The organism is Vreelandella zhaodongensis (assembly GCF_013415115.1).
Classification (GTDB): domain Bacteria; phylum Pseudomonadota; class Gammaproteobacteria; order Pseudomonadales; family Halomonadaceae; genus Vreelandella; species Vreelandella zhaodongensis.
Genome location: NZ_JACCDD010000004.1, coordinates 1 through 57671, shown reverse-complemented (window position 1 = coordinate 57671; position 57671 = coordinate 1). Strand labels below are relative to the sequence as shown.

General features: G+C 52.9%; 50 protein-coding genes and 1 riboswitch (1 of these 51 running past the window's edge). Of the genes, 24 read left to right on the top strand and 26 right to left on the bottom strand.

Features of this window, described 5'->3' with window-relative positions:
* The 5 genes from HZS79_RS08405 to HZS79_RS08385 form a co-directional block, all read right to left on the bottom strand.
* Positions 1 to 147, bottom strand: partial view of a nitrate regulatory protein gene (locus HZS79_RS08405; protein WP_179927586.1) — the 5' end (the start) only. It extends 1125 nt beyond the left edge of the window; 147 of the gene's 1272 nt are visible here — the first part of the coding sequence; it begins with the start codon at positions 145 to 147; its stop codon lies off the left edge, out of view.
* A 78-nt stretch (positions 148 to 225) separates the two neighbouring features.
* A complete protein-coding gene (locus HZS79_RS08400; protein ID WP_162219061.1) occupies positions 226 to 1578 on the bottom strand; it encodes a NarK family nitrate/nitrite MFS transporter in 1353 nt (450 codons plus the stop codon).
* A gap of 301 nt (positions 1579 to 1879) precedes the next feature.
* Positions 1880 to 2899, bottom strand: a complete 1020-nt coding sequence (locus HZS79_RS08395; protein WP_179927585.1) for a patatin-like phospholipase family protein — start codon at positions 2897 to 2899, stop codon at positions 1880 to 1882.
* 103 nt (positions 2900 to 3002) lie between these two features.
* A complete protein-coding gene (locus HZS79_RS08390) occupies positions 3003 to 4100 on the bottom strand; it encodes a CZB domain-containing protein (RefSeq protein WP_179927584.1) in 1098 nt (365 codons plus the stop codon).
* 223 nt (positions 4101 to 4323) lie between these two features.
* Entirely contained in the window at positions 4324 to 5049 is a 726-nt protein-coding gene (locus HZS79_RS08385) for a murein L,D-transpeptidase catalytic domain family protein (protein WP_162219058.1), read from the bottom strand.
* Between the two features lie 100 nt (positions 5050 to 5149).
* On the opposite strand from HZS79_RS08385, the gene HZS79_RS08380 reads away from it, so the two are divergent.
* Positions 5150 to 6787, top strand: coding sequence for a L,D-transpeptidase family protein (locus tag HZS79_RS08380; protein WP_179927583.1), 1638 nt, complete (start codon positions 5150 to 5152; stop codon positions 6785 to 6787).
* A gap of 69 nt (positions 6788 to 6856) precedes the next feature.
* Here HZS79_RS08380 and HZS79_RS08375 read toward each other — a convergent pair whose 3' ends face one another.
* Positions 6857 to 8512: a peptidoglycan DD-metalloendopeptidase family protein gene (locus HZS79_RS08375; RefSeq protein ID WP_162219056.1), complete on the bottom strand. Its 1656-nt coding sequence runs from the start codon at positions 8510 to 8512 to the stop codon at positions 6857 to 6859.
* Positions 8513 to 9169: 657 nt separating this feature from the next.
* Here HZS79_RS08375 and HZS79_RS08370 point away from each other — a divergent pair.
* Together HZS79_RS08370 and HZS79_RS08365 are read left to right on the top strand one after the other, a co-directional pair.
* Positions 9170 to 10090 carry a LysR family transcriptional regulator gene (locus HZS79_RS08370; protein ID WP_162219055.1) on the top strand — a complete coding sequence of 307 codons (921 nt, stop codon included), beginning with the start codon at positions 9170 to 9172 and terminating at the stop codon, positions 10088 to 10090.
* Positions 10091 to 10172: 82 nt separating this feature from the next.
* Entirely contained in the window at positions 10173 to 11186 is a 1014-nt protein-coding gene (locus HZS79_RS08365) for a glutathione S-transferase family protein (protein WP_179927582.1), read from the top strand.
* Positions 11187 to 11248: 62 nt separating this feature from the next.
* Here the strand turns inward: HZS79_RS08365 and HZS79_RS08360 are convergent, their stop codons facing one another.
* Positions 11249 to 11731: a PRC-barrel domain-containing protein gene (locus HZS79_RS08360; RefSeq protein WP_162219053.1), complete on the bottom strand. Its 483-nt coding sequence runs from the start codon at positions 11729 to 11731 to the stop codon at positions 11249 to 11251.
* A gap of 55 nt (positions 11732 to 11786) precedes the next feature.
* Complete coding sequence (locus tag HZS79_RS08355) at positions 11787 to 11984, bottom strand: CsbD family protein (protein ID WP_162219052.1); 198 nt, start codon at positions 11982 to 11984, stop codon at positions 11787 to 11789.
* A 502-nt stretch (positions 11985 to 12486) separates the two neighbouring features.
* Between HZS79_RS08355 and HZS79_RS08350 the strand changes: the two genes are divergently transcribed.
* Positions 12487 to 14196: a DEAD/DEAH box helicase gene (locus HZS79_RS08350; protein ID WP_162219051.1), complete on the top strand. Its 1710-nt coding sequence runs from the start codon at positions 12487 to 12489 to the stop codon at positions 14194 to 14196.
* Between the two features lie 117 nt (positions 14197 to 14313).
* On the opposite strand, the gene HZS79_RS08345 is transcribed toward HZS79_RS08350, so the two are convergent.
* A complete protein-coding gene (locus tag HZS79_RS08345) occupies positions 14314 to 15030 on the bottom strand; it encodes a glutamine amidotransferase (protein ID WP_162219050.1) in 717 nt (238 codons plus the stop codon).
* 108 nt (positions 15031 to 15138) lie between these two features.
* Here HZS79_RS08345 and tpx point away from each other — a divergent pair, with 108 nt between their 5' ends.
* Entirely contained in the window at positions 15139 to 15642 is a 504-nt protein-coding gene (gene tpx, locus HZS79_RS08340; RefSeq protein ID WP_179927581.1) for a thiol peroxidase, read from the top strand.
* Here tpx and HZS79_RS08335 read toward each other — a convergent pair.
* Positions 15639 to 16322: a gamma-glutamyl-gamma-aminobutyrate hydrolase family protein gene (locus HZS79_RS08335; protein WP_179927580.1), complete on the bottom strand. Its 684-nt coding sequence runs from the start codon at positions 16320 to 16322 to the stop codon at positions 15639 to 15641. The two genes, tpx and HZS79_RS08335, sit on opposite strands and share 4 nt — an antisense overlap.
* 32 nt (positions 16323 to 16354) lie before the next feature.
* On the bottom strand, positions 16355 to 17362 hold the full coding sequence (locus HZS79_RS08330; RefSeq protein ID WP_179927579.1) for an amidoligase family protein: 1008 nt from the start codon (positions 17360 to 17362) through the stop codon (positions 16355 to 16357).
* A gap of 127 nt (positions 17363 to 17489) precedes the next feature.
* Between HZS79_RS08330 and HZS79_RS08325 the strand changes: the two genes are divergently transcribed.
* The gene (locus tag HZS79_RS08325; protein ID WP_179927578.1) at positions 17490 to 19913 is read left to right on the top strand and encodes a mechanosensitive ion channel domain-containing protein; all 2424 of its coding nucleotides are present in this window, start codon (positions 17490 to 17492) and stop codon (positions 19911 to 19913) included.
* Here the strand turns inward: HZS79_RS08325 and HZS79_RS08320 are convergent.
* Both HZS79_RS08320 and HZS79_RS08315 read right to left on the bottom strand, forming a co-directional pair.
* Positions 19830 to 20261: a hypothetical protein gene (locus HZS79_RS08320; RefSeq protein WP_162219045.1), complete on the bottom strand. Its 432-nt coding sequence runs from the start codon at positions 20259 to 20261 to the stop codon at positions 19830 to 19832. The genes HZS79_RS08325 and HZS79_RS08320 overlap by 84 nt on opposite strands.
* Before the next feature lie 65 nt (positions 20262 to 20326).
* Complete coding sequence (locus HZS79_RS08315; RefSeq protein WP_179927577.1) at positions 20327 to 21277, bottom strand: J domain-containing protein; 951 nt, start codon at positions 21275 to 21277, stop codon at positions 20327 to 20329.
* 128 nt (positions 21278 to 21405) lie between these two features.
* Here HZS79_RS08315 and HZS79_RS08310 point away from each other — a divergent pair, with 128 nt between their 5' ends.
* From HZS79_RS08310 to HZS79_RS08285, 6 genes are all read left to right on the top strand, one after another.
* Positions 21406 to 22836, top strand: coding sequence for a hypothetical protein (locus HZS79_RS08310; RefSeq protein ID WP_179927576.1), 1431 nt, complete (start codon positions 21406 to 21408; stop codon positions 22834 to 22836).
* 125 nt (positions 22837 to 22961) lie between these two features.
* Positions 22962 to 23651: a CBS domain-containing protein gene (locus HZS79_RS08305; protein ID WP_162219042.1), complete on the top strand. Its 690-nt coding sequence runs from the start codon at positions 22962 to 22964 to the stop codon at positions 23649 to 23651.
* Between the two features lie 252 nt (positions 23652 to 23903).
* Positions 23904 to 24683, top strand: coding sequence for a ThuA domain-containing protein (locus tag HZS79_RS08300; RefSeq protein WP_162219041.1), 780 nt, complete (start codon positions 23904 to 23906; stop codon positions 24681 to 24683).
* Positions 24680 to 25729, top strand: a complete 1050-nt coding sequence (locus HZS79_RS08295; protein ID WP_179927575.1) for a Gfo/Idh/MocA family protein — start codon at positions 24680 to 24682, stop codon at positions 25727 to 25729. The genes HZS79_RS08300 and HZS79_RS08295 overlap by 4 nt, the downstream gene beginning before the upstream one ends.
* Before the next feature lie 84 nt (positions 25730 to 25813).
* Entirely contained in the window at positions 25814 to 27076 is a 1263-nt protein-coding gene (locus HZS79_RS08290) for an ABC transporter substrate-binding protein (RefSeq protein ID WP_179927574.1), read from the top strand.
* An 82-nt stretch (positions 27077 to 27158) separates the two neighbouring features.
* Positions 27159 to 28151: a LacI family DNA-binding transcriptional regulator gene (locus HZS79_RS08285; protein WP_179927573.1), complete on the top strand. Its 993-nt coding sequence runs from the start codon at positions 27159 to 27161 to the stop codon at positions 28149 to 28151.
* Between the two features lie 4 nt (positions 28152 to 28155).
* On the opposite strand, the gene cdd is transcribed toward HZS79_RS08285, so the two are convergent.
* The 7 genes from cdd to HZS79_RS08250 form a co-directional block, all read right to left on the bottom strand.
* Positions 28156 to 28563 (bottom strand): cytidine deaminase, encoded by a 408-nt coding sequence (gene cdd / locus HZS79_RS08280; RefSeq protein ID WP_162219037.1) that lies wholly within the window; start codon positions 28561 to 28563, stop codon positions 28156 to 28158.
* 22 nt (positions 28564 to 28585) lie between these two features.
* Positions 28586 to 29311 (bottom strand): purine-nucleoside phosphorylase, encoded by a 726-nt coding sequence (gene deoD / locus HZS79_RS08275; protein WP_009722381.1) that lies wholly within the window; start codon positions 29309 to 29311, stop codon positions 28586 to 28588.
* A gap of 54 nt (positions 29312 to 29365) precedes the next feature.
* A complete protein-coding gene (locus HZS79_RS08270) occupies positions 29366 to 30610 on the bottom strand; it encodes a phosphopentomutase (RefSeq protein WP_162219036.1) in 1245 nt (414 codons plus the stop codon).
* Positions 30610 to 31962 carry a thymidine phosphorylase gene (deoA, locus tag HZS79_RS08265; protein WP_162219035.1) on the bottom strand — a complete coding sequence of 451 codons (1353 nt, stop codon included), beginning with the start codon at positions 31960 to 31962 and terminating at the stop codon, positions 30610 to 30612. The genes HZS79_RS08270 and deoA overlap by 1 nt, the downstream gene beginning before the upstream one ends.
* On the bottom strand, positions 31963 to 32781 hold the full coding sequence (deoC, locus tag HZS79_RS08260) for a deoxyribose-phosphate aldolase (RefSeq protein ID WP_179927572.1): 819 nt from the start codon (positions 32779 to 32781) through the stop codon (positions 31963 to 31965).
* 84 nt (positions 32782 to 32865) lie between these two features.
* Positions 32866 to 34149 (bottom strand): NupC/NupG family nucleoside CNT transporter, encoded by a 1284-nt coding sequence (locus HZS79_RS08255; protein ID WP_162219033.1) that lies wholly within the window; start codon positions 34147 to 34149, stop codon positions 32866 to 32868.
* Between the two features lie 33 nt (positions 34150 to 34182).
* Entirely contained in the window at positions 34183 to 35028 is an 846-nt protein-coding gene (locus HZS79_RS08250; RefSeq protein WP_162219032.1) for an outer membrane protein OmpK, read from the bottom strand.
* Positions 35029 to 35324: 296 nt separating this feature from the next.
* Between HZS79_RS08250 and HZS79_RS08245 the strand changes: the two genes are divergently transcribed.
* Complete coding sequence (locus tag HZS79_RS08245) at positions 35325 to 36092, top strand: DeoR/GlpR family DNA-binding transcription regulator (RefSeq protein ID WP_162219031.1); 768 nt, start codon at positions 35325 to 35327, stop codon at positions 36090 to 36092.
* Between the two features lie 285 nt (positions 36093 to 36377).
* On the top strand, positions 36378 to 37301 hold the full coding sequence (gene cyoE / locus HZS79_RS08240; protein ID WP_162219030.1) for a heme o synthase: 924 nt from the start codon (positions 36378 to 36380) through the stop codon (positions 37299 to 37301).
* Positions 37302 to 37420: 119 nt separating this feature from the next.
* Here the strand turns inward: cyoE and pta are convergent, their stop codons facing one another.
* The gene (gene pta, locus HZS79_RS08235) at positions 37421 to 39604 is read right to left on the bottom strand and encodes a phosphate acetyltransferase (protein ID WP_179927571.1); all 2184 of its coding nucleotides are present in this window, start codon (positions 39602 to 39604) and stop codon (positions 37421 to 37423) included.
* Positions 39601 to 40785, bottom strand: coding sequence for an acetate/propionate family kinase (locus tag HZS79_RS08230; protein ID WP_179927570.1), 1185 nt, complete (start codon positions 40783 to 40785; stop codon positions 39601 to 39603). Before HZS79_RS08230 ends, pta begins: the two co-directional genes overlap by 4 nt.
* 156 nt (positions 40786 to 40941) lie before the next feature.
* Between HZS79_RS08230 and HZS79_RS08225 the strand changes: the two genes are divergently transcribed.
* The 9 genes from HZS79_RS08225 to HZS79_RS08185 all read left to right on the top strand — a co-directional run bounded on the left by HZS79_RS08225 (position 40942) and on the right by HZS79_RS08185 (position 51074).
* Positions 40942 to 41862 carry an EamA family transporter gene (locus tag HZS79_RS08225; protein ID WP_179927569.1) on the top strand — a complete coding sequence of 307 codons (921 nt, stop codon included), beginning with the start codon at positions 40942 to 40944 and terminating at the stop codon, positions 41860 to 41862.
* A gap of 116 nt (positions 41863 to 41978) precedes the next feature.
* On the top strand, positions 41979 to 42488 hold the full coding sequence (locus HZS79_RS08220; protein WP_162219026.1) for a porin family protein: 510 nt from the start codon (positions 41979 to 41981) through the stop codon (positions 42486 to 42488).
* Between the two features lie 259 nt (positions 42489 to 42747).
* Positions 42748 to 42927, top strand: a complete 180-nt coding sequence (locus HZS79_RS08215; protein WP_162219025.1) for a CsbD family protein — start codon at positions 42748 to 42750, stop codon at positions 42925 to 42927.
* A 348-nt stretch (positions 42928 to 43275) separates the two neighbouring features.
* Positions 43276 to 44715, top strand: coding sequence for a YfcC family protein (locus HZS79_RS08210; protein WP_162219024.1), 1440 nt, complete (start codon positions 43276 to 43278; stop codon positions 44713 to 44715).
* A 100-nt stretch (positions 44716 to 44815) separates the two neighbouring features.
* Positions 44816 to 46072 (top strand): arginine deiminase, encoded by a 1257-nt coding sequence (arcA, locus tag HZS79_RS08205; protein WP_179927568.1) that lies wholly within the window; start codon positions 44816 to 44818, stop codon positions 46070 to 46072.
* Positions 46073 to 46083: 11 nt separating this feature from the next.
* Positions 46084 to 47094: an ornithine carbamoyltransferase gene (locus HZS79_RS08200; protein ID WP_179927567.1), complete on the top strand. Its 1011-nt coding sequence runs from the start codon at positions 46084 to 46086 to the stop codon at positions 47092 to 47094.
* Between the two features lie 12 nt (positions 47095 to 47106).
* Positions 47107 to 48036, top strand: coding sequence for a carbamate kinase (arcC, locus tag HZS79_RS08195; protein ID WP_179927566.1), 930 nt, complete (start codon positions 47107 to 47109; stop codon positions 48034 to 48036).
* A 174-nt stretch (positions 48037 to 48210) separates the two neighbouring features.
* Positions 48211 to 49839, top strand: a complete 1629-nt coding sequence (locus HZS79_RS08190; RefSeq protein WP_179927565.1) for a BCCT family transporter — start codon at positions 48211 to 48213, stop codon at positions 49837 to 49839.
* Positions 49840 to 49994: 155 nt separating this feature from the next.
* Positions 49995 to 51074 carry an NAD(P)-dependent alcohol dehydrogenase gene (locus tag HZS79_RS08185; RefSeq protein WP_179927564.1) on the top strand — a complete coding sequence of 360 codons (1080 nt, stop codon included), beginning with the start codon at positions 49995 to 49997 and terminating at the stop codon, positions 51072 to 51074.
* Between the two features lie 152 nt (positions 51075 to 51226).
* Here HZS79_RS08185 and HZS79_RS08180 read toward each other — a convergent pair whose 3' ends face one another.
* The 4 genes from HZS79_RS08180 to HZS79_RS08165 all read right to left on the bottom strand — a co-directional run bounded on the left by HZS79_RS08180 (position 51227) and on the right by HZS79_RS08165 (position 56660).
* Positions 51227 to 52918, bottom strand: coding sequence for a hypothetical protein (locus HZS79_RS08180; RefSeq protein ID WP_179927563.1), 1692 nt, complete (start codon positions 52916 to 52918; stop codon positions 51227 to 51229).
* A 179-nt stretch (positions 52919 to 53097) separates the two neighbouring features.
* Complete coding sequence (gene thiC / locus HZS79_RS08175; RefSeq protein ID WP_246311438.1) at positions 53098 to 55029, bottom strand: phosphomethylpyrimidine synthase ThiC; 1932 nt, start codon at positions 55027 to 55029, stop codon at positions 53098 to 53100.
* Between the two features lie 44 nt (positions 55030 to 55073).
* Positions 55074 to 55772 carry a thiaminase II gene (tenA, locus tag HZS79_RS08170; RefSeq protein WP_179927562.1) on the bottom strand — a complete coding sequence of 233 codons (699 nt, stop codon included), beginning with the start codon at positions 55770 to 55772 and terminating at the stop codon, positions 55074 to 55076.
* A 75-nt stretch (positions 55773 to 55847) separates the two neighbouring features.
* A riboswitch (TPP riboswitch) is annotated at positions 55848 to 56010 on the bottom strand.
* Positions 56011 to 56102: 92 nt separating this feature from the next.
* Positions 56103 to 56660 (bottom strand): phage integrase N-terminal SAM-like domain-containing protein, encoded by a 558-nt coding sequence (locus HZS79_RS08165; RefSeq protein WP_179927561.1) that lies wholly within the window; start codon positions 56658 to 56660, stop codon positions 56103 to 56105.
* Positions 56661 to 56885: 225 nt separating this feature from the next.
* Here HZS79_RS08165 and HZS79_RS08160 point away from each other — a divergent pair, with 225 nt between their 5' ends.
* Entirely contained in the window at positions 56886 to 57482 is a 597-nt protein-coding gene (locus HZS79_RS08160) for a hypothetical protein (protein WP_179927560.1), read from the top strand.
* The last annotated feature ends 189 nt before the right edge of the window (positions 57483 to 57671 follow it).

Here is a 57671-nt window from a genome sequence, read left to right as displayed (position 1 = left end):
ATATATCGTCGATGCCCCACGCTCCCGTTGGAGCCGGTGAATAAAATGGCTAATATCGCCGACGATTTCTGAGGTGGTGGCCAAATGGTCCAGGTTGTCGATGTCACAACGGAGGGCGGTTAAGAGTAGCTGTTGAGCTGAAGACATAATGGTTTCCTTTGACTCCCCGCCTAGCATGAAAGCTCCCTCTGCAGCGGGAAAAGCATGCAGAGGGGTGAGTGGAAATTAACGCAACGAGAGCGCGCCTGCGCCTGCGTCGTCGCCTACGGCATCTCGGTAGGCTGACGCTTCTTCTGCTTCTGTTGCATCACTGAAACGAACCAACAACACACAAGATGCAAGTACTAATACGGTAATGCCAAGATAAAAGAGCCCTTGCTGGTAGCTTAGGCTTTCATTGCGGAACAGGAAGGCGGCAGAGACGGCCCCCACATTTCCCCCTGCACCCACAATACCCGCCACAGCGCCGAGAGCCTTTTTATTGATAAACGGTACTACGCCGTAGGTGGCGCCTTCAGCCATCTGCACGAAAAGACTGAACACCAGCATAATGCCAATTGCCAAGCTTAAAACATGCATTTGTGAAAAGGCGATTAAAGCGATCCCTTCACAGATTAATGCAATAAACAGCCAGCGCACTCGACCTTTTAAACCGCCTTGTTTGGCAAATAAGTCTGAAAAGACGCCGCCAAGGGTGCGGGCGAAAATGTTCATAAGGCCAAACAAACCAGCGATTAAACCGGCAGTTGCCAGGGTCAGGTCAAATTTGTCAAAGAAGTAAATAGCCGCAATATTGTTGATGGTTAGCTCGACGCCAAAGCAGAGCCCGTAGACAACAAATAACGCCCATACACGAATGTCTTTTGCTGCGGCTAGAAAGCTATGGACGGCGCTATTTTCTCCGGTGGCTTCGGGTAGCTCACCGCGGGCGCGTAGCTCGCTAAAGTTACCATCGGGCGCATCTTGAGTGAAAAACCAATAGCCAATACCGGTAAAAAATAGCACCACACCAGGTACCACCATCGCTAGTCGCCATCCCAGTGTTTCACTAACCCCCAGCATGAGTAGGCCTGAGAAGATCAGCGGCATCAGGATTTGTGTGGTGCCGCCGCCTAAGTTTCCCCAGCCTGCACTGGTAGCATTGGCGGTACCGACGACATTGGGGGCGAACATCATCGTAGTGTGGTACTGGGTGATCACAAATGATGCGCCGATGGCACCGATGGCCAAACGTGCTAACAGAAATGTTTCAAAGCTGTTGGCAAACGCGATACCGATGACCGGTATAGAGCCGAGTGTTAATAAGAAGGTATAGGTTTTACGTGGCCCAATGCGGTCACACAATACGCCGATTAACAGGCGAACAATAACAGTGATAGCAACGGAGGCAATGATGGTATTGCCGATTTGGGTTTGGGTAAGCGAAAGATCTTCACGCACAACCGCCATAAGCGGCGCGATGCCAAACCAGCCAAAGAAGCAAATGTGAAAGGCGAACCAAGAGAAGTGGAACGCACGCATTTGAGGGGTGGAAAAGTTGAATAATCGAATACGGTTGGCTTTATTGCGAATGTCCATGGATGGCCTCACAGAGCATGGTACGAGTTTGTCCGAACATAGCGTCTGAAGAGGAAGCTATGTTGTTTACGAGAACATGCCTTCGCCATTGAAGGGCAGGTTCGACGCACTCGTACCCATTGGGCCTGGTCCACGCCTACCATCATTCACAGTAAGAGTTGCAAATAATCCGCCAGAAGATTTTTTTTGCATAAAAATCATTGGTTTGTTTTTATATTTTTTTCTGGCGGGGAGTGATTCAAGCAGGCGGCGCATCAAGATGGCGCATCTGTGATGCGGGTTTGCAACACGTTAGTGCCAATTATTCGTGTAAGTAAACGGCTTCAATATCTAGTGTCGAACGTTCGCCAATCGCATCAAAGTGAGTTTCTAGCCAGCGCTCAGCGGCAGCGCGCCCTTGGTCAAACAAGTAGCATAGAAATGCCCACTCTGAATTCATTTTGCTGGATATTGAAAGATCCTCAAGTGCCTGTTCGCCACTGATGCGGTGGAAAAGTGCCTGCTGGTAGCAGTTTTCGACACCCTGTTCATCCAGTGTGCGTTTGAGCATCGAGATCATGCGTACTTCTTTGATCAGCGCGGAGTTGAATGTAATTTCATTCAAGCGATTCATGATAGCTGAAGCTGACGTAGGCACTTCATCTCGGCTAACAGGGTTAATTTGCACCAGCAGAATATCTCGTGCGCTGCACTCTTCCATTAAAGGGAACAGAGCTGGGTTGCCCATATAGCCGCCGTCCCAGTAAGCTTCGCCATCTATCTCAACCGCTTGAAATACAAAAGGGAGGCAGGCGGATGCCATGACGGCATCTACGCTCATCTCTTCGCGGCGAAATACTCGCTGTTTACCGGAACGTACATTAGTAGCCGCCACAAATAGTTTGAGCTGCTCGCAGCGACGCACACGTTCAAAATCAACATGTTCAGCGACGATATCGCGTAGCGGATTAATATTAAGCGGGTTGAGTTGATAGGGGGACACCAGTCGGCTCATGAGGTCCATGGCTATATAGCCTGGTGAATGGTCGAGGCTCCAATTGCCCGTTAACACGTCTAATGGAGAGCGCCGAATTGGGCTCGACATACCCGCGCGGCTAACGGCTTGCCAAAAATCATGCAGTGCTTTGCGGGCTGTCTCTTTATTACCTCGGGTGAGTGCATCGGCCATCACGACCCCGTTCATAGCACCCGCGCTAGTACCACTGATGCCCTCTATCTCGATACGGTCATCTTCTAGCAGCTTATCAATAACACCCCACGTATAAGCACCGTGGGCTCCCCCGCCCTGTAATGCGAGGTCTAGCTTTTTGGCCTGCGACATATCATTTCCCTGCTGAGTGCGTGAGTAAACATGGTTACATGCTCAGCATGGCATAAAAGCTAGCGCTGTGTGCAAGCCCCCCCAAGAATAGAGTGACAGGCCATTAAGGTGAATCTGCGAGTGGAGAGGGCCGACCTGTGGAAAGAGAGACCTCATAAACCGCATGCTCCATCAGTTGGTCGAGCTGTTGCGCTAGCTGGTTGCTTGCTTCTTCCATTAATGCCAAGGCTGCTAACTGGCCATTGTGATCTCCTTGGCGAGCAAACCTCAGCGCTTCCAAGCCGCTTTCATGAAAGCGCTTATGTGGTGCCGCCAATGCTTTGTAAGCATCCGTTTGCTTATAGCGACAACCATCACCGAGAAAGTACCAATGCCCAAGTGTGCAGTGCTGATGATCTTCTAGACTGTCGTCAAGTTGAGCGGAGAGAAGCTGTTTATAAAGTCGGCTTTTCCACACGGCGTGCTCAAGTTTGGCGGCGTGTAAATAGGCGGTTGTTGTACTGTGGTGTATCACTTTATACATATGGCGTGACTGATCGATCAGCTGCTCAATTGCCTGTTCAGCTGCTTGTGTTGCGCTGGTTAATGCATGTATTTCGCGCTGTTGGTAGTCACGGATTTTGGCATCTTCGTTAATGTGCGATGCGGTACGCTCGATCCACTGTTCTAGCTGATGCGCTAATTGTTGAGTGTGTTCAGAGAGCTGCTGCAGGTCTTGCACAATCACTGGCATGCCTGTGGGTTGCTCAGGAAAGTGGGTGACCTCCAAAGCGGCAGTGATGGCTAATGCCTGTGTATGACCTGCGTTACGTCCTAGTTCGGCACTAAGTTGACGAATATCGTGAAGTGCTTGCTCAACGACTAAAGGTGACGATAAGTATGTTTCCGTTTGCTGGCAGCGTTGGCGGTGTTGTTGCAAGGTTTGCACCGTTTGCTCGGCTTTATGCAAACGAGAAAAGGTATCCGTCAGTGTGGCGCGCTCGGCAGCAAGGTGTTGAGCATGAACTTCAACGCCTTTGCTAAGCGAGCAAAGCATGTCTGAGCCTCTGGCCTGAAGCATGCTAAGTGACTCAACAGGCGTCATCATGCTTATCGCACGACAGTCGTGGCGCTTTTTTTCGGCGTTTAGTTGGGTCGTCAACGCCGCTACTTCTTGCTCTAAGCGGTGGATAGTTTGATAGGGGTGCATAAACGCAAACATAGCCAGTACCTGCAAGGATAGTGAAGTGCTTTGTGATCTTTTGTCACAAAGTATTGCAGGTGGTTGCTAGGCTTGCTGGTATTGCCCTGTATTAATGATGAAAATCAGTCTTACGCTAGTTGAATGAAGGGGGATCTTCATACAGCCTCATCAGCCGCACAGACCAGAATGCACGGCAGGCCACTCATTAGGGAGGGCAAACTAGTGAGATTGGGTCGTTTTATTAGCGTTGAGCTACGTGGGTATCATTGCCCCCCAGGCAGCGAAGAAACTGTGACGTCGCTAGCCACTCTTCATCAGGGTAATAGGCGAACACATATTGGTCCTCTTTCAAGCTGTCGATTAACGGATAAGTCACCTCTTCGCGAACGGCAGGGCAGCCGTGGCTACGACCGAGCCTACCGGTTTGCAGGATAAACTCTTCGCTAACATAGTCGGCACCATGGATCACAATGGCGCGCTCAAATGCGAGGTCATTGACTTCTGGTTCCAGACCTTCAAGACGCAGTGAGTAGCCGTTGCGGCCGTAATAACTATTCATTGTACGAAACAGCCCGATGCTGGATTGGTGGCTTTCCGGTGTGTTGGAGAACACTTCGGCCAGTTTGTCGCCCGACCCTTGGCCATGAGAAACCAGCTCTTCAAACAGTAACCTGTGCTGGTGTAAGTCGAAGACCCACATGCGTGGCTCAGTGGAAGGCAGTGAGTAGTCAATAACGGCCAAGCGCTCAGCAAATGGGTCAGCGCAGCTTAATGACTGAGCTGCCAACCTGAGCGCCTCTGGTGTCGCTGAGGGTGCGAGTTGGAGCAATTGATGATGTAAGGGGGAAACACCGAGAGGTGGTGTGGATGCTACTTGAGAGAAGTAGCTAGCCGCTTGCAGAGGAAGGCTCAATAACGCTAATGGCAAAGAAACAATGACGGTAGAAGTACGCAGATATGAAGGCATAGCGTGCAATCTCACAATAGATATCAGCGAAGGGTGCGCATAAACGGCTATGATGAAAGGAAGTGCCGCATCAATGATGATAGTAACGCACGGAGGGGCGATGAACGAGACACAGTTACTAAGACGATGGGCGATAGGACTGGCTCTATGTCTGACACTGAATCAGTCGCCTAGCCTATTAAGCAGTGCGCACGCTGATACAGGCTCTTTGGGGCAGGTGTTAGCTCAGCGGATTGACGCACAAAAACATGCATCTTTGCCTGTCGATGCATTTTACCAACAGCTCGACTATGAGCTTGTTTGGCAAGAGGTTGGTCGTGTTGAAGCATTAGTGAATGCATTAAAGAGCCTTGAAGATGATGGATTGCTACCCAGTGACTATCATGCGGATACGTTGCTTGACGCATTTCACAACCGCCAGCAAGCAGGTAGTTCGGCACAGGTCGATTTTGATATGAAGGCCACCGCCGCATTGCTGTGGGCGCTTGACCATTTGTCGCGAGGAAAGGTGAGCCCAAAAGAAGTCGAGCCTGACTGGGATATTCCACGACCCGAACGCAGTTATGCCTTACTACGCGTTGTGCATGCGGTACAGAATAACGATATAGAAGATGCATTGACTGCTGCACGGCCTGCTTCGGCGGAATACGCTCACCTACGTGATGCGCTTAGCCAGTATCGTCGTCTTGCATCACAAGGTAGCGTTCCCTACCTGGCGGGCCGAGATGACGCATTGCGTCCTGGAGATACGCACGATGATGTGCGGGTGTTGCGACAGCGTTTGGCATACTGGGGAAATGCCAACCTGTTATCGGCAGATAGTAGCGCATATCCAATGATTGGTGTGCAGTCAGCAGTAAGTGACCCGCGCACCTTTGATACGGAGTTAGAGCATGCGGTTAGGAATTTTCAACGTCGTCATCAGCTGCAGGTTGACGGTATTGTGGGAGAGCGCACGCGCCTGGCGCTGAATACCCCGATCTCATCGCGCATTGACCAGCTGCGTGTCAATCTTGAGCGAGCACGGTGGATTGAACCTTCTCAAAATGGGCCGCGCGTGTGGGTAGATATTGCAGGGTATCGACTGCACTACATTCGGCCTAATGGTGAACACTGGGATGCCCGAGTAGTGGTAGGCACGCCGCAGCGTGAAACCCCTATTATCCATTCGGCGATTAGCCACTTGACGATAAACCCTTCGTGGACAATTCCGCCGACAATTATGCGTGAGGATGTTTTGCCACAGGTACGCAGGGACCCCGGTTATCTGGCGCGCCGTAACATCCAGGTACTGAGTACATCAGGAGAGCGCTTGGACGCTGATTCAATTGACTGGCAGCGACCAGGGGGTGTCATGCTGCGACAAGTTGCCGGTGGTGCTAATCCACTGGGGCGTGTGGTTGTGCGTTTTCCTAACAGTGAGATGATCTATCTTCACGATACGCCGGCTAGAGGCCTATTTCAGCGTAATCAGCGTGCGCTAAGTTCTGGTTGCGTACGCGTGGAAGGCGTAAGAGAGTTTGCACAACTTCTGCTTCAAGATAGCGGCAGCCGTTATCAGCTATCGAACTTGCTAAATAGCAGTGGCAGTGACCGTAATGTTAATTTGCCCCAGCGCATTCCCGTGGCATTGCACTATCTGACTGCTTGGCCAGATGCTCAGGGAAATGTAGAGTTTCGCGATGATGTCTATCGTCGCGATGCGGTGTTGCTAGCAGCGTTATCTCAGGCAGCTTAAGACGCTATCGCCAGTGCTAAAAACATTGATGCCGCCCAATAGGGCGGCATCAAATGTTAGTACGATAAATCAATCGTCACTTTGTTGGCGTCGATAGTTCGCAACGTTAATAGTGCCTGTTTCACCACTGTTAAGGGCGGCAAGCATGGGCTCGGCATGCCGCTGAAATGCGATTAACGTATCGCCGCTCAGGCTGGTATTTTCCGGCAGATCCACCGTCATTGCATTGACAGGGGTGTTGTTGACGATGACCTCATAATGAAGGTGAGGCCCGGTGCTACGCCCTGTATTGCCTGAAAGTGCAATGCGCTCTCCCATCTCAACGCGCTCGCCCTGGCTGACCAGTGGTCGGGATAAGTGTAGGTAACGGGTTCGGTAGCCGTTATCATGGCGAACCTCAATGTAACGACCAGCAGCATGATGGTTGCCAACACGCTCAACGCGACCGTTGGCAGGAGCAACAATGGGCGTTCCAACGGGCATCGCGAAATCTGTGCCGTTGTGAGGGCTTATGCGGCCAGTCACCGGGTGTTTGCGACGAGGGTTAAAGCCTGAGCTCAAACGGTAGTTGCCTTCAAATGGATAACGCGCAAAAGCAGGATCCAGACTGCTTCCTTCAGGCGTATAAAAGTTGTTATCGCTTGCATTACGAACGAGCGTTAAATCCATACGCTCGCCATCGTAATGTACCGCCAGTACACGAGAGTCTAGTGTTCTCCCGTCAATCATGTCTGACTCAACTAGTACCTGAAAGCGGTCGCCGCGGCGGCTGTCACGTCGAAAATCAAGCTTCTTTTCAAGCAGTCGTGTTAGCTCTGTTACGTTGCTGCTGGTTAGACCGGTGGCTTGAGCTGAGCGAGCAAAGCTACCGCTGATGCTGCCCGCATAAAGTCGTTGAACCGCCTCACCCTGTCGCTCGATAGTCGTAACGGCAAAATGCTCTTCTTCACGCTCAAGCAAAACACCATCGCGCACATTTTTCATCATACGCAATGACAACAGTCGACCGTCTTCATCTAACTGGTAGTCGAAACTATGACCAGCTTGCCAATGAGTGAAAATACGTGGATCAGGGAGGTCTTCCAGAAGCGCTACTACTTCACTATAGCCGAGGCCCAGCTCGTTTTGTGCCAGTAATGCGAATGTTTCGCCAGACTCAACCAGGTGAGTTTTCCACTTGGGCACGAAAGGCTCATCAACAGCGAGTTCAAGCTCCAAAAAAGAAATGTCATCAAACAGATCAATGCCATAATCTTCGTAGGAGGTAGCTTCAGCGATGTCGACGGGAGTAGGGTCGTCGATATTAAGCATGCCGCTGGTCAGTGTGCCTAACACGACTGCCATGTGAAGTGCGCCGTCATCTAATTGAGCTTCCGATTCCGCATCGGTAGCCATAGAGGCCTCAGCACTGGTAATCATATCCAAATAGACCAGTTCAGTAGTAGCAAGATCGCTCAGTGGGATATGGTCTCGCGTAGCGTCGATAGCGCGGGATGCGCGGTCGATCGCTTCTGCCACAGGGGTGCGCTCTTGACGCAACGAGGGAACCCCTGGCGCAGAGTCACTAGGTAGCGGTACTAGCACGCTCTCCAGCGAAGTGTGAGGTCGATTTAAATCCTGATAGGTCGTTATTAATTTTTGTGCGCCCAGCACAGTGACCATTGTAGCCACGGGTAACAGTAATAATTTATGCGTGCGGGGCAGCGAATGAAGAATTCGCAACATGGGTAAATGGGCCGCCGAGTTCGTAATAAATAGATAACATGAACGAAAGTAAACCCAGAAACCATACCCCATGAGAGTAGGGGTGAACAGACTGTATGCCTATACACCAAATATACTTTTGTTTAAATGCGCAGGTAATAAGCAAGTATTACCGTTTTGGAACGCTGTTCGCTAAAAAAAGTAACTCGATTGGTAACTGCCCTCAACATCAATATTTCGGCTAAGTATCCATAGATAAGGCCCGGGAATCAATTATTTCTCCCTAATGTTGAGGTAAAATTAATATTTTTAAACGTCGTACTGGTTTGGTGTCGATTTTGTATAAGTATTTTTCGATGTGGTGATGCATAAGCAAAGTCTGTTGCAGGTAGAACGCTCTTTAAATGGACGTGATTGTGGCTACTGTTGTTTTTTTGTATCGAATTGTATTTATTTTTTTCTGTTTGTTGTTTCTTTTGGGTTTGCTTGCAGTTGGGAGCTCATAATAGTTTGTTCGTCATAATTTGTCATACCGAGTGAGGCGGAATCAAACCTAGCCACGCATGAAGTGGCAATAATTGTTTATAAGCAAGTACTCAGCGCTATTTCCTGGCATCCTAGAAAGGTTTTTTGAAGAGGAAGCGGATTGTTTCGCTGTTTAGCGTCGAGGAAATCGAAATGTCTCGAGTAACTCTTGCACAGTGGCAGATGCTGGCAGCCGTTGTTGACCATGGCGGGTTTGCGCGGGCGGCGGAAGCTATTCATAAAAGCCCTTCCACGCTTAATCATGCTGTGCACAAGCTAGAAGAGCAGTTGGGTGTTCAAGTGCTGGAACCTGTGGGTAGGCAAGTACGCTTAACTGAAGCAGGTGAGCTGTTGCTGCGCAGAGCGCGTCAGTTGATTGAGAGTGCGGCGTCTTTGGAGGATGTTGCGACTCGGTTAGCCGAGGGCTTAGAAGCAGAAGTGGTCGTCGCGATCGATCAGATTTTTCCGGCGGCGGTGCAAGCGAAAGCGCTGGAGCGGTTCTCAGAAACGTACCCCCAAGTCAGGGTGCAACTCCATGAAAGTGTATTAAATGGCGGTACGGAAATGCTTTACGATGGCCGAGCCGATTTGGTGGTGTCGGGTATTGCAGCGCAGGGGTATTTAGGCGAGCCGCTGGTCAACGTGCGCTTTATTGCTGTTGCTCACCCCAGTCATGTTTTACACCAACTTGGCCGTTCGCTGGATCTGAGGGATCTCACCCAGCATCGCCAGTTGGTCGTTCGTGATTCGGCGCTACGCCAATCAATGAATGCAGGTTGGTTAAAAGCTGAGCAGCGCTGGACAGTCAGCCATCTCCACACATCACTGGATATGCTTAAGCGTGGGCTAGGGTTTGCTTGGATGCCAGAAACCCGTATTGCTGATGAGCTTGCCAGTGGGCAGCTTAAGCCTCTACCGCTGAGTGCCGGTGGTATTCGAGAGGTGCCAATGCAATTAATCTTTAGAGATCGTGACCAAGCTGGGCCCGCTGCACATGCGATGGCACAAGCCTTGAAGCAAGGCGTAAGCGAGCTTTGCCCTAAGGATTCGATTTCCTCGAACGAAATACCGTAAAACATCCGCTTGAGCATCGAACAGTCGGGCGTATCCTGGGCATATTTCGTAACGTTAGTACGTTCCTTTAAGGAGACGCTCGATGGGATTACTTGTAAATGGTGAGTGGGTAGATCAGTGGTATGACACCAAAAAGCACGGCGGAGAGTTCGTTCGTGAATCTGCACAGCTGCGTGATTGGGTGGGCGACGCTGCGGGAGAGGGGCCGGGAATAGGCGGGCAGAGCTTCCCCGCGCAAACAGGCCGTTACCACCTTTACGTATCGCTTGCCTGCCCCTGGGCACATCGTGTGCTGATGATGCGCAAGTTAAAAGGGCTAGAGTCGCTGGTTGGCGCTTCACATGTTAGCCCGCTGATGCTGGATCAAGGCTGGACATATGATCAAAGCGAAGGTGCCAGCGGCGATCCTGTTAACCATGTCGATTATCACCGCCAGCTCTATACCATGACAGACCCAGCCTATACTGGCCGTGTCACGGTGCCGGTGCTATGGGATAAGCAGCGCAGTGCAATCATCAATAATGAATCGGCTGATTTGCTGCGCATTTTTAATCGTGCTTTTGATGAACTGACCGGTAACGATTTAGATTTCTACCCTGAAGATCTACGTAGCACTATTGATGAGGTTAACGACGATGTTTACGACCACATTAATAACGGTGTTTACAAGTCGGGCTTCGCGACTGATCAGCAGGTGTATGAAAAGCATGTGCAGGCATTGTTCGATGCCTTAGAGCGCATGGAGAAGCGGCTGAGTGAGCATCGTTATCTGGCGGGCGAGTGGTTCACCGAAGCTGATATTCGGCTTTTTACCACGCTGATCCGCTTTGATGCTGTCTATTACGGTCATTTTAAGTGCAATTTTAAACGTATCGAAGATTACCCAAATCTCGCCAATTACGTTCGCGAGTTATACCAGTGGCCGAGCATTGCAGAGACGGTCAATATGGACCATATAAAACGCCATTATTACTACAGTCACGATACCATTAACCCGACACGAATTGTGCCTGCTGGACCGCTACTGGATTTCGAGCGCGCGCATGATCGTGAGCGGTTGCCGGGGAAGGGGATACGTCGTAGAGCCTCGGCGTAAGGGAAGAGCCATCCAGTTTGGATGGCCCTTTTTAATTTGGTTGGATTATTCGTTTGGTCGGATTATTCGTCGGCATCAACCGCTTCGCGGGTAGTCTGCCAAGCGCTTTGCGCACCTTCTTTGGTGGTTTGCCAAGCATCTCGAGCATTTTCCTTGGTTTGCTCCCACCAATCACGGTCATAAGTTGGGAATGATTCAACCTCTTCGGACGAGGCGTTCAGCATAATGCGGTGTTCGGTATCGCCGTCACCCTCCCTGTGTGTTTCCAGTGTAAAGTAGTCAGTACCAACGACAATCTCGCGACCGCCTAAACCAAGCACCGAACCGCTTTCAATGACAAGGGCTGAGATACGCATATCATCATCGAAAAGGATATCTTCCACTTCACCTATTTCTTCACCTGAACCGTCGGTAAAGAAAACGTCGGCATCAAGAATGTCATCAGCAGAATACATGCCTTGTGGCTCTGTGGACGCTTGAACGCTGAACGCCAAACTACCCAGAAGTACAGTGCTGATAGCTGTTGTCAAAAGTGATTTACGCATAGCTTCTCTCCATGTAGCTATTGGTGGATCGTCAATCTGGCTGCTGTTGCGACTCCTAAAGATCGTTGGCCCAGTCGTCTACACGGCGCTCGGCCTCTTCACGCGCTACCCCGTATTTCTGCTGCACTTTCCCGACAAGCTGATCCTTCTTGCCGCCAATCTGCGTCAGCTCATCGTCTGTTAATTCGCCCCAGCTAGCACGTGCTTTTCCTTTCATTTCTTTCCAGTTGCCTTCTATCTGATCCCAGTTCATTGCATCGCTCCTTGAAGTTAGTGAACATCATTCGGCATCTCTCAGGTTAGACGAATAGCGAGTATGCGCAAGTCTGTTAATAACGGTTAATGTAAAAAAACTAGTCATGGGCTACCAGCAGTGTTAGGATGCGCGCTCCTCGCATGTGTTGACCCCTCCATCACGACGATAAGCGATTTCCTATGTAGTTTTGACTACGAAGTGAAATGCTTGCGAGAACATCTTGCCAACTGCAGATGTTCATTGCTGTGAAGATGGCGCGCCTCCAGCATTTCACCAAACGGGTGAAATCGGCGCAGAAGGTCGCCACAGCGGTTAGCCCGCTACAGCGTGTTTGCTAACCGAATGCTAGGTGCGACCGGCGTCTCCGACTCCACTGATGATGATATCCGCCTTGCGGATCCTTGCTTATTAATATGCATTGTCACGCGTGTTAACAAGCAGAGTCAGGGACGCTTACGATGTTTTTTGCCGGTATAGCCGGCCTACCAAGGTGTGATTAATGACCTCGACTTCTGTCGCTTCGCCGAGCTTCGGCGATCTTGCTCTGTTGCCTGCCGTTCTCTCTGCTGTTGAAGCACAAGGCTACGAAATTCCCTCGCCCATCCAGGCGCAGACAATTCCTGCGTTGTTGGAAGGCCGCGATATGCTGGGCCAAGCACAAACCGGCACCGGCAAAACTGCTGCATTTGCACTGCCTTTATTATCGCGTTTAGAACTTACCCGTCGCGAGCCTCAGGTACTGGTTATGGCTCCGACCCGTGAACTTGCTCAGCAGGTGGCGGCCTCGTTCAGTAAATATGGCCAAAACCTTAAGGGTCTAGAAGTAGCGATCCTTTGTGGTGGTCAAGAATACCGCGAGCAGTTAGGTGCGCTAAAGCGCGGTGCCCAAGTCATTGTTGGCACCCCCGGCCGTATTATTGATCACCTTGATCGCGGTAGTCTGAAACTCGACGGTCTTTCGGCACTCGTGCTGGATGAAGCTGACGAAATGCTGCGCATGGGCTTTATCGACGACGTAAAACGCGTGGTTGCCGATACCCCTAAAGATGCTCAGCGTGTGTTCTTCTCGGCAACGCTGCCGACTGAAATTGAACGCATTGTTAACCGTTATTTGGTTAATCCGGTGAAAGTCGCGATTGAGTCGCGCACGACCACCGGTGAAAACATTGAGCAGCGCATTGTGCGCGTTGATGGTGGCGCTAAGCTTGAAGCCGTGGCTCGCATTCTCGAAGTCGAGCCGGTTGATGCCGCTATTGTCTTCGTGCGTACTCGAGCTGCGTGTACCACGCTGGTGGAACAGTTGACTGCGCGTGGTGTTAATGCTGCTGGCCTGTCCGGTGATCTAGACCAAAGCCTGCGTGAGCGCACTATTACGCGTCTCAAGCGCGGCAAGGTTGATGTACTGATTGCGACCGACGTCGCTGCTCGTGGCCTCGACGTTCCGCGTATTACCCACGTTATCAACTACGATCTGCCGCAAGACGCAGAAGCGTATACACACCGCATCGGTCGTACTGGTCGTGCGGGTCGTAGCGGTATCGCGATTACGTTCGCTGGTTTCCGTGAAGGCCGTAAAGTGGGCTGGATGGAGCAGGCGACCGGTCAGAAAATGACTGAAATGCCGCTGCCAGACGAAGCGGCTATCCGCGCTCACCGTGACGAAGTGTTCCATCATCGCGTTGTTGCGGCTCTGACCAAAGGGGCTGAAGAGCAACGTGCATTGGTTGAGCGCCTAGTAGAAGAAGGCCATGACGCGATTGAGCTAGCTTGTGCCTTTGCCGCAATGGCGCGTGCTGACGAAGCACCGATTGGTCGCTTGCAAGCACCACGTAAAGAACGTGCTCCGCGTGATAGCGCTCCTGGTAAGCCAGGTGGCCGTCGCGAGCGTTCAAGCGCGCCGAGCGAAGGTATGATTCGTTACCGTGTTTCTGTTGGCCATAAAGATGGCGTTAAGCCTGGTCAACTGGTTGGTGCGCTTGCGAATGAAGGTGGCATCGAAGGTGCGCGTATTGGTCGTATCGATATCCGCAACGCTTTCTCGGTAGTTGAACTACCCAGTGGCCTGCCTTCCACTATTCTGGCGAAAATGGCACGTGCCCGCGTGGCTGGCCGTCCGTTAGAAATTAGTGAAGACAGTGCACCTGAGCGTGCGCCACGTCGTCGTCGTGACGACGGTGATGCGCCGGTTCGTCGTCGCGAACGTGCTTAAGTTTATGTTATAGCGCCATATGATGGCGCTATAAAACGACGTTTAACGATCGTTCTATCCCCTTATGCTCAACGGCATGAGGGGATTTTTTTGCCTCAAGACGCGACAAAAAACGACTTACGTAAAGCGCAGGAAATGGCGCAGTAGGTCGGTTGCCGCCTGGGTGTCGGTGATGGCGTCGATGAGTGCGTCAGGGTTCTCACCTTGGTCGCTCAGTACGGCTTTTTGGCGCTCGAGGTACGCATGCATGACTGGGGAAGTGAACTCTGGATGAAACTGCACGCTCCATTGGCGGGGCCCATAGCGCAATGCTTGATAAGCGTCGTGGCTGTTATGCGCCAGTACAGTGGTGTTGGGGGGTAACTGCGTAACGGACTGAGCGTGGGTCAAATGCGCCAGGAAGTGAGTTGGCAGCTTGCTAAAGAGCGGGTCTTGATGACCTGCTTGGGTCAGCCGCACGTTACGCGTTCCAGACTCTCTTCCGGCGGGGTGATAATCGCTGATACCACCGAAGGCTGACGCCATCAACTGGTGGCCATAGCATACGCCAAACATTGGAACGTTCTCGGCTAACGCCTGCTGAAGCCAAGGTTTTAGCGCCTCGCTCCACGGTGCTTGTTCGCTCACCATGCTGTGGGAACCCGTGAGCATAATGCCAGCAAATGATTCGGGGGCAGGGGGAACACCTTGTTTGCGGGCATCCCAAACAGTGAGCGATAGATGTTCAGGCAGTGCCTTCGAAAGCTGGTTGATAAAAAGTTGCTCGAAATCACCGTGTTGATCGACCACTTCAGGGAAGGCGTCACCGGTTTTGATAATGACTAAAGAGGCCATGGCATTCTCGTTGTCCTGTCAGAGGAAAGGTTAGCCCCACGAGGGCATTACCCTGTAAGCTGAGTTTTCTCACCATACACCCTTTGCGCTTTATATTAGGAGCTTTATATGCAAAAAATAACCCGTGCTGGCGAGCCCATGGATGTTGCGGGCACGCTGCCTGCACCAGGCCAAACTGCTCCGCTGATGACGCTCACTAATGTTAGTCTGGAAGATGTCACCCTCGATAGCTATTCAGGCAAGCGTAAAGTGCTGAACATTATTCCCAGTGTGGATACGCCCACCTGTGCAGTGTCTACTCGACGCTTTAATGAGCTGGCCTCGCAGTTGGAAAACACCGTGGTGCTGGTGGTCTCTGCCGACTTACCGTTTGCGGCTAAGCGCTTTTGTGGCGCAGAGGGATTGGATAACGTTGAAACCCTATCTACCTTCCGCCACCGAGAGTTCCAAGAAGCTTGGGGGGTCGCGCTCGCTAATAGTGCAATGGAGGGGTTATGTGCTCGAGCGGTGGTAGTGCTCGATGCGAATAACCGAGTATTACACAGCGAGCTGGTTGGTGAGCTGAAAAACGAACCTGATTATGAGGCCGCGCTAGCAGCCTTAAAAGACTAGCCAGAGGAAGTGCCTAGTCCTTTCTTAGCTGCCGTCACCAGCGCGCTAATTAAGCGCTGCTGGGGACGGTTGAAGATTAGCCACTCTGGATGCCACTGTACGCCAATCAAAAAGTCATGTTTTGTTGACTCAATTCCCTGCACTAGTCCGTCCCGGTCACGGGCAACAATATTGATGCCGTCACCTGCTTTATTGACGGCTTGGTGGTGCAAGCTGTTCACGCGGCACCAGGTAACGCCTAATAGCCGATACAGCTTGCTTCCTCCGACAATATCCACCGTTTTGCGAGGCAGTACCGTGCGCCGCCGTTTAAGCCCTTCATGGGTGGTGTAAATATCAGGATCGAGAGTGCCGCCTAAATGGACATTGATTAGCTGCGCTCCTCGACAAATGCCCAACACAGGGGTGTTGGCCGGAATAAATCGGCCAAGTAAGTTGAGTTCCAGTTCATCACGAGCCGGATCCAGCCGCACATCAAGCTGTACTTCACCACCATAAAGGTGTGCTTGAATATCATCGCCACCACCAATAATTAGCCCATCTAAGTGCTTGGGCAGGGGGCGTGAAGGGGATAAGCGAAGCGGTTTGCCGCCATGTCGCCATACGGCAAACCAGTCAAACCACCATGCTAGATGGCTTTTATGATCAGAGGTCGTGATCCCTATGAGCGGTCGATGCATGCTGGCAGAGTCTCGTTGTTGCAGTATGTGTTTTAAGACGGCCTAAGCAGACCCAACAGCGTTGTTTTAAGGCGCACCCACCATGGCCGACTATGCTCAGCGATATACTCATCGCAACGTGCGCGGAGTATGGAGGTGTTTGCAGCCAACTTTTCTACTTCGGCCCAGCGGTTCCATTCCACCACTGACCCCCAGCCCGGCTGTGAAAGCTGCGCATTAGGTAGCCGGTAGTGAAATGTGGGGCGCGGTTTCGTTAGCTGAGTATGCAGTAGTTCATGGGGATGGTCTGGGCGTAGATGAGCAAATAGCGGTAATAAGTCTAGTTCCCGGTTCCGAGTCGGATTGTAATGTAAATAGTCATCGATAAATGTGTCTAAATCGGGCTGATAGTTAGCATTAAGAACCTTTAGTGCATACTCTTTAGGAAACGGGTTAGCGTGAGGCAGCACCTCACGCGTAATGTCGACCTTAATTTCTTCGCGTAGCCAGCTGGCGAGCAACAGATAGGCTTGCATCATCTTCAGCAAGTACTCAACGTCAAACCGCTCTACTTCAGGGTTAAGGTGTAGCCCAAACCCGTACAGCAGGCTGGCATCGGTTCCTTTCGCACCTTTGTCACGTAAGGCAGCGAAAAGTTTGTCAAGCTCATCGAGCTCGTCCCATGGTATCGGTGGGCAGACAATTTCAGTAGGCACTAACCCAGTGACCATATCGCCAATGAGTTCGCGAGTTTTCTGGTGGAATTCAACTCTTCGCTGATGCTGTTGGCGTGCCCACTCACTGTCGCTTTTATGGAGGCCTTCCAGTAGCGTCTTATCAGGATGGGCATACTGGGTATCTAATTCGATACCAAACACTCCCCACCGGGTATCTTCTACCAGTAGCCGGTGGGGGCTGACCACGTTAAGCTCACCCCCAAATAAGTGGCGTACCAGTTCTGCGGTATCGCGTGGCGGAAATCCGGCGAACTCGATTTCTACACCGACTCGCCTTGTCTTCCCGTCACTATTGGTACGCGTAGGGGGAGCTTGCAGCGTCATCTCGGTATCCTTGAGGTGAACGTTTAGGTCAGTAGCCTATCATAATCAGGCGTTGTTACTGAGCGTATTAAGTTAAGCAAACGTTAATCAACTGGCATGGCGTGTCGGTTCAATTTGGGAGTCAGGCGTGCGACAGCACTGGACAATCAAGATCGTGTTAAGCGTTGTAATCACGCTACTAATAAGTCTGGCAACTCACGTTCAGGCGCAGAGTGTTTCGCTGCCAAGCTTAGGGGGGAGTGGTGACGCCTCAGAACAGCAAGACGTTAGTAGCGAAAGCTTTCAAGACTCGCTCAATGATGTGATCTCAATGCTCGAGAATGAAGAGCAGCGTTCAGCGTTACTTGGCTCGTTACGTGAACTTCAGGTCACTGCGGACGCCACCGAAGAAGATAAAATAGTTCATCAGGGGTTGTTAGGTGCGCTGGCCGATACGTTGACAGATATTGGGCAGCAAGCTCAAGCAGGCGACTCGCCGATTGATGAATGGTCACGTCAATTAGTCCAGGGGGCTGCAGATTTGCGGGCTCTGAACGATAGTGCTGACCAAGGTGAAGCGATACGTGCAGTGGCAGATGGTGCCGTTCTTGCGGTTGTCTGGGGCGTGTTGCTGGTTGTTATGATTGCCTTTGGCCGCTTGATCGCTACCCGCCGCGATTGGCCGCTGGACTTGCCGCGTGATCCTAAGGCCTGGCTATTAGCAGTACATTTTTTACGCCGCATGTTGCCTTGGATACTGTCATTCGCCATCACGCTGGGTATTGGCCAGTTATTGCCCTCCAGCTCAGGACGAACGGCCGTATTAGTTGTCGCTTATGTGTGCTTGTGTGGTCGCGCGTTGTCGGTAGTCTTTGAAACGGTTATTGCCTTCTTTAGCCGCGGCCATCGTTTTACGGCAGTTCAGTTGCTGCAACAAAAAGCCTTACGCGGCTTGTTTGTGATCGGTGCATTAATCGCCTTGGGTGATGCAGTAAACTCTACGCGCCTGGTAGAGCTGTTGGGTACCGAACTTTCCGGCTTAGTGTCTGTGCTTGCCAATATGTTGGCTGCACTGCTCTCGGCGCGCTTTATCTTCAAGTTTAAGCGGCCTGTCCGCCATCTGATCTGTAACCGCCCCTATAAACAACGCCGCGATGCCAGTACTGCTGTTGAGATGGTTCGTGCGCTGGGCGGTCTCTGGCATATTCCTGCGCTGTTGCTGGTAGGTGGTTCTTTGCTAGCAATTTTTATCACTGTGGGAGATGTTGGGACAGCGTTGGCGCGATCAATTATTTCAGCAAGTTTGTTAGTGCTTACCTTGGTTGTGACCGGCTTGCTGCGACGCCAGTCTGAGCGCTTGGGTAAACGTCGTCATCGTCGCCGTTACAGTCAATATCGTAAGCGTTTGGAGCGGTTTGGGTTTGTGCTTGCACACCTGTCTGCATGGATGGTTTTTGCGGAACTGTTTATGCAAGTGTGGGGAGGCTCCCTGTTTGGTCTTGGCCAGGAGGCAGTAGCCAGTGCACGTATTGGTCAAGCGTTGGTTAGCCTAGGGACCACTATTTTACTCGCTTGGCTGGTATGGATTTTTGCTGATACGGCGATTCAGCGGGCACTGACATCTTCTGCGCGCTCTCGCGGCAGACGCGTTAACCAGGCGCGAGCGCAAACCATTACCCCGATGATTCGCAACGTTATTTTCGTCACCATCTTGATTATTGCGGTGATCTCCGGATTGGCGAATCTAGGGGTTAACGTCACACCACTGCTTGCCGGTGCGGGTGTTATCGGCTTGGCGATTGGTTTTGGTGCCCAAACGTTGGTGCAAGACTTAATTACGGGGATCTTTATTCTGATTGAAGACTCCTTGGCGGTGGATGACTTCGTTCAGATTAACGGCCATATGGGGACCGTTGAAGGGCTAACGCTGCGTACTGTGAAGCTGCGCGACTTAGATGGCGTGGTCCATATCATTACCTTTAGCCGCATCGAGTCGATCCATAACATGTCGCGCCAGTTTGGGATCGCGCTAATGCGTATTCGCATCCCTTATGCGATGAAAATTGATGATGCGATTACGCTAATGCAAGAAACAGCACAAGAGCTGCGCAAAGACCCGATGATGCGCCACTATATTTGGTCACCTTTAGAAATGCAGGGTATCCAAGGGTTTGAGGATGGCTGCCCTATTTTGCGGATGCGTTTCCGCACAGCTCCCGAGATGCAGTGGGACATTTCTCGGGCATTTAACTTGCTCTTAAAACAGCGTATGGAAGCTCAGGAAATCGATCTGGGTGTGCCGCGTCTAAGCGTCAGTATGGAAGCGCGCTCCGGAGACCAAACCCAAGAACGTACAGGTACGGATTTCTCGATGGATGAGGGGGGAAGCGCTGAGGCTGGTGACCGTAAACAACCTACGCCGCCAAAGCCTGCGCCACGTCCAACAGAAGCAGAAACGCGCCAGGATGAGAAAGAGCGGGCAGGCACCTCAGCCCATGCCAAGCCCCAAGCCCAAGGCGAGTCCAAAAGCGAGACCTATGCCAGCGCCAGCGGCGAACAGGGTGACGAGTAACCATGGTCCCCGAAAGCGTTGCCACCGGTTGTGGAGCGACACTGCGAAGCTAACGCGGTCAATGAGTTCGTCATGCCGTGAGATAGCGTTATCAGGCGGCAGGGAGAAGTCATTAGCGACATCGCCCTGCCAATGGGCACCGTGAGTGAGGCCAAGTCGCGCTCTCAGCTGGCCTATGTCGCTCACCGTTTTGTGCAGATTGTCGTAAATGTGACGGTGCTCAGAAACCGCCAGAGTTGCCTCTGCATCCTGGCGTAAGGCGCTGTTCGGGCAGCGAGCTACCGCATTTTTTATCGCTTGATCGCTGGCACCAGGGGCAAGGGAAAGACGTTGATACAAATCGCGCATAATTTTCTAATGGATACTCACTGTCGGTGGAGGCGCTTAGCCCTGTATCGTTCACAGCCGGCTAGTCAGATGTTTTGCATCAGATAATCATAGGCACTTTTCACACGCTGAAAGCGCGCTGATGCCAGCGCTATCTGATGTTCACTGCCTGAGTAGAAGCGATCTGGGTGGTGCAACTGTGCCATTCGCCGGTAGGCACGGCGTATGTCGGTTCTACTGGCCCCTGGCGTAAGCCCCAGTACTGCGAGTGCCCGGTGGGTACGGTCGGGAGGGGAATAGGGGCGTTTTTTTTCCTGTTTCCAATGCTGTCTCTCCCGTTGCCTAGCTTGTTCTTGCCGAGCTCGCTCCTGCCGCGCACCTTCCTGCTGTTGTTTTGTGCGTTCGCGCTGGGCTTGTTCATGCTGCGCTTGATCTTTTTGATGCTGCTTATTCTGCTGTTTGTGTTTGTTTTCACGCTGGCGCTGCTCGGCCTTGGTTTGAGCATCTTTTGCCTTCTGCTTGGCTGCTTGCGCGTCGCGTTGTTTGCGTGCGTGGTATTCTGGGTCGTGAACCTGCCAGTAAGCATCTCGGCTAGGATCCTCTGCCGAGCGCAACGGTCTACCTGTCAATTCCTGGAACAGTGTGCTGAATGTAGTAGGGGCGACATTTAACAAATCAGCGAGAAAGCCCAGAATGTAATGATTGTTCAGTGAAATCTCGCCGTCGTCAGTGGCAACGGTGATCGCTTGGTGAAGCACACTCAGGCTTTGTTCTTTAGAACACTCTTTGCGTACTACCTCGGCGGCTAACTGTATCGCTTGAAGGTCTTGGCTATGGGCAATTCCCATGATTGGGCCTAATTCGTGCCCATGGCGAAACTGCGCCGTCACTTGAGCCAGCCGACGGCGGCGTTGACCCTCAGATACGTGCTGGCGATGAACCAGTACCCAAGCCAACAGTAGCAGTGTTGCCGTATCCACTTGGCTGCGACTTTTTAGCAGTAGCAGCTCGAAGGGTGAAAAACGGGCAATGGACATTCCCTAGCTCCAAGGCAAAGAAGTAGACCCAAAGAAGTGAACCATAAGCGGCGCTTAAGCAGGCCAACCTGATGATTGCTTACCATGGTATATCATCGCGTTAAGCAATGAAGTAGGAGATTGGTTAGGTGATAAATGTTGAGCGTAAAAACAGCTTTCAGCTAAGGCTCACTCGGCGGCTCAAGGAAGAAACGTCGCACACGCTCGATGTTTACCTATTTGTGCCTAGGGAGCTCGGACTTAGTACCCATGTCATCTCAGAAGAAGCGTTTTATCACGGGGCAATCAGTGTTTCACGCACCTACTACAGCGATGAGTACCATTTGCCGCTTGTGCATAGCCGGTTAGCCAGCCGCAATCAGCTCGGTAGTGACTCCTATCGGTTAAGTCTAAGCCTGTATGCTTACCAATACGTTGGTGCGTTAGAGCGAACCACACAGGGCATGCTGGCTAGTGCTCGTAAGCTGCGACATGCACCGAGTGACCAGCGTGAAGAGAGTAGTGAGCTCCAGGAGCAGGCCGATGCGCTGCGCGACCAGCTGCAGGAGATGAGTGATTTAAGCGAGAGTATTCTAAAACGGCTACGCCGCAACTCGCCTAGCGATGAGAGGCTATACAAATACTTTGCCAATATTGATAACTATCTCTCTTGGTTTACTGAGCAACAGCTATTGGCACTCGTGGCGCATATGCCTCGTGGCGGCGAGTTTAGTGAGATAAAACGACGTTTTATTAGTGTTTGTCAGCGAGAGAGCGACTATCGAAAAGAGCAGGAGTATAACGCTGAGCGGGTGATGGAAGATCCCACCCGGATGTCGAATAAAATGCGCTTACTCCGGCGGCTTATTGAGCACCCGATTACCTTAAAGCAGCAGGCACTTGAGTTGGGGGGCGGTGAGCAAAAAGCGGTCAAAGCACTTGCTACGGCAGTCGTGATGGCTTTTGTGTCTCTGGGTATTTTGCACCTGCGCGATGTGATTGGTGATATTACCGCGCTGTTCGTGCTTGCCATGGCGCTACTTTACGCCATGCGGGAAGTGTTTAAAGACGACCTACGCAATACGTTGTGGCGTTTGCTGCGTCGCGGAAGACCCAAATGGCGTCGGCAGTACATCGATCCTACCCGTAATCAAACAGTAGGGCGGCAGTTGGAGTGGTTTGACTACAAGCGCTATGCCGCTTTGGATGCCGACATTCAGCGGATGCGACGACGCACGGTCGCCCAGCGCGAAGAGGTCGTGTTGCACTACCGTTCTAGCTCGAGGATGTCGCCTACTCGCTTTTTAAGTGGCTATGAGCATACCTCTGAATCGCTGAATATCGATTTTTCTATGTTGACGCGATTAATGAGCAAAGAGAAACACTATATTTACCGTCTGAAAGATGGTCAGTCGGTGAGAGAAAGCGTAGAGCGGCGGCATCTTTTCAACCTTGTGGTGCGTGAGACCGGCAGCGAAGACACCCCCTATATTGCCCGTTGGAAAGTCGTCGTTAGTCGTTCAGGCATTGTGGATGTCGAGAAAGTTGCGGAGGAAAATGGTGAGAAAACCGCCAAATAACCTGTGCTAGGTCAATAGACGTTCATTGATATCAGGCCGATATAGCTAAATCGCTAGCAGCGCACTAGTCTTAATAGACAAATAAAGTAACCAACAATCAGCGACCTTGTCGCCTGGAGGATACCGTGCAAGCCATCGATATCATGACACCTAACGTGGTGTGTGTGGACACTGACACAAACGTACGCGATATTGCGCAGCTGTTACTTGAACACCGTATCAGCGCTGTGCCGGTCATTGATGATGAGCGCAAGGTATTGGGTATCGTCAGCGAAGGTGACCTGATGCGTCGAGTGAAAGAGGATGCCAATGATAGCCGGTCCTGGTGGTTATCCCTCTTCACTGGCGGGAAGGATGCGGGTGAGTACGTTAAATCTCATGGCCGCAAAGCACATGAGGTGATGACACCCAACCCGTTAACCGTAGAAGAAAACGCACCGCTTCATACCATTGCGCGCTTGTTGGAAAAGCACCACATTAAGCGTGTCCCTGTAGTACGAGAAGGTAAGCTAGTCGGTATTGTCAGCCGTGCTAATTTATTGCAAGGGGTCGCCAATGCCGTAGTGGCACCGACTGAGTCGCCTGCGGATGACCGACAAATTCGCGAAGCCATTCTCGAGGAAGTGCGTAAGCACGCTGGGGTACGTACAGAAACCATCAGTATCATCGTTGACGGTGGCGCTGCGGAAATCTGGGGGTTGGTAGAATCCTTAGACCAAAAACAAGCCGTTACGGTAGCTGCAGAAAATACGCCTGGTGTAACAAAGGTTGAGAACAACCTTGGCATGATGCCACGGGGCGCGAGTTACTTTTAACACGTTTCGTCTTCTGTAGTGAGAACCCGCTGCCATTCGCAGCGGGTTTTTTTATATGGGTGCGATAGGTGACTCCGTCGCCCAATTCAGTGCGGACGCCATCAGCATTTACCCCTTCTTAGTAGCATGCATCTGCTTTGGTAGCCGACTAAAGTTGCATGAAGGTAAACGTTTACTCTTTAAGAGTAAACGTTTACTTTTGGGTTTGGGTTGCACTTTAAGCGGTAGTTCACCATTACGTTGGAGGAATGCATGACGATTAACGTGACCGTATGGGGAGAGAACGTCCACGAGCAGACCAATGAGGTTGTGGCGCGTATTTATCCCAAGGGAATGCACCAGTGCATCGCCGAAGGTTTAAACGAAGCGGAGGGTATCCATGCCACTGCCGTGACGCTGCAAGACCCTGAGCAGGGGCTTAGCGATGCGACGCTCGACAATACCGATGTACTGTTATGGTGGGGCCACGCCGCCCATGGTGACGTGCTTGAGGAGACCGTCGACCGCGTTCAAAAACGCGTGCTCCAGGGCATGGGCTTGATTGTGCTGCACTCAGGGCACTACTCGAAAATCTTTAAGCGCTTAATGGGAACTACGTGTTCACTCAAGTGGCGTGAAGCGGGCGAGCGGGAACGGCTGTGGGTCGTGAACCCAGGCCACCCGATTGTTCAGGGCCTGGGGGACTATATTGAGCTGCCCCATACCGAAATGTACGGTGAACCGTTTGCGGTGCCCAACCCCGATGAAGTGATCTTTATCAGTGCCTTTGAGGGGGGCGAAGTGTTCCGCTCCGGCCTGACCTATAAACGTGGCAACGGCAAGATTTTCTACTTCCGTCCCGGCCACGAAACTTACCCGATTTATTACGATGCTCAAGTGAAAACTGTGTTGAAAAACGCCGTGACTTGGGCGCGCCCGGAAGGTTCTCGATGGATCGACAGCTGCCCTAATGTTCCCGCTGACCAAGCGCCTAATCCGGTCGAAATTAAAGGCGAAAGCCTGCATAAACCTGGCGAGGAGGGCTTCAAATGATCCGTTTAGCGATAATTGGTGCAGGCAGCATGGCTGGCGAGCACGCCAAGCATTTTGGCCGTCTTGAAGGAATCGAAGTGGTTGCCGTGTGCGACCCAGATCATGCCAAAGCCCAGGCGTTTGCCGAGCATCACGGCATTGCTGACGTGTATCAAGACCTGGAGGCTATGCTGGCTCGGGATGATATTCACGCGGTAAGTAACGTAACCCCAGATGGTGTTCACAAAGCCACGTCGCTGGCCGCTATTGCTGCTGGCAAGCATATTCTGTGTGAAAAACCGCTGGCGACAAATGCACAAGATGCCCATGAAATGGCGGACGCTGCACAGGCCGCTAACGTGATCAACATGGTTAATCTAAGCTACCGCGATGCTCCTGCTATTCAGCATGCTCGTGCGCTGATTGCGGGAGGCGCGATTGGCCAAGTTCGTCATGTAGACGCCAGTTACCGGCAAAGCTGGCTGGTGAGTAACGCTTGGGGGCGCTGGGACGAGGAGAGCCAGTGGTTGTGGCGACTTTCCGAAGCCCACGGCAGCAAAGGCGTATTAGGCGATGTTGGGGTGCATATTGTCGACTTTGCCAGCTTCCCTGTGGGCGATATTACCCGAGTCAACTGCGAGCTAACCTGCTTTGAAAAAGCCCCAGACAACCGCATTGGTGAGTATGTGCTGGATGCCAATGATACGGCGCTGATGAGAGTGTCATTTGCCAATGGCGCAAAGGGCACTATTCAGGCTACTCGTTGGGCAACAGGGCATCACAACTCGCTGGCGCTGAGTGTACACGGCGATAAAGGAGCGATTCGTATTGACCTGGACGCCTCAAAAGAGGATGTGCAGGTATGTCTCGATGATGACGTACATCCCGCTCGCTGGAGCACAGTGAAAGCACCGTCCACGCCGAGTATTTACCAGCGCTTCGTCGAGAGCATTCGCAGTGGGAATAACGATCAACCGGATTTTGCGCGCGGCGCGGCGATTCAAACCGTGCTCGATGCCTGTTTCGTATCAAGCCAGGAAGACCGCAGCCTAGCGATTGCCAGCTAGGCCGCTGGCTCTTCTATTAACAAAATACCAATCCGATTAAGTTAACGAGCACCCTACCTACCAATAACAATAGAGGTGAATGCTATGCGTTATTACCTGCGCTCATCAGCGTTACTGCTGGCCCTGCTGCCCACAACGCTGCCTGCCATGGCGGCTGAAATTACCATTGCCTGTGGCGATGGTGGGGCAGCAGATTTCTGCCCAACGCTGGCAAAACGGTGGGCCGACGCTAACGGCCACCAAGTGAATATTGTCACTACGCCTGCATCGGCGACTGAGAAGTTGTCGCTTTATCAGCAACTATTAGGCAGTCAATCGCAAGATGTGGATGTGCTGATGGTGGATATTGTGTGGCCAGGGCTACTTGCCGACCACTTGGTTGACCTAAATGACTACCTGCCGGACGGCGCGGCTGACGGCTTTATTCCCTCACTGATGGATAACAATACGGTGCAGGGAAAGCTGGTGGCGTTGCCGTGGTTTACGGATGCAGGCTTGCTCTATTACCGTCATGACTTGTTGGATAAATACGATGCCGACGTGCCAGAAACCTGGCAGGCGTTGACTGACACTGCGCGGCATATCCAGCAGTCTGAGCGCGATGCAGGTAATGCGCGCATGCATGGGTTTGTATTTCAGGGGCGAGCTTATGAAGGGCTGACCACGAATGCGTTAGAGTGGGTAGCCAGCTACGGTGGAGGCACCTTTGTGAATGCTGATGGGCAAGTAACCATCAATAATCCCCAAGCAGTAGAGGCCATCACGCTAGCTGCCTCTTGGGTGGGTGATATTAGCCCCGAGGGCGTGCGCAACTATATGGAAGAAGAAGCACGTGGGGTGTTCCAGGCGGGTAATGCCGTGTTTATGCGCAACTGGCCTTATGTCTGGTCGTTGGGGCAGGCAGATGGCACGCCCATTCAAGGCAAGTTTGGCGTCGCGCCGTTACCCAGTGGGCCCGAAGGGCAGTCTGTCGCTACGCTTGGTGGCTGGAACTGGGCGGTTTCGCGCTATTCAGAGCACCCTGACATTGCCGCTGACCTAGTGGCTTATCTCACGGCTGAGGAGCAGCAGAAAGCTCACGCCATTGAGTTTGGTCGAAATCCGACGCGGCCTGTGCTCTATGAAAATGCCGAGGTATTGGAAGCTCACCCGTTTATTGGCGAACTTTATGAAACCGTTATGAACGGCGTACCACGCCCAGCAAGCGTGACAGGCGAGTCGTACCCCCGGGTGTCAAACGCAGTGTTCAACCGTGTACATGACGCCCTATCCGGTGATACTTCCCCAGAGCAAGCGATTCAGCAGCTTGATAGCGAGCTTACCCGTTTAGGACGGCGCGGTTGGTAGCTGGGTTTGCCGCAATGCTTAGCCTTAGCGATTTTCGGCACAATTTTTGGCACAATCATAAGCCGAATCGCTGAGGCATGGCATGAAACAGACCAAACAGAGCGCCCAAACGGCAACCATTCGAGAAATTGCTCGGCGGGCAGATGTATCCATTGCCTCGGTCAGCCGGGCGCTAAATGGTAAACCTGGGCTAAGCGATGCGTTGCGGGAAAAAATTCTTACCATCAGCCGCGAGGTGGCGTACCAGCCAAGCGCGGCGGCCAGGCAACTAATTAGTGGTAAAGCGGCGGTGGTCGGTATTTCCTTAGGGCGCCAGGATATCGAGCTGCGCCCCTACTATATTTTACTGTATCAGCACTTAACCGTGGCACTGCACCAGCAGGGCATGGTGCCGATCTTTTTCCACCACGATCAAACTGCCGAGCTTCCAGAGCGGGCGGGGGCGGCTATTCTGCTGGGTGAAACCTCTGAGGATGCGCGCCCCAGCTTGCTAGAAAATGCCGGCGTGCCTTTTGTACGTATTGGCAACCCAGGGCAAGGATTTTCGGTCGCACCGGATGATGCTCAAGGGTTTTATGAAATGACGCACCACCTCGTCGCGCAAGGGCGTCGACAGCTCGCCTTTGTGGGCGGCGAGCTGGAAATGCCGTGTTCTCACAGCCGTTTAGAGGGGTACCGACGGGCGCTTGATGAAGCAGGGCTTTCTGAGCAGTTGATTAGCCTACCGCACCGCTTTAGCTCAGATTCACTAACCAGCTATCGCTATTTAAATCGTTTGTTGGCGGATACATCAAACAGCCAAACGCTGCCATTTGATGCGCTAGTATGCGCCACCGACGAGCTGGCGCTGGGCTGCGTCGCTGCGCTAGAAGACCGGGGAATCGACGTGCCTTACCAAGTCGCAGTGACAGGCTTTGATGACCTGCCAACCCTTGCCACTGGGTTAACCACCATTCGTCAAGATATTGCAGCGATTGCGGCAATGAGTGTGGAACTGTTGGGCGAAGCGCTAGCAAGCAAAGCGCCCCGGCATGTATCGTTGCCGGTGACGCTAGTCATGCGGGAAACAGGGTGAATACTTAGCGCGGTGGCAGTTGCTCGGGGCCGAAGGCATCGGGCAGTAGTGTTTCCATAGTGTAGGTTTTCAGCACGTCGCCCTGGTGGGAAAGCACCATGATTTGCGTTTCTGGGGTGGCGAATTCACGGATGCGCTGGCGGCAGTCGCCACAGGGTGTGCACAGGTGCTCGCCTGGCCCCATCACGTACACCTTGGCCAGCTCGCGCTGGCCAGCGGTGATCATGGCGGAAATCGCCGAGGCTTCCGCACACAGCCCTTTATAATGCGCCACTTCCACGTTACAACCAGCAAATTGCTGGCCATCTGGGCACTCCATCACCGCTGCTACCGGATGATTGGAGTAGGGCGCATAAGCGTTGCCCAAGGTGGTCAGCAGCGTGTCAACCAGTGCCTTATCAGCTTGGCTCATGGCGTTATCCTCATAATGGCTATTAGGCCTTAGCGGCGTCGTCGCGCAGCACTGTATCCAACGCAATCGTCATCATGTCGTTGAAGGTGGTCTGACGGTCGGCGCTGGAGAGCGAGTCGCCTTTCAGAATATGGTCGGACACCGTGCAGATCGTCAGCGCGCGGGCACCAAACTCTGCTGCAACGCCGTAAAGGCCTGCCGCTTCCATTTCCACACCCACGATGCCGTAGCGCTTGAGCAGTTCGGCCATGTCGGTCTGCGGGTTGTAGAACAGATCCGCTGAGAAGATATTGCCGACTTTTACCGGCACATTCTGTGCCTTGGCGGCAGCAACGGCGTGGCTTGTTAGCTCAAAGTCAGCGATGGCCGAGAAGTCATGGTCATTAAAGCGCATGCGGTTCACTTTGGAATCCGTGCAGGCTCCCATGCCGATGACTACGTCACGTACGTTAACGTCGTCGCGCACCGCGCCGCAGGAACCCACACGAATAATCGACTTAACGCCGTAGTCGGTAATCAGTTCTTTGGCATAAATAGACACTGACGGTATGCCCATGCCGTGGCCCATGACCGAAATTTCGCGGCCCTTGTAAGTGCCGGTATAGCCGAACATGCTGCGTACATCGTTCACCTGACGAACATTTTCCAGGTAGGTATCGGCGATGTACTTGGCGCGCAGCGGGTCGCCGGGCATCAAAACGGTATCCGCGAAATCGCCCATTTCAGCATTGATATGTGGTGTTGCCATAAAACGCTCCTATTGATCGTTTTTTAATCAGATTAATTCGCTCAACGTTACGGTTCAGGCAGCGTTGGGCAAAAAGCTCTTGCCGTCTTCCATCGCTTCAACGGCGAAGAAGGCGGCTAATGTCTGGCCGATATCGGCAAAGGTGTCGCGCTCGCCTAGCGGGCCGGGGGCAAACCCTGCGCCATGCACCATCACCGGCACATATTCGCGGGTGTGTTCGGTACCTTCCCAGCTGGGGTCGCAACCGTGGTCGGCGGTGAGCAGCAACAGGTCATCATCGTTGAGTGCGGCAAGCAGTTCCGGCAGGCGGGCATCGAAATGCTCAAGCGCGGCGGCGTAGCCCGGCACGTCGCGGCGGTGCCCGTAAACCGAGTCAAAATCAACAAAGTTGGTCATGATCATGGTGGTTCGGTCACTGGACTCTTTAGCGGTGCGTGCCACTTCGGCGAGCGTGGCTTCCATCAGGGCGTCGTGACCGCTGGCTTTGACCTTATGAGTAATGCCGCAATGCGCGTAAATATCCGCGATCTTGCCAATCGAGACCACTTCGCCGCCCGCATCTGCCAGTTTCTGCAGCACGGTGGGGCTGGGTGGCTCAACGCTGTAGTCGCGGCGGTTGCCGGTGCGGGCAAAGCTTGCGCTGTCATCGCCGTTAAACGGGCGGGCAATCACGCGGCCAATGTTGTAAGGCTCGAGAAGCTCGCGCACGGTTTCGCACAGCGTGTAGAGACGCTCTAGGCCAAAGTGCTCCTCGTGGGCGGCAATCTGAAACACGGAATCTGCCGAGGTATAAACAATCGGCTTACCGCTTTGGATGTGCTCTTCGCCCAGGCGGGCGATGATCTCGGTTCCGGACGCGTGGCAGTTACCAATCACGCCGGGCAGGCTGGCTTGTTGAACGATTTTTTCTAACAGCTCGGTGGGAAAGCTGTCGGTTTTATCAAGAAAGTAGCCCCAGTCAAAGCGCACCGGCACGCCAGCAATTTCCCAATGGCCGGAAGGGGTGTCCTTGCCGCTGGAAATCTCTTTGGCGTGGGCGTACGCGCCTTTCAATTGAGCTGGCAGGCTAACACCTTCGGCGACGTTTCCCGTCGCATCGCGGTGGGCGTGGAACAGACCTAGCGCCGCCATGTTGGGCAGTTTCAAGGGTCCTGAGCGCTCAGCAGTATCGGCGTCACCGCGGGCGCAGGCGGCTGCGATGTGGCCTAGGGTGTCAGCACCCTGGTCGCCGAATTTGTCAGCATCTGGGGCGCTACCAATCCCGAAAGAATCAAGGACTAATACAATCGCACGGCGCATTAGGCTTCTCCACGGAAGGTATCTTGAAGCAGTGTGTCCGCTGCGGCAGCCTCTTCGCTAAGGGTCATGGCAGCACGTAGCTGGGCAGCGGCACGGTTGGCCGCGTCTTCACTGCGGGCGTGCACGATGGCTAGCGGGCGCTGGCTATCGACGCGGTCGCCAATTTCGACAATATCGCTAAAACCGACGCTGTGATCGACGCTAGCGTCGTTGCGCAGGCGGCCACCGCCCAGTTCAACCACGCTCATACCGACGGCACGGGTGTCTATACGCTGTACAATACCACTCTGCTCGGGGTACACCGGCTGAATGACCGGTGCGGTGGCCAAGTAGCTATCCGAGCGTTCCATAAAGTCGGCGGGGCCGCCCAACTCGCGCACCATCCGGGCGAAGACTTCGGCTGCTGCACCCGATGTGAGCGCTTTTTCCAGCTTGGTCAAGGCTTCTTCACGAGAGCTTGCCAGTTTGCCAGCCATCAGCATTTCTACCGCGAGCTCACGGGTGACCTGCATAACGCGGCTGTCAGCACGTTCGCCGCGCAACAGGGCCAACGTTTCCACAATCTCAACGGCGTTACCGGCGCAGGGGGCCAGCGGCTGGCTCATATCGGTGAGCAGGGCCGTGGTCGGCGTGCCGGCCTGGGTTGCCACGTTGGCGATGCTTTTGGCAAGCTCGCGGGATTTTTCCGGTGTCGGCATGAAGGCGCCGCTGCCGACCTTAACGTCCATCACTAAGGCGTCTAAACCAGAGGCCAGCTTTTTACCCAGAATAGAGGCGGTAATCAGCGGAATGGATTCCACCGTGGCGGTCACATCACGCACACCGTAAATGCGTTTGTCGGCGGGGGCCAGGTTGCCGGTTTGGCCGATAATCGCCACGCCGGTGGATTTCACCACGTTGCTAAAGCGCTCCGGCGCTGGGTAGGGGTCGTAACCGGGGATCGATTCCAGCTTGTCCAGTGTGCCGCCGGTGTGGCCAAGGCCACGACCTGAGATCATCGGTACAAACGCGCCGCAAGCGGCGACCCAGGGGCCGAGTACCAACGACACTAGATCACCAACGCCGCCAGTGGAGTGTTTATCGACAATTGGGCCGGGCAGGTTGAGGGAGTCCCACTGCATGACATGTCCGGAGTCGCGGGTCGCCGTAGTCAGTGCGACCACTTCTTCACGACTCATGCCATTTAAAAACACCGCCATGGTGAAGGCACCAATCTGGGCATCGCTGATGCGATCATCGGCAATACCCTGCACGAAGGCTTTGATCTCTTCCGCTGGCAGCGGTTGACTATCGCGCTTCAGGCGAATCAGTTCCTGAGGCAAGAGAGCGTGATGAGAAGCGGTAGATGACATTTAGTAGCCTCCGTTAGTTGTTGAGAGCGGGGCGGTTTGTGGGGCGCCGCTTAGCGTATTCAATAAATTACCCAGCAGGCTAGAGGCACCGAACCGGAAGTGCTCAGGTGTTACCCACTGCGCACCCATAATGTTAGTGGCAAGTGCCAGGTAATCGGCGGCTTCTTCGGCGGTGCGCACGCCTCCGGCGGCTTTAAAGCCAACATCTTTGCCGCTGGCTTTAATCGCATTGAGCATAATCTCAGCGGCTTCCAGGGTGGCGTTTGTTTCGACCTTGCCCGTCGAGGTTTTAATAAAGTCGGCGCCGCCCTCAATGGCCAGTTCACTGGCACGCTTGATAAGCGCGGGCTCTTTGAGTTCGCCTGATTCAATGATGACTTTTAAGCGTGCTTGACCGGCGCAGGCGGCTTTACACATCTCGACCAGTTCAAGGCCGGTTGTTTCATCGCCCGCCATCAACGCACGGTAGGGAAATACCACATCGACTTCATGGGCACCGGAAGCGACGGCATCGCGGGTTTCACGGGCAGCGCCCATGATGTCGTTACCGCCATGGGGAAAGTTGGTGACGGTGGCAATTTTCACCTGGTCATTGAGTTTGTGAGCGGTAAGGGCTCGCTGTGCGGTGACAATAAACTGGGGAAACACGCATACCGCAGCAGGGTGACCAAAAGGCGTTTTGACCTGCTGGCACAGCGCTTCAATGGTGCTGTCAGTATCGCTGTCATTCAGGCTCGTCAAGTCCATGAGAGTGAGTGCTTGGCGGGCAGCTTGAATAACGTGGGCTTGAGTGTGCTGAGGAGAGGCTGTCGCAGTCATGGAATTCTCGCAATTGAATATAAAGACAAAACGGGCACTGCTAAAAAATGGCAGCGCCCGTTGCGTTGTGGCGTACTCGCTGCGTCAGGCTGTCATACTGCTCAACGCGATAAAGAAGCCAGCAATGGATGCCGACATCAGGTTAGAGAGTGTACCTGCCAGTACGGCTTTAACGCCAAAGCGGGCAATCTCTTTACGACGGGTAGGTGCAATGCTTCCTAGACCGCCCAATAGAATGGCAATCGACGAAAGGTTAGCAAAGCCGCACAGCGCAAAGGAAAGAATCGCCATGGTGTGAGGCGTCATCATTTGACCCGTTGAGGCGACAACCTGTTCCCCACTAATATATGGTGCAAGATTGAGGTAGGCGACAAACTCGTTAACCACCAGTTTTTGGCCGATAAACGAACCGGCGAATGCAGCTTCTTCCCAAGGGACACCGAGCAGGAAGGCCAGGGGGGCAAACAGCCAGCCTAGAATCAGCTCAAGGCTAAGTGATTCAAAGCCAAACCAGCCGCCAATGCCGCCTAAAATACCGTTCACAAGGGCGATAAGGGCAATAAAGGCGAGCAACATGGCACCCACATTAGCGGCAAGTTTCATGCCCGACGTCGCTCCCGCTGCGGCAGCATCCAGTACGTTGGCGGGCTTGTCATCTTGCTCTTTAAGCTCCTCCTCTACCTTAGAGACGCTGTCGCTCTCTCCTGCGTCCTGGGTCTCTGGCATGATTAGCTTAGCAAATAGCAGGCCACCGGGGGCTGCCATAAATGAGGCGGCAATCAAGTACTCCATGGGAATGCCCAGAGCAGCGTAGCCAGCCAGTATCGAACCAGCCACTGATGCTAGGCCACCGCACATCACTGCAAATAGCTGCGAAGGGGTCATGCGGGCGATAAACGGGCGAACCACCAGCGGTGCTTCAGTTTGGCCAACAAAGATATTTGCCGTGGCAGAAAGCGATTCGGTACGTGAGGTGCCAAGTGCTTTCTGTAGTGCGCCGCCTAAAATCCGAATGATCCACTGCATAATGCCAATGTAATAAAGCACCGCGATGAGTGATGAGAAAAAGATAATCACGGGCAATACTTTAATGGCGAACACAAAACCGACGTTATCGACATCGGCTAAGCCACCAAACAGAAAGCCGATGCCGTCATTTGCATAAACCAATACTTGGCTGACGCCGGACGAGATAGCTTGCAGCACTGCTTGGCCAAATGGCACGTATAGAACAAATGCACCAATACCTGCCTGAATGGCAAACGCGCCGAGCACGGTGCGCAGCCGAATCGATTTACGGTCGTAAGAGAAGATCAGTGCGATGGTTACCAGCGTAACCATGCCTACCAGGCTCATGATGAGGGTCATGTGGGTACCTTCCGAGCGTTTGAAGTGGAGTGATTACAGTAAGTTTAGCTTTACTGAGTAAATCATCGCATTTTGGTAAGCGTTCGGGGTACCCAGCTTATTCTCTGCATAGCGGTACTGCACGCCGGTAGTAATCAGGTCTGAAGGGTGCCACCACAGGCTCAGAGCGCCGTTGGTACCCACACTACCTGCTGTGCCATTAACAAAGTTCTGAGACAGGTAGTCACTGTCACGCCCAAAGGTCTGTTCATGCCAGTTTGTCACACTGAAGTTCTGGTCTACGGCCACAAAGTCATAACCTGCTACCCAGCCTGCCATGTAACCATTCATGCCTGTATAGCCATCACTTTGTACCCGTGCGGCACCAATAAACGGTTTGAACCATAGGCCATTGGCAAAGGTTGTGCGGTAGCCCAGACCGAGAATTTGATCCTGTTCACGGGCGTTAAAACCGTAGTCCCGGAAGTCGTAGACGTGGGCGTAAAGCGATAGTGGGCTGTCACCTAAATAAATATGCGAGGTGATTTTTCCGGCAGTTCGAAAGTTGTCTTTACCGCCACTCGATTCATCAAACTGATCGTTGGTTGGGTTCTCGAAATCGAAGAAGCCGTAGAACTCCCCCCAGCTATATCCTACACCGCCTTCGATTTCGACAAACGTGAAGTCGCTTTTTGCTGCGTTATTAGCTGTTCGCGCTTCAGTACCGCTAGACCAATCCAAGTAGTTCACCGACACGTTGGCAAACGACCAAAGGGGAGCCGTTGGTGAGGAAGGAGTATCGTTTGCTAATGCTGGCATTGCCAACGCAGAGCCTGCCAGTAAAGCGCCAGCGCCAAGCGTGACGAAAGCAGAAGAACGAGCGTGTGTTTGAGCAGTCATGTAAGCCTCAACAGGGTTGTTTCGGCGCCACCTACATGTGGCATACCGATGTTATGGGTCGTTTGGGCTGGCGTTGATGTTATAATTATAACATTGAGTGTTATTTTTTTAACGTGTATTTGCAAGCAAAGAAACACGAAAAGTCTTTAAATGTGGCTTACCTCTCAAATGGTCTAATAACGCTGTCTGGCAGTGGAAATAACGCTTACTCTGGCTCAGCATAGGTTTCAAAGACTTGCTAACCATTGATAACAAAATGAGTCCTGAACGTAGGGTGCCAACAGGAGAAATTTGCCATGAACGACCGAAGTGCTCAGCGTCTGGCAATGTTGCAAGAAGCACTTGCTAGCGGAGGAACATTGCATCTGCGCGATGCTGCTGAGCTGTGCGGCGTTTCTGAAATGACAATCCGCCGGGATGTCACTACGCAGCCCTCGGCGATTAGCTTGCTGGGTGGTCGGTTAGTCATGGCAAGCTACCCAGGCGTGACACCGGTGTACGACCTTACCGAGCAGCAGGCCAGTCACTATCAGATTAAGCACCGTCTCTGTCAGCGGGTTGCTAGCTTTATTGAAGAAGGCGATACGCTATTCATTGACTGTGGTTCAACACTGATTCCATTGCTTAGCCAGCTTAGCCATTTCCGCGAGCTCACCGTGGTGACGTATGCCCTTAACGTGGCTAACTCAGTGGCCGCGCTGCCTAATGTGCGGTTAGTGCTGCTAGGTGGGTTGTTTTACGCCTCATCGCAGTCTTTTGGCAGTGATGGCATGCGGGCTGCTATTGAGCGTTTAGGCATTAATAAAGCACTGATTTCTGCGGCGGGTGTGGATTGTGAGCGGGGGGTGAGCTGCTTTCATTTTCACGAGGTGGCGCCAAAACAAGCCGCCATTGCGACCGCCATGCAGCGTTTGTTAGTGGTCGATTCCAGTAAGTTTGGGCTAGTGCGCCCAGCCTATTTCGCTTCTTTAGCTGATTTCGATGTTGTCGTCACTGACGATGAACGCGCGCCTGATTTGCTAGACCGCTATCCGCTGGCATCGCTTAACGTGACGGTTGCTTAACACCTGCTATTTGCAGGTGACTGGGAATATTGTTGAATTTTCCGCGTGAAGCGTTAAATCATAAGTAGGCTCACTTCTGCTATCTTAAGTGCTAGCCGTGATGTCGTTTCATAAACGGCAGAGTAGGTGCCGCCGTTAGACGGTGGTCGTCATCGCCTTACAGCTGCGCTGCAGATACTGGTTCAGCTGATGACGCATACGTATAAGAACAAAAAAGCAGACAAAGGGCGGAGTCCCCTTTGTCTTAATACTGGCGATATCCGTCCTGGTGGTAGGGGGCTCGTTATGGATCATGCAGCATCCGCAACTCAACATGATGATCGATTAAGTGTGACGCCCAGCCGTTGGCGTGACCTTGTGGCGCTAACCAAGCCTGGGATCATTGGTGGCAACCTGATCGCAACGCTGGGGGGCTATTTTTTAGCCGCTCATGGAACGTTCGATTGGATGACATTTGCTGCTGTCATGGTAGGGATTGCGTTGGTTATTGCGTCAGGCTGTGCCTGCAATAACGTTATCGACCGCGATATTGATGCACTGATGGCACGTACGCGCCATCGTCCCTTGGTAAAAGGGCGCATCTCTATTACCCAGGCGCTGAGTGCTTCTGCGCTGCTCGGTGTGGCTGGCATAGTATGCCTAGCACTGGGCACCAACGGTTTAACCGTTGCTTTGGCGGTGACTGGGTGGGTCGTTTATGTGGGGTTATACAGCCTCTATATGAAACGCCATTCCGAGTACGGCACGTTGGTGGGGAGTCTCTCTGGGGCGATGCCGCCGGTAGTGGGTTACTGTGCCGTCACTGGTCAGTTCGATAGTGGTGCGTTGATGCTGCTGGTTATTTTCTGCTTATGGCAGATGCCGCACTCCTACGCGATTGCCATTTTTCGCTACGCGGATTACCGCCGTGCCTCGATTCCTGTGTTGCCGGTGGTGCATGGCATTAAACGAGCCAAACACCATATTCTTGGCTACATCATCGCGTTTATTCCGGCGTCGCTGGCACTGGTGCTGGCCAGCCAAGCGGGAGCGGGCTACCTGCTTGTTGCCTTGGCAATGGGGGGCTACTGGCTTTATTTAGCGCTATGCGGCTTTCGGTTGGGCGATGACGTACGCTGGGCCAAAAAGGTGTTTGGTGTGTCGATTTTGACCATTACCGCATTGAGCCTGGTAATGGTGCTGGAAGCCATGGTGCCGATGTGGGCGTGATATCCCACGACTGATTCCTGCTAGCGTCAACGAAAAGCCGCCCCTGGTATTTACTTGGTCGTATTTAATCGACCAGGGGGCGGCTTTTTGCGAATGGTTTATATGTTAAAGCTAATTGCTCACGCTTTCCGCTGGCTGGCTTGAATCGCAGTGAGGGCAATGGTGTAAACGATATCGTCTACCAATGCACCACGTGACAGGTCGTTAACCGGCTTGTTTAAGCCTTGCAGCATTGGGCCAACACTGACCACGCGGGCGCTACGTTGTACGGCTTTGTACGTCGTGTTGCCAGTGTTCAGGTCAGGGAACACAAACACAGTAGCGCGGCCAGCAACAGGGGAGTCGGGCGCTTTCTGTTTTCCCACGCTCTCAATGGCGGCGGCGTCATATTGCAGCGGGCCGTCGATAGCTAGGTGCGGTGCACGCTCCTTGGCGATGCGGGTAGCTTCACGCACTTTATCAACATCCGCACCGGTACCGGAATCGCCCGTCGAATAGCTGATCATCGCAACCCGCGGTTCAATGCCAAACGCTTCGGCGGAGCGGGCGCTTTGCAGGGCAATTTCGGCCAGGGTTTTAGCGTCTGGGTCGGGGTTAACTGCGCAATCGCCGTACACTACCACTTGTTCCGGCAGCAGCATAAAGAAGATAGACGACACCTGACTGTATTCTGGCGCGGTTTTGATCAGCTGAAACGCTGGGCGCACGGTATTTGCCGTGGTATGCACTGCACCTGATACGAGGCCATCGACTTCATCTAACTGCAGCATCATGGTGCCTAGTACGACGTTGTCCTGCAGTTGGGCTTCGGCTGTCAGTTCATTCAGCTTGCCGCGGCGACGCTCGACCATGGGGCCAATGTAATTAGCACGAGTGCTTTCAGGATCGATGATCGTGAGGGTGTCGGGGAGCGTCAGGCCGCGGTTACGAGCGACATTTTCGATATCGTCATGTTTACCGAGTAGCACGCAATCGGCAATGCCGCGCCGCTGGCAGATAATAGCTGCTTCAATGGTGCGTGGTTCGTCGCCTTCGGGTAGAACAATACGTTTCTTGGCTTGTTGGGCGACTTTAACCAATTGATGGCGAAACGCCGAAGGCGACAGACGACGTGTATAGCCACGGCTAAGGTTGGCTTTTAACCACTCTAAATCGATATGAGCGGCCACATAGCGCGCTACCTGTTCGGCACGCTCGAAGTCGTCCATAGGGATTTCACTGCTGAGCTGGCTGAGGTTTTGCGCGGTGGTTAAGCTGTCGGTTTCTACCGCTAATACGGGTAGACCGGTTTTCAGGGCAGGGCGACACATTTCAATCATGTTGTCGTTAGGTAGGAAGCCATTGGTCAGCAACACACCTGCCAACTGAGTGCCATTCATGGTCGCCAATGCCGACGCTAGTACGACATCGTCCCGGTCGCCAGACGCGACGACAAGGGTGCCTGGTTTGAAAATATGTAGCGCGTTGGCCGCACTGCGCGCGCATAAGCTGGTGGACAGCACGCGGCGACTCACCGCTTCGCCCTCGTTCAGCATCTTAGCGTTTAAGGCGCGCGCAACGTCGATGGTACGTGGCGCACTGAGCGTATGGCTATAAGGCACCACGCCAATGAGATGGAAGCTGTCTGTCGCTAAGGCAGGCGAGTAACCGCGCAGAGCCTTTAAAACTGACTCTTCCAGGCGAGGCTTGATTGTGCCTGGGGCGGCAGACAGGTCATCCTCTTGCCCGTAAGGCAGGTTCTTCATGCGCATTAAAATGCCGCCGAGCGTTCGGCTAGAACTCACGCCGCCAAAGCTTCTGGCATGCATATCCAGCTCTTCGGCAAGCCGTTGCGGTTCATGTAAGTCACCGGTGCCTACCAGAATAATACGTGCATTCAGAGCGTCGGCTAGCTGGGCATTGGTTTGGGTGGCGTAGGTGGTGTGCTGAGTGGGAACAACCCCTTCCACCACGACCAGATCCAGGGCACTGCTGTCTTGGGAAGCTTGTTGGCAGACTTGATCGTATAGCTCGACCACATTTTCCATCAGCTCATCGGTTTGTCCGTCGCGCAACAAGCGCTCGAGCCTCGCCTGGGAAATAGGTGACGGTGGACGTTGACTCAATGTCCGCGATACCAATGCAGTTGAGCGGTCAAGCCCTGGGCCATTGAGCTCGTTCTGCATAAACGGCTTTAAAAAGCCCGCTTTCAGGCCAATGGTGTCCAAGGCTTGGATTAAGCCCAGACAGGCTGATGTCAGACCAGCGCCTACACTCGTAGGCACCAGCAAGATAGCTTGGGGTTGTTCAGAGGCGCTCGTCATTCAGGGGACTCCACGCAGTGGCGGGTTTCCATGGCAATACGACCCTCTTCATCGGTGGGGATCACCCACACCTCTGGGCCGTTATGGTCAGTGCTGTTCAAGCGGCCTTCTTTACCGCGAGTAGTGCCTTCGTTGGCTGCCTTGTCTAGGCTGAAACCAAAGTGAGGTAGCAGGGCAATCACCTCGCGGCGCACAATCGGCGAGTTTTCACCGATACCGCCGGTAAAGACAACACCGTCAAGCTTAGGTAAGGCACAGGAGAGGGCCGCTAGCGACTTAGCTATCCGGTAGCAAAATACCTCTAACGCTAGTTTCGCGCCTGGGTGGCCATTAAGTGCTTGATCTTCAACTTCGCGCATGTCGTTGGTTAGACCAGAAAGGCCTAGTAAACCGCTTTGTTGATTGAGCACACTGTCGATCTCGTCCACCGACCAGCCCAATTGGCGATGGAGGTGTGCATGTAGCCCTGGATCAACGTCGCCGCTACGGGTGCCCATGACTAAGCCTTCAAGGGGCGTTAACCCCATACTGGTGTCCTGGCTTTGGTTATTCCATACCGCGCTGGTGGAACAGCCATTGCCCAGGTGAGCAGTTAACCAGCCGCCCGCGCCACGGTGGCTGAGTTCGCCCGCCCGTTGGCTGACATACGCGTGGCTTGTGCCATGGAAGCCGTAGCGGCGAATGCCGTGCTTGGTGTACAGCGCATCCGGCAAGGCATAGCGGTAGGCGCGAGGTGGCAGTGTCTGGTGAAAAGCGGTATCAAATACCGCCACCTGGGGGAGGTCAGGGAACACCTTTTGGGTCGCGGCAACACCCGCGAGGTTGGCGGGGTTATGCAGTGGCGCAAGTGTGGCTGTCGATTCAATGGCAGCGATGACGTTCTCATCAATCAATGCCGCCCGGGTAAAATGCTCACCGCCGTGAACAATACGGTGACCAACAGCGCCGGGCACTCGGCCTTCCAGCCGCTTAAGAATGGAATTCAGCGCTTCAGCGTGATCAGCATTAGGTAGCGCCTGGGTAAAGCTCTCTCCGGCACTGTTTTTGCCTTTTAAGCGAGCTTCGCTGCTGCCCAGGCGTTCAGCCAAGCCAGCAAGCCGAGGTGCCTCCGGGTCTGAGTCAATCAGCGCATATTTAATAGAAGACGAACCACAGTTAATAACAAGCACCGGCGAGTTCATAACCACCTTTCTAAAATAATCAGCATGAAAGTATTTAGACCTTAGTATAACATGCTGCGCTGCAGGATATCAGCGACAGCAAGCATTTTGTTAGCCTTCTACCTAAAATGTCGGCATCCTGGTTAATACTCTAGCTACTATGAGCTACGTTGCCCTATGCCTTCTATATCGCCACCATCGTTACTGCCTCGCCACCTAGCCATTTTGCTGATGATGTCGGTGGCTACCATGTTTGCAGCCAACCATGTTTCCGCGCGATTGGCGTTTGATAACGGCACTGGCCTGTTGTTAGCGGTGTTGATGCGCTCGGGTGTTGCCTGCTTGATTCTGGTAACGCTAGTGATCGTTCAGAAAAAGCGTTTATGGCTACCGCCCGGCACATGGCCATGGCAGCTGACAGTAGGACTTCTGATTGCCATTCAAAGCGTGAGCCTCTATTCAGCGGTTGCGAGGTTGCCGGTGGTTATCGCGTTATTGTTGGTGAATACCTTTCCCATTCAGCTGGCTCTGTTAAGTTGGGCGTTGGGTGGGCCGCGGCCTTCGCTGCGTAGTTGTCTGATTATGGGCACCATCTTAATCGGGCTGTTAGTGGTGCTCGATATACCAAGTTGGGTAGCGGATGCCGATGCCATGGGACCTGAGTGGCTAACCGGTATTGGGTTTGGGTTAAGCGCTGCCTTTGCGTTTGCTTGCGCGCTTTGGGTCACTGAGCATCGTTTGGCTGGGGTTGGCAGTACCTTACGCAGCTTGTTGACCATGCAGACTGTTTTTATTGCCATGATCGTAGGCGGGTTGCTAGGCGCGGTCCCTGGGGGAATGAGTTTGCCGGATAACAGTACCGGCTGGACAGGACTGGCGCTGTTGGCCTTGTTATATGGCAGCGCTTTTTCTCTGCTGTTTATTTTTGTGCCACGCCTGGATATGGCGCGTAATGCCCCAGTGATGAACTTCGAGCCAGTAGCCTCTTTGTTACTCGGTTATCTCGTGCTAGGTCAAATGCTTAGCCCTAGCCAACTGGTAGGGGGGGCTGTAGTGGTTTGCGGCATTATCGTGCTGAGTCTTTCGAAAGGTCGGTAAACAGGAGAAGAAAAAGGAAATTACATGCAAGTTGGGTCGACAGATTGCGTTTTCCTTAAGTATGAACCACAATTAAAAGCGTAAGGAAACACTGTTTTTTAACTGAGGTTTAACTTATGAAGATGACCGTATTATCACTCACTTCTGCAGCGCTTCTGGCTGGTGCGGGTGCTTTCGCGGCATCAGCCCAAGCGCAACAACCCTTTCAATACCCACAAGGATATGTGGGTGGCGATGCGATGTTTTGGAACTTGAACCCTGATCGTGGATCATCCCGAGACAGCGTTGGCTTGCGCCTTCGTGGTGGTGCGCAGTTCAACGACTTTTTCGCCCTTGAAGGGCATCTAGGTACCGGTGGTTCTGATGGCGGTGTTGAGCTGGATCATTTAGCCGGTGCCTATGCCAAAGGCATCATCCCCGTGGCGCCGGAATTACGTCTATACGGCCTTGCGGGCTTCACTGAAGTGGATTTTGATCGTGACCGTGAAACGGGGTTCTCCTACGGTGCGGGCGCAGAAATGGATATAACGCCTAACGTAGCAGTGGGCGCGGATTACATGCGTTACCTTGATAAATCTGCTTACAACTTCGACGCGGCCAGCGTTGGTCTACGCTATCGTTTCTAAAAGTAAGCAACCTCTTAAAAAATTAAGCCCCATCGCTACTCAAGCGGTGGGGCTTTTGTATGTGCTGGCCTCGGGCTGTTAAAAGCGACTTGCTATGGCACCACGGTGAACCTCATTACGAGGGAGCCACCACATCTTTTAAAAAGTAATTGAGGTAACTTTGCTCACAAAGACTATGCTGTCATAGGAGCCGCAATTCGAAGTGAATACTCACTTGGACAAAGGTGTTTTCCTTACTAACGGATTAGAGGTGTGCATCATGGAAAGTGGCAAAGATGATAAAGTGAAGGGCGTAGCCAACAAAGCCGCTGGCAAAGTTAAAGAAGTCGCTGGCAAAGTGACCGGCAGTAGCAAAACCGAAGCTAAAGGCAAGGCTCAGCAGGTTAAAGGTGAACTGCAGAAAGGCAAAGGTGACGTCAAGGATAAATTGACAAAATAACCGACTAGCTAGCCGAGAAGCTTAAAACCAACAGCGGATAGTTCCGCTGTTGGTTTTTATTCCCCGCCTGTATAACACTATCGAATTCAGCGTGTCCCCTCCAGAGTATTTGCAATATATCCAGTCTTCAATAAATCCTCTTTCAGAAAAAAGCCTGATTAATTAAATAAATGTATTTTAATCATCATGCCTTTGTTTGTTTTTTGATACTTATCAATTTTTTTATTCTGATGTTCGTCTATAGTCATATTAGCAGAAAATTAAATATGGGTGGCTTGTGCCGTAATAATCGTTTGTTCTTTAGCTCGTAAGTACATGGTGCGGCAATTTATTAAGAGGGGGTGAGCAATGGATAATGCACAAACGAGTGATAATAAAGCAGTAAAACGCTTTCGTTTTCCCACGGCTTTTACCATTTTATTTAGTCTGACTATCCTCGCTGCGGTGATGACATGGTTCGTTCCGGCGGGTCAGTACGAGCGGGAGTTTGACGAATCATTGGGGCGAGAAGTTACCGTGGTGGGCAGCTATCAAGAGGTAGCGCCTAATCCACAAAATGCCTGGGATGTGTTGATGGCCCCAATAGCAGGGCTTTATGACCCTGCGACCAATGTGGCCAACGCAATCGATGTGGCGCTTTTTGTGCTGATTATTGGCGGTTTTATTGGTGTGGTGACGGCGACCGGAGCGATTGATGCCGGTATCGGGCGAGCCATGAAGCGCATGGTAGGGCATGAGAAATGGATAATCCCACTGCTAATGGCGCTATTCGCCCTCGGTGGCTCTACCTATGGAATGGCCGAGGAAACGTTGGCCTTCTACATGCTGCTAATTCCCATCATCATTGCCGCTGGCTATGACTCGGTAACGGCCGTTGCCATTATCCTGCTAGGGGCAGGCGTGGGGGTACTGGGTTCAACCGTCAATGCCTTCGCGACGGTCATTGCTTCTGATGCTGCCGGTATCCCTTTCACTGAAGGTCTTATTCTGAGGCTGGTAATTCTTGTGTTGTGTTTCGTGGCGACGGTTCTGTATGTGATGCGCTATGCAGCTCGTGTTCGCCGCAGCCCCGATGCATCCATTGTCAGTGATCAGTATGAGGCGGATCGCGAGTATTTTCTGAGTCAGCGCGATGAGGAAACGCTGCCGTTTACCCGTACTCGTAAGCTAGTGCTCATGCTGTTTGCATGCACCTTCATCATTATGGTGTGGGGCGTGTTGGCGGCCGATTGGTGGATGGGGGAAATGACGGCGCTATTTCTGGCATCCAGCCTGGTGGTCGGTGTTGTTTCCCGGTTGGGTGAGGTGCGCTTTGTCGACTCCTTTGTAGGCGGCGCCAAGGAGCTATTAGGTGTCGCGCTGATTATCGGCTTGGCCAGAGGGATCGTCGTCATTATGGATGCCGGCCTTGTTACCGATACGCTACTGCATTGGTCTGAAGAGCGGGTAAGTGGGCTTTCCAGCGTCGCCTTTATAAACGTGATGTATTGGTTACAGGTGATGATGTCGTTTTTTGTCCCCTCTTCATCAGGGTTGGCGGTAATGAGCATGCCTGTTCTAGCCCCTATGGCGGACTTCGCTGGGGTAGGGCGAGACCTGGTTGTGACTGCTTATCAGTCAGCAAACGGATTAGTGAACTTGATTAACCCGACCTTTGCCGTGGTCATGGGGGCGTTGGCGATTGGGCGTGTGCCCTATGAACGCTGGCTGCGATTCATGTGGCCGCTGCTGTTGATCCTGACGGTGATCATTCTTGCCTGCCTGAGTCTGGCAGCTTTGATGGGCTGAGATTCGTAAGCATTTCAATGTTGTGTTGGCCGTGGCCACAAGCCGCTAAGCCAATGATTAAGCGATACGTGCCTACTGGCATGCGACAAGGAGAAACGCAATGTCTACCAATACCCCTACGCTTGGCGTTCATTCCGAAGCAGGTAAATTACGTAAGGTAATGGTCTGCTCGCCAGGGTTGGCCCATCAGCGCCTAACGCCGAGTAATTGTGATGATTTGTTGTTCGACGACGTACTGTGGGTCAGCCAAGCCAAGCGTGATCACTTCGATTTTGTGACCAAAATGCGTGAGCGTGGCGTGGAAGTGCTGGAAATGCACAACCTGTTGACGGACACCCTCAAAATCCCCGAGGCACGTAGTTGGCTCCTGGATCGTAAGATTACTGCGAATCAAGTGGGGTTAGGGCTACAGGATGAAGTGCGTGCCTGGCTTGATGAGATGGAGCCGCGCCGACTTGCTGAGTTTCTTATCGGCGGGGTATCAGGCAATGATATGGCGGGGTCCCAGGGAGGTGAAATCCTCAAAATGTTTCGCGATTACCTGGGCCATTCAAGTTTTATTCTGCCGCCACTACCCAATACTCAGTTCACCCGTGACACAACGTGCTGGATCTACGGCGGTGTGACATTGAACCCGATGCACTGGCAGGCTCGGCGCCAAGAAACGCTGCTTACCACGGCGATCTACAAATTCCATCCTGAGTTTGAAAAAGCCGACTTTCAGGTCTGGTACGGCGATCCTGATGTGGATCATGGCCTAGCGACTCTGGAAGGTGGAGACGTGATGCCGATAGGCAACGGCGTTGTGCTGATTGGAATGGGCGAACGCAGCTCTCGTCAGGCCATTGGCCAAGTGGCACAAGCGCTATTCTCTGCCGGTGCGGCCAAGCGAATCGTTGTCGCAGGCCTGCCAAAATCGCGCTCGGCGATGCATCTGGATACCGTATTCAGCTTTTGTGACCACGATCTGGTAACCATTTTTCCTGAAGTCGTACGCAATATCGTCGCCTTCAGCCTCCGGCCAGATGAGAGTCGCCCAGGGGGGATCGATGTACGCCGAGAAGAAAATAGCTTCCTTGAGGTGGTCGCTGAGTCGCTCGGTTTGCCCGCCTTGCGTGTGGTGGAAACGGGCGGTGACAGTTTCGAATCAGAGCGTGAGCAGTGGGATGACGGTAACAACGTTGTGGCACTCGAGCCCGGCGTGGTGATTGGCTACGACCGCAATACATCGACGAACACGCTGCTACGCAAGGCAGGCGTAGAGGTCATCACCATTAGCGCCAGCGAGCTTGGTCGCGGTCGTGGCGGTGGCCACTGCATGACTTGCCCGATCATTCGTGACCCCATTGACTACTGAGAGCGTTCATCATGGCATTTAATATTCATCACCGTAGCCTGCTTAGCCTCATGCATCACAGCGAGCGTGAGCTGTGCTATCTGCTTGACCTTGCCCGCGACCTCAAACGCGCCAAATATTCTGGTACGGAACAGCAACTGCTCAAGGGGCAGAATATTGCACTGATCTTCGAGAAGACATCAACCCGCACCCGCTGTGCCTTCGAAGTGGCTGCGTACGACCAAGGCGCCAATATTACCTTCATTGATCCAGGCTCCTCGCAAATTGGCCATAAAGAGAGCATGAAGGATACCGCTCGTGTGTTAGGTCGCATGTACGACGCCATCGAATATCGCGGCTTTAAACAGGACGTTGTCGAAGAGCTGGCCAGCTATGCGGGCGTGCCGGTTTACAACGGTTTGACCGAGGAGTATCACCCGACACAAATGCTCGCTGACGTGATGACCATGCGGGAGCATACACAAAAGCCGTTACACCAGATCAGCTATGCCTATGTGGGTGATGCCCATAACAACATGGGCAAATCGCTACTCTTAATTGGTGCCAAGCTTGGCATGGATGTGCGCATTGCGGCCCCCAAGGCGTTGTGGCCCCCCCAAGAGCACATCGATGCTTGCCAGCGCTTTGCGGAGGAAAGTGGAGCCACTATTACGTTGACCGAAGACCCAGAAGCGGCGGTTAAAGATGTCGATTTTATCCACACGGACGTGTGGGTCTCGATGGGTGAGCCAGTAGAAGCCTGGGGGGAGCGAATTGAGCAGCTCCTGCCTTATCAGGTAAACAGCAGTTTGATGCAGTGCTCAGATAATCCGCGCGTCAAATTCATGCACTGTTTACCTGCCTTCCACAATACGGAAACTAAAATCGGCAAGCAGGTGGCTGACCAATACCCGCACTTGGCAAATGGCATTGAGGTGACTGAGGAGGTCTTCGAGTCGCCGGCCTGTATTGCGTTTGAACAGGCAGAAAACCGCATGCACACCATCAAGGCGGTGCTTGTTGCCACCTTGGGCGGAGTCTGAGGAGAAATGTCGATGCGAATTGTCGTTGCACTAGGTGGAAATGCATTGCTACGCAGGGGAGAGCCGATGACAGCAGAGGCTCAGCGTGGAAATATTAAAATTGCCTGTGAACAAATTGCCAGGATCGCATCAGGTAATGAATTGGTCATTGCTCACGGCAACGGCCCGCAAGTTGGATTGCTGGCACTACAAGGGGCCGCTTACACGGATGTCAGCGCCTATCCACTGGATGTGCTAGGAGCAGAAACGGAAGGCATGATCGGTTACATGATTGAGCAGGAGCTTGGCAATCTGCTGCCGGTTGAGGTTCCGCTCGCCACGTTATTAACACAGGTGGAAGTTGACCTTGATGACCCAGCGTTTCAGCACCCCAGCAAGCCGATAGGCCCGGTTTATACAGCGGATGAAGCCGAGCGCCTGGCTAAGGAAAAAAGCTGGAATATTGCACCCGACGGGGACAAATTCCGCCGTGTGGTTGCCAGCCCGCGTCCTAAGAGGATTTTCGAGATTCTCCCGATAAAATGGCTCATGGAAAAAGGCACTATCGTCATTTGTGCTGGCGGGGGAGGGATCCCTACTGCCTACGACGAAAATAATAAACTCTATGGTGTAGAAGCGGTAATCGATAAGGATCTCTGTTCAGCCCTTCTCGCTGAGCAGTTGCAGGCTGATTTGCTGATCATTGCGACGGATGTTGATGCCGCTTATGTCGACTGGAATGGGCCAAACCACAAGGCGATTGCTAGCGCTCACCCAGACGTGCTGGATGACATGCATTTTGCGGCGGGTTCCATGGGGCCAAAAATAGAGGCAGCATGCAACTACAGCAGGAATACCGGTAAAGAAGCGGTTATTGGTGCATTGGCGGATATCGAAGAAATTCTTCAGGGAGCCGCAGGTACCCGTGTGAGTATAGGGGTAGAAGGTATCAATTTTCGGTAGAGGATTTGCTCAAGTACGTTTGTCTAATGCACTTCGATGAAAAGTGTTAGTGCAAGGGCAAAGCATCAGTGTAAGTGACGTTTCGGAACAAGGCGGCATCGCGAGTAGTGGGCTTGGCGGCGCGGCATGCTTTAGAATGACACAACATTCAAGCCAATTAATAAGGGAGTTGTGATGTACCGCCAAGCCACCTCGGGACTGTTTAAAGGAATGAATGCCCGAGTCACCCTGGTCGCTATTATTATGGTGGCGGCTGCCCTGGCTTACGGGGCTTTTTATACCGAACATCTCGCTGACGTTCTTGAGCGCATGCGCAGCACCTTAAACCCCTTCCTTGAGTGGTATTACGTCTTGCTGGTGGCGTTTCTGTTGTTCTTTATGATTTGGCTGGGGGTTGGACGTTATAAGAACGTGCGCTTGGGGGGCGATTATGAACAGCCAGAGTTCACGTTTTTCTCCTGGGTTTCGATGTTGTTTGCTGCGGGCACTGGGGTAGGAATTCTATTCTGGGCGGTGGCTCAGCCTATTTTGCAATTCCAAGAAAACCCCTTTATTGGCGAAGGAATGAGCCCGGAAGCAGCACGTGTCGCGATGCGTCTGACGTACTTTCATTGGGGACTGAACGGCTGGGCGATTTTCTCCTTTGTGGCGCTGGTACTTGCTTATTTCGCTTATCGTCGAGACTTACCGCTGACTGTGCGCTCTGGGCTAGAGCCGGTTTTGGGTAAACACAACCACGGCATAATGGGCGACATGGTCGACCTGTTGGCTGTCTTCGGCACTGTGTTTGGGATTGCGACGACGCTAGGCCTTGGTGTTCAACAAATGAATGCAGGCCTAAGTGCTGTGTTTGGGCTGGAGTCGTCAGTCACTCTCCAATTGCTGATCACCGCGGTGATTATGAGTGTGGCGACGTTCTCCGTTGTATCCGGCGTCAAGCGCGGCGTGCGACTGCTGTCAGAGGCTAACTTCTGGCTGAGCATTGCAGTGGTGGGCTTTATGCTGCTGTTCGGCCCGACTCAGTACCTCATCGCACTAACCATCGAGTCTGCGGGTGACTACCTACAAAACATATTTGGCATGACCTTTCATACCAATGCCACGGTGTCTGATGGCTGGCAGTCAGAGTGGACGGTGTTCTTCTGGGGGTGGTGGCTGGCCTGGTCGCCTTTTGTCGGCATGTTCATCGCACGGGTCTCTCGTGGGCGCACCTTCCGTGAGTTTGTGATGGGCGTGCTGTTGGTGCCAACGGTGATCACGATTATCTGGATTGGTCTGTTTGGCGGCACCGCTCTCTATCACGAACTGTTTGGGGCAGGCGGTATTGTTCAAGCCGTGGACGACAATGTGGCCACGGCGCTGTTCGCGACGGTGGGGGCCATGAATTTAGGCATTATTGGCGTAGGCTTGTCGGCTGTATTAGTGGTGCTCATCGCCACCTACCTGATCACCTCTGCTAACGCGGGCACGTTGGTGATTAATACCATTCTGGCGGGAGGAGATCCCGAGCCGCCCACGGCGCACCGGATTATCTGGGGCGCTGTACTGGGGATGTTGACAGCCGTTATGCTGCTTGCTGGTGGGCTGGAAACGCTTCAGTCGGCGGTGATTATGGCGGCACTGCCGTTTTCAGTGGTGGTGATACTGATGGTGCTGGGGTTGCTTAAGGCGCTGCACAGTGAGCGGTTTGCCGCCCGTACCGGCTCGCGTACCGAAGCGCCTCGCGAGCCATGGGCGGATTTGGACGATGCAGGAACCCAGCCTACGCCGGTTTCACCGGATGAGAACTTTAGACGCAATTAAAGTCGTCAATGAGCGCTGCAAGTTGACCTTGCAGCGCTTGTCTATTTAGTCCACTAAAACTTGATATAGCGCAGTTTTAGTGGCCATTAGCTAGCGCTTAATAGCCTACGCTTAATGGTGAAGTGCCATGACTACCCTCTGTGAGGAATTGTCCTATGCCTACCATGATGAAAGCGGCTGTTTTTGTTGAGCCTGGCCGAATTGAAATTGACGACAAACCCATTCCAGAGATTGGCCCCAATGATGCGTTGATGCGCGTGACTACCACGACGATTTGCGGCACCGACGTACACATTTTAAAAGGCGAATACCCCGTTGAGCGCGGCTTAACCATCGGCCATGAGCCGGTGGGGGTGATTGAAAAACTGGGAGCCAATGTGAAGGGGTACCAAGAAGGACAGCGGGTGATTGCCGGGGCAATCTGCCCCAGTTTTACCTCTTATGCCTGCCAGGATGGTTGCAGTGCTCAAGATGGCGGCCACCACAGCCATGGGTATAAACCAATGGGTGGCTGGCGCTTTGGCAATACGATCGATGGAGCTCAGGCGGAATACTTACTGGTGCCTGACGCCCAGGCCAACCTCTCACCCGTGCCAGATGGCTTAACCGACGAACAAGTACTGATGTGCCCCGATATTATGTCGACCGGTTTTGTCGGTGCGGAAGCCGCGGGGATCAAGATTGGCGACACCGTGGCGGTGTTTGCTCAAGGGCCGATTGGGCTATGCGCGACGGCGGGTGCACGGCTGCGTGGGGCTGGGATGATTATTGCGGTAGACGGTGTGGATGAGCGTTTGGCGATAGCCAAGCAGATGGGCGCTGACGTGACGCTGGATTTCCGCAAGGTCGATGTTGTCGAGGAAATTCTGAAGCTCACGGGGGGACGCGGCGTTGATGTTGCGATTGAAGCACTTGGCTTGCAGCAAACCTTTGAATCTGCCTTGCGAGTGTTAAAGCCCGGCGGCACGCTATCAAGCCTGGGCGTTTACTCTGAAGACTTGACGATTCCGCTAGGCGCTTTCTGTGCTGGCCTTGGAGACCACAAGATCATTACGTCACTTTGCCCTGGCGGCAAAGAGCGCATGCGCAGGCTGATGAGTATTATAGCCGCAGGGCGACTAGATCTTGGCCCCATGGTCACCCACCGCTACGCGCTGGAGGATATTGTCGAGGCCTACGATCTCTTCTCCCACCAGCGCGATGGTGTGCTGAAAGTGGCCCTTGAGGTCTCATAGTGATTAAGAAAGCTCAAGAGCCAGCTAAACGCCACATCTATCAGCGAGACTATCGACGAAAAACCCGCTAACGATCGTTGGTATAACGAACACGTGCTGCTATCACTTGTAAGACCAACAGCGGGTTTTTCGGAGTAGAAGGGAAGCCCGTTTTATTTCAGTTCCAGTGAGAAGCTCATTTCAACGCCTGCATCATCCACTCTGAACCAGTACTCGATGTTTTCGTAGATGTCGCCATATTGCTTGAGCAAGTCAGTATCAAACTCTTCCCTATCATCGTATGGCATCTGCTCGATGACCTGGGCCAGCGAATGGTAGAACTCACCTGTCAGATGGCCATGAACCAGTAGGTCACGCTCGGAAACAGGGGCTTGTAGTTCCGCCTGCAGTGTCTCGGAATCACTGACGCCAACGCCCAGAGTAATGGCGCTTTTAGACATGGCGGCGTAGAGCTTTGGTGAGCCTGGCGGCAGCATTATGCTTTCAATAGGCTTGGCTTCTCCGCCTGGTTCAAGCCCAAGAGACCCCAGGTCAGGCGCGAAGGCGCTTGCTGTAGACAGCAGTGCTAGCGGATTTTGTGAAGCGAGGGTCAGGATGCCGGTACCGGTGGGCTCGCCGTTTTTCATGGTCAGGCTGTTGAGACGAGCTATGAAGCCGGACAGTGATGGGCCAATCATCATAGAGACCGGATTGTTAATCGCCACGCTGATCTCACTCCAGGCGTTGTTTAGCTCCTGAAATTCCTCGCAGCTGAAGGGGTTTTGACGCATTTCCTGGGCATACTTTTGAACACTCTTCATCAGTACAGGCAGGTTCAAGCCCAGTCCGAAGCTGGCCATACCCTCTGAGCTGCCAAGGCCCGGAACCTGAGCGGTCATGGCACGCAGGTCGCTGACAATATGCTTGTCAGTTTCCAGGATAAGATTCATCTCCATGCGGTCGAGATTATACTCACGCATGCCCATTACAAGGCCCGGGAAGCGGCGGGTGATACGGTCAATATCAGCCTGGCAGGCGGTCAGATCCAGTAGCTCTGCGTCAACCGCCTCCATCAGTGCCTGAGTACCTGAATGCGTAGGCGTACTCAGCTCACTCAACAGGCGTGATGAGTAAATTTGCCCGGCACCGCGAGGTGTAAAGCCATGACGCTGCTCAATCTCCGCCAGAGCGCCAGTATCACCGATGTTGCTGTCAGGCAGGGTGTTACCCAGTACGTCCGATAGCAGCTCATCGCTTACATTCTCTGGTACGACAGACATCAACAGCTGATTATCGATAATGGCCATGATCGCTTTGATCGGACCATCTTGGGTTAGTACCCAGTACTCTTTTCCGTCTGTCATCGCCGTGCTTGGATTGAGGTCAGCATTGGCCAGGACGCGCTGCAGCGTTTCGCGGAAAGCGTCTTCGTCCTGCAATTCCATGCGTAGAATGGGCAAAATACCGAGCCCGTACAAAGCGACCTGGGGGCTCATTTTAAAGCCCAGTGCATGGATGTCATCGAGTGTTTCAACATCGACAAACTCTTCACCCATAGCGATTAAAAGTGACATCAGCGAATGCAGCACGTCATCGTCTATTTCGTGCAGCATGTCGTGCAGTTCATCTAAGTCAGTTTCAAGGCGCATGCGCTGATAAAGAGCCAAGGCATCTTGTTCAGGCATCGTTTCACGTGTTGCCATGAAGTAGGGAGAGTCGGCCGGAATATACTTCAGCATGGGAGATGAGATATTTTTCGGTGCTTCCTGCTGCGTCGCAGTTGATTCTTTATCATCGCTACAGCCACTCAGCACGCCAGCGCTGAACAGGGCAAGAGAAATAGCTATGGAAAGCTTGGCTTTCATCTAGAGTCAGTCCTTTGAAAGATGTTGGCTTTAATTGAGCATTTTGAAAAGGATTATCAGTGAATGACAATCATACATAAATTAAATTAAGTTAGCCTCTCCCTGGGTAAAAAAATGGCCCTTGAGGTCGTATAAGACCCAAGAGCCACTTTTATCAGAGAGGTTTGCGGGTTGCTGTTTTAAACTTCCTGGTACAGCTCGCTGCCTTCCCGGCGGAACTTCTCGGCTTGCTCCTGCATGCCGCGCTTAACTGCCTCGGCGTCGCTTTCAGCGGCATTTTCCGGTGTGCGATCTCGGTAGGTATCGCGCACTTCCTGGCTGATCTTCATGGAGCAGAACTTCGGCCCGCACATGGAACAGAAGTGCGCCACCTTGGCGGAATCTTTCGGCAGGGTTTCGTCGTGGAATTCACGGGCGGTATCTGGGTCTAGGCCCAGGTTAAACTGGTCTTCCCAGCGGAACTCGAAACGGGCCTTGGAAAGCGCGTTATCGCGACGCTGTGCCGCCGGATGACCCTTGGCCAAGTCCGCTGCGTGGGCCGCAATCTTATAGGTGATGATGCCGGTTTTGACGTCATCTTTATTCGGCAGACCCAAGTGCTCCTTTGGCGTCACATAGCAGAGCATTGCACAGCCAAACCAGCCGATCATGGCCGCACCGATGCCCGAGGTAATGTGGTCGTAGCCGGGGGCGATATCGGTGGTCAGTGGGCCAAGCGTATAGAAAGGTGCCTCATGGCACGCCTCTAGCTGCTTATCCATGTTCTCTTTAATCAAGTGCATGGGCACATGGCCAGGGCCCTCGATCATCACCTGAACATCATGTTTCCAAGCGATCTTGGTTAGTTCGCCCAGGGTCTCGAGTTCGGCGAACTGCGCTTCGTCATTAGCATCGGCGACTGAGCCGGGGCGCAGGCCGTCACCCAACGAAAACGCTACGTCGTACTGCTTACAGATCTCACAGATCTCTTCAAAGTGGGTATACAGGAAGCTTTCCTGGTGATGGTACAAGCACCATTTAGCCATAATGGAACCGCCACGGCTGACAATGCCGGTCACCCGGTTGGCAGTCATTGGCACATAGCGCAACAACACGCCCGCGTGAATGGTGAAGTAATCCACCCCCTGTTCCGCCTGTTCAATCAAGGTGTCGCGGAAGACTTCCCAGGTCAGGTTTTCGGCAATGCCGTTGACCTTCTCAAGCGCTTGATAGATCGGCACTGTGCCAATCGGCACCGGCGAGTTACGGATAATCCATTCGCGGGTTTCGTGAATATTCTGCCCCGTGGAAAGATCCATGATGGTGTCCGATCCCCAGCGGATACCCCAGGTCATTTTGTCGACTTCTTCTTCAATCGATGAGGTAACTGCCGAGTTACCCAGGTTGCCATTAATCTTCACCAGGAAGTTACGGCCAATAATCATCGGCTCGGATTCTGGGTGATTGATATTGTTGGGGATAATTGCGCGCCCACGGGCGACTTCGTCGCGCACAAATTCCGGCGTGATCTCTTCCGGCAATTTTGCACCAAAGCTTTGGCCAGGATGTTGGTGACCAAGAATACGCTCAACTTCAGCGGTGCCTAATGTTTGGCGGCGCTGGTTTTCGCGGATAGCAATAAATTCCATTTCAGGGGTAATAATGCCCTGGCGCGCATAGTGCAGTTGGGTAACATTCTTGCCTGGTTTTGCCCGGCGCGGGGTGCGGGTTAAATCAAAACGCAACTGAGCAAGTGTCGGGTCGTTAGCACGGCGGTTGCCGTACTCACTGGTTGGGCCGTCAAGGAACTCGGTATCGTCGCGCTCTTCAATCCAGGCGCGGCGCAGGGCGGGTAAGCCTTTGCGTAAATCATTGTTGGCGGCCGGATCGGTGTAAGGGCCAGAGGTGTCGTACACCAGCAGCGGCGGGTTCTCTTCATCAATGCTGCTGGTTTTAGTCGGCGACAGGGTGATTTCCCGAAACGGCACGCGGATATCTGGCCGTGAGCCTTCAACGTACACCTTACGCGAGGCGGGCAGCGGCTGAATGGCGGCCGCATCGACCTGGGCAGTTTCCGCTAAAAAGTGGCTGGTTTTACTTTTTGAGGTTTTAGTTTTTAACGTCTTAGTCATTACAGTCGTCTTCCTTCGTTGTTGATTATGGTTGTCGTGTCGGCTTAATGGGTGAGACTTTTGTCTGTTAGATCGTCGTCTATCAGATCCAGACCCATCTGCCAGAAGTCGATTTCCAGGCGCGTGGCATCGCGGAAGATCTTGCTCAGCTCGGCAAAGCGGGCAGGGGTAACGTTGGCAAGGCGGGCGTTGAGCCATTCAAGCTCTGCCTGCATGGCGGCCTGGAACTCCTCGCTTTCGTACATCGCTATCCAGGGATCAAAAGGATTTTGTGCGCCGCGCAGGGTGAACGGCTGAGCGTTCAGCCAGTTGGCAATTTCGCCGTAGCCCACTAGGCAAGGGGCCAGCGCCACGTGCAAATCGAGCAGGTCGCCGCGATTGCCGGTATCCAGTACATAGCGGGTATACGCCAAGGTGGCTCTGGCTTCGGGAAGCTCCGCCAGCTCTTGCTCGGAAATCCCCCACTCCTGGCAAAAGCCCACGTGCAGGCCCAGTTCCACATCCACAATGGCTTTTAAACCTTCATGGGCTTGGCGCAGATCAGCCAGCGTAGGGCTTTTATAGGCGGCCAACGCGTAGGCGCGGGCAAAATGAATCAAAAACAGGTAATCCTGTTTTAAATAGTGGCGAAACGATGCATCTGGCAGCGCGGCGGTACCCAACTGACGGACAAAATCGTGCTCAATATAGGCGCGCCAATCGTCATGGCAGGCATTGGTAAGATCAGTAAAGCGGTAGCCCATGATGCCTCCGGGAGTAATGATCCGGAAGGTGGGCGGAGATCGAGGAGATGGCGCGGAAGGTGGCGTGAAGCTAAGCCGAGGCCATCGCTTGATCCCTACGCCGGTACCCGTGCTGCAAACTTGTGTAAGCCGCAGCGCATTAGCCGGATCAGGTTCAGCGGGACCAGCGCTTGGCGGTATCAAAGTGATACGCCCTGCGTCATCTCAGCCGGATTCACCGGCACCCCGTCAAGCAGTTAGTGCCAAGCAGTCTAGGAGGAGGAGAGAAGAGATGCAAGGGGTGAGGTATTGAGTGAATAGCACGCTTCTTAGAAATATTAATGCACTTGGCTAACCGAGTGGGCTTCTAACACCTGCAAATCCATTCCCCAATACATGGGTGTATATTTGGGTGGTTTCGATGCTTTTATGGCCTTTGCCTGCACGGACAGTGATGACGTGGCGCGCAAAATCGATATCTTTTACGCGTAACCGACAAGCTTCGGAGACTCGTAACCCCGAGCCGTACATCAGCGATGCAATCAGGAGCATGGAGCCGGACAGATGCTCAAACACATCCATCACCTCTTGGTGGGAAAGCACGACAGGTAAGCGTTTAGGGCGCTTAGCCCGGCTAAAATTACCCACCTCACCCAGCGGTTGATCTAGAACGTGGCGATACAGAAACACGATAGCATTGAGTGCCTGGTTTTGTGTTGCCGCAGCCACGCGCCTTTCTAACGCGAGATATTCCAAAAATTGCCGCACTTCATTGCCCGCCATATTGGCAGGATGCTGCATTCTGTGAAAACGAATGAAAAAGCGAATCCAGTAGCAATAGGTTTTCTCAGTACGGAGGCTATAGCGCTTGACCCGTAGGGTCGTCTTGACGCGTTCCATTAGTTTCATAAGAGCCACTCTTTATACTGTTTATCTATACAGTATTATTGAGCAGGGAAAAACACGCAAGCACGCGAATTTTGGATAGGATGCCAAAATTGGCTTTGCTCTCTTGGGAATCAATGGGGTAGAGTCAAATTGGGTGGCTATAAAACCCCAATGAATGTGCCGTCGCGTTTATTGGAGTTTTGTAGCGAGGCGTATAATCACTGTTAGCTAAAAAGAGTGCCTGCATTGGAAAATTGGTTGAGAACTGATGAGCTTGAAGAATCTGTATCAGCCTTAAGGATGATGCGCGATACCGCTCTTAAGGTGGCAAATGATGTATATCAATGGAAATGGATAGTTATTGCCTCACACAATGCCCTACAGGGTTTTATGGTTTTGGCGTTGAGAAACGGAAATAACTTAACGGTTATGCCTGACAAGCTAGCGGGAAAATGGTTGGAAGCGTATCGAGCTGACAAGCCGTTGCCGGAAGAGCGCCTTGACTCCTTTCCTAATCTTTATAAAAAGATTAAAGGAGAGGACATGGAGCGGCTAGTAATGAGTAGGTGCTTTACAGCTACAGCCGAGCAAGATCGGTGCGTTAAAAAGCTACAGGAGCTGAGAAACGATTTCATTCACTTCATCCCCAAGGGCTGGTCTATAGAAGTCTCAGGGCTGCCTAGTCTTTGTCTAGCAATAATAGAGATTATCGAGTTTCTTGGCTGGGAGTCGTTCAACGTGCTTTGGCACAATGAAGGCCAGCGGGAAGAGGCGGAAGCCATCATTACTGAACTCAAAGTGACTTTGGACGCTATTAATGACCAGTATCAAAAAAGTAGCTAACAATGCCAGTCACAGCGACGGCTTTTGCGTTGCGGCTTCGCCTCCACTACAAAGCCGCGCGTGCTGGCGGCGTTGAGCCTGTAGAAAAACTCCGCTGACGGCTAAGTTTTGGTAGGATTGAGGAAACAGACGAGGAGTGGTCAGCATGCCGCGCTTCAAAGCTTATAACTACGACCAGAACGCTATGGT

Coding starts and splice junctions, on each gene's coding strand:
- deoA (WP_162219035.1), bottom strand. CDS start 31,962: ATGTCATCTACCGCTTCTCATCACGCTCTCTTGCCTCAGGAACTGATT.
- HZS79_RS08300 (WP_162219041.1), top strand. CDS start 23,904: ATGACGATTAACGTGACCGTATGGGGAGAGAACGTCCACGAGCAGACC.
- HZS79_RS08290 (WP_179927574.1), top strand. CDS start 25,814: ATGCGTTATTACCTGCGCTCATCAGCGTTACTGCTGGCCCTGCTGCCC.
- HZS79_RS08230 (WP_179927570.1), bottom strand. CDS start 40,785: ATGAACTCGCCGGTGCTTGTTATTAACTGTGGTTCGTCTTCTATTAAA.
- HZS79_RS08365 (WP_179927582.1), top strand. CDS start 10,173: ATGGGATTACTTGTAAATGGTGAGTGGGTAGATCAGTGGTATGACACC.
- HZS79_RS08220 (WP_162219026.1), top strand. CDS start 41,979: ATGAAGATGACCGTATTATCACTCACTTCTGCAGCGCTTCTGGCTGGT.
- pta (WP_179927571.1), bottom strand. CDS start 39,604: ATGACGAGCGCCTCTGAACAACCCCAAGCTATCTTGCTGGTGCCTACG.
- HZS79_RS08200 (WP_179927567.1), top strand. CDS start 46,084: ATGGCATTTAATATTCATCACCGTAGCCTGCTTAGCCTCATGCATCAC.
- tpx (WP_179927581.1), top strand. CDS start 15,139: ATGCAAAAAATAACCCGTGCTGGCGAGCCCATGGATGTTGCGGGCACG.
- HZS79_RS08380 (WP_179927583.1), top strand. CDS start 5,150: ATGAACGAGACACAGTTACTAAGACGATGGGCGATAGGACTGGCTCTA.
- HZS79_RS08330 (WP_179927579.1), bottom strand. CDS start 17,362: ATGACGCTGCAAGCTCCCCCTACGCGTACCAATAGTGACGGGAAGACA.
- HZS79_RS08185 (WP_179927564.1), top strand. CDS start 49,995: ATGCCTACCATGATGAAAGCGGCTGTTTTTGTTGAGCCTGGCCGAATT.
- HZS79_RS08375 (WP_162219056.1), bottom strand. CDS start 8,512: ATGTTGCGAATTCTTCATTCGCTGCCCCGCACGCATAAATTATTACTG.
- HZS79_RS08285 (WP_179927573.1), top strand. CDS start 27,159: ATGAAACAGACCAAACAGAGCGCCCAAACGGCAACCATTCGAGAAATT.
- HZS79_RS08315 (WP_179927577.1), bottom strand. CDS start 21,277: ATGTCCATTGCCCGTTTTTCACCCTTCGAGCTGCTACTGCTAAAAAGT.
- HZS79_RS08370 (WP_162219055.1), top strand. CDS start 9,170: ATGTCTCGAGTAACTCTTGCACAGTGGCAGATGCTGGCAGCCGTTGTT.
- HZS79_RS08255 (WP_162219033.1), bottom strand. CDS start 34,149: ATGACCCTCATCATGAGCCTGGTAGGCATGGTTACGCTGGTAACCATC.
- HZS79_RS08360 (WP_162219053.1), bottom strand. CDS start 11,731: ATGCGTAAATCACTTTTGACAACAGCTATCAGCACTGTACTTCTGGGT.
- deoC (WP_179927572.1), bottom strand. CDS start 32,781: ATGACTGCGACAGCCTCTCCTCAGCACACTCAAGCCCACGTTATTCAA.
- HZS79_RS08355 (WP_162219052.1), bottom strand. CDS start 11,984: ATGAACTGGGATCAGATAGAAGGCAACTGGAAAGAAATGAAAGGAAAA.
- HZS79_RS08345 (WP_162219050.1), bottom strand. CDS start 15,030: ATGGCCTCTTTAGTCATTATCAAAACCGGTGACGCCTTCCCTGAAGTG.
- HZS79_RS08385 (WP_162219058.1), bottom strand. CDS start 5,049: ATGCCTTCATATCTGCGTACTTCTACCGTCATTGTTTCTTTGCCATTA.
- HZS79_RS08335 (WP_179927580.1), bottom strand. CDS start 16,322: ATGCATCGACCGCTCATAGGGATCACGACCTCTGATCATAAAAGCCAT.
- HZS79_RS08295 (WP_179927575.1), top strand. CDS start 24,680: ATGATCCGTTTAGCGATAATTGGTGCAGGCAGCATGGCTGGCGAGCAC.
- HZS79_RS08180 (WP_179927563.1), bottom strand. CDS start 52,918: ATGAAAGCCAAGCTTTCCATAGCTATTTCTCTTGCCCTGTTCAGCGCT.
- cdd (WP_162219037.1), bottom strand. CDS start 28,563: ATGAGCCAAGCTGATAAGGCACTGGTTGACACGCTGCTGACCACCTTG.
- arcC (WP_179927566.1), top strand. CDS start 47,107: ATGCGAATTGTCGTTGCACTAGGTGGAAATGCATTGCTACGCAGGGGA.
- tenA (WP_179927562.1), bottom strand. CDS start 55,772: ATGGGCTACCGCTTTACTGATCTTACCAATGCCTGCCATGACGATTGG.
- deoD (WP_009722381.1), bottom strand. CDS start 29,311: ATGGCAACACCACATATCAATGCTGAAATGGGCGATTTCGCGGATACC.
- HZS79_RS08245 (WP_162219031.1), top strand. CDS start 35,325: ATGAACGACCGAAGTGCTCAGCGTCTGGCAATGTTGCAAGAAGCACTT.
- HZS79_RS08320 (WP_162219045.1), bottom strand. CDS start 20,261: ATGCGCGATTTGTATCAACGTCTTTCCCTTGCCCCTGGTGCCAGCGAT.
- HZS79_RS08270 (WP_162219036.1), bottom strand. CDS start 30,610: ATGCGCCGTGCGATTGTATTAGTCCTTGATTCTTTCGGGATTGGTAGC.
- HZS79_RS08390 (WP_179927584.1), bottom strand. CDS start 4,100: ATGTTTGCGTTTATGCACCCCTATCAAACTATCCACCGCTTAGAGCAA.
- HZS79_RS08215 (WP_162219025.1), top strand. CDS start 42,748: ATGGAAAGTGGCAAAGATGATAAAGTGAAGGGCGTAGCCAACAAAGCC.
- HZS79_RS08165 (WP_179927561.1), bottom strand. CDS start 56,660: ATGAAACTAATGGAACGCGTCAAGACGACCCTACGGGTCAAGCGCTAT.
- HZS79_RS08350 (WP_162219051.1), top strand. CDS start 12,487: ATGACCTCGACTTCTGTCGCTTCGCCGAGCTTCGGCGATCTTGCTCTG.
- arcA (WP_179927568.1), top strand. CDS start 44,816: ATGTCTACCAATACCCCTACGCTTGGCGTTCATTCCGAAGCAGGTAAA.
- HZS79_RS08210 (WP_162219024.1), top strand. CDS start 43,276: ATGGATAATGCACAAACGAGTGATAATAAAGCAGTAAAACGCTTTCGT.
- thiC (WP_246311438.1), bottom strand. CDS start 55,029: ATGACTAAGACGTTAAAAACTAAAACCTCAAAAAGTAAAACCAGCCAC.
- HZS79_RS08190 (WP_179927565.1), top strand. CDS start 48,211: ATGTACCGCCAAGCCACCTCGGGACTGTTTAAAGGAATGAATGCCCGA.
- cyoE (WP_162219030.1), top strand. CDS start 36,378: ATGGATCATGCAGCATCCGCAACTCAACATGATGATCGATTAAGTGTG.
- HZS79_RS08225 (WP_179927569.1), top strand. CDS start 40,942: ATGCCTTCTATATCGCCACCATCGTTACTGCCTCGCCACCTAGCCATT.
- HZS79_RS08400 (WP_162219061.1), bottom strand. CDS start 1,578: ATGGACATTCGCAATAAAGCCAACCGTATTCGATTATTCAACTTTTCC.
- HZS79_RS08250 (WP_162219032.1), bottom strand. CDS start 35,028: ATGACTGCTCAAACACACGCTCGTTCTTCTGCTTTCGTCACGCTTGGC.
- HZS79_RS08395 (WP_179927585.1), bottom strand. CDS start 2,899: ATGTCGCAGGCCAAAAAGCTAGACCTCGCATTACAGGGCGGGGGAGCC.